The 56,621-nt window shown below is 67.7% G+C and carries 50 protein-coding genes and 6 pseudogenes (1 of these 56 cut by a window edge); 18 read left to right on the forward strand and 38 right to left on the reverse strand.

Translation table 11 applies throughout. The annotated features are described in order from the left end of the window. The 4 genes and pseudogenes from WS95_RS03795 to WS95_RS03810 all read right to left on the reverse strand — a co-directional run. Positions 1–122, reverse strand: partial view of a porin gene (locus WS95_RS03795; protein ID WP_059783477.1) — the beginning only. Its footprint begins 1,090 nt before the window's first position; the window shows 122 of its 1,212 coding nt (coding positions 1–122); it begins with the start codon at positions 120–122; its stop codon lies beyond the left edge, outside the window. 214 nt (positions 123–336) lie between these two features. Continuing rightward, complete coding sequence (locus WS95_RS03800; protein ID WP_059822383.1) at positions 337–915, reverse strand: hypothetical protein; 579 nt, start codon at positions 913–915, stop codon at positions 337–339. Between the two features lie 43 nt (positions 916–958). Continuing rightward, positions 959–1,405: pseudogene (locus tag WS95_RS03805) on the reverse strand (VOC family protein). A 356-nt stretch (positions 1,406–1,761) separates the two neighbouring features. Continuing rightward, positions 1,762–2,235 (reverse strand): annotated as a pseudogene (locus WS95_RS03810) (Acg family FMN-binding oxidoreductase); the annotation flags it as partial. A gap of 178 nt (positions 2,236–2,413) precedes the next feature. On the opposite strand from WS95_RS03810, the gene WS95_RS03815 reads away from it, so the two are divergent. Further along, a complete protein-coding gene (locus WS95_RS03815; protein WP_059783480.1) occupies positions 2,414–3,403 on the forward strand; it encodes a zinc-dependent alcohol dehydrogenase family protein in 990 nt (329 codons plus the stop codon). Between the two features lie 25 nt (positions 3,404–3,428). Here WS95_RS03815 and fnr read toward each other — a convergent pair whose 3' ends face one another. Then, positions 3,429–4,202: a fumarate/nitrate reduction transcriptional regulator Fnr gene (gene fnr, locus WS95_RS03820; protein WP_059783482.1), complete on the reverse strand. Its 774-nt coding sequence runs from the start codon at positions 4,200–4,202 to the stop codon at positions 3,429–3,431. A 319-nt stretch (positions 4,203–4,521) separates the two neighbouring features. Further along, entirely contained in the window at positions 4,522–5,169 is a 648-nt protein-coding gene (locus WS95_RS03825; RefSeq protein WP_059822385.1) for a response regulator, read from the reverse strand. A 247-nt stretch (positions 5,170–5,416) separates the two neighbouring features. Here WS95_RS03825 and WS95_RS35570 point away from each other — a divergent pair. Continuing rightward, positions 5,417–5,497 (forward strand): annotated as a pseudogene (locus tag WS95_RS35570) (universal stress protein); the annotation flags it as partial. A gap of 176 nt (positions 5,498–5,673) precedes the next feature. Here WS95_RS35570 and WS95_RS03830 read toward each other — a convergent pair. The 4 genes and pseudogenes from WS95_RS03830 to WS95_RS03845 all read right to left on the reverse strand — a co-directional run bounded on the left by WS95_RS03830 (position 5,674) and on the right by WS95_RS03845 (position 8,283). Then, positions 5,674–6,507 carry a universal stress protein gene (locus tag WS95_RS03830; protein WP_059822387.1) on the reverse strand — a complete coding sequence of 278 codons (834 nt, stop codon included), beginning with the start codon at positions 6,505–6,507 and terminating at the stop codon, positions 5,674–5,676. Then, a complete protein-coding gene (locus WS95_RS03835; protein ID WP_034204808.1) occupies positions 6,504–7,007 on the reverse strand; it encodes a universal stress protein in 504 nt (167 codons plus the stop codon). Before WS95_RS03835 ends, WS95_RS03830 begins: the two co-directional genes overlap by 4 nt. Before the next feature lie 69 nt (positions 7,008–7,076). Beyond that, a pseudogene (locus tag WS95_RS03840) lies at positions 7,077–7,489 on the reverse strand (acetate/propionate family kinase); the annotation flags it as partial. Continuing rightward, positions 7,444–8,283 (reverse strand): universal stress protein, encoded by an 840-nt coding sequence (locus tag WS95_RS03845; RefSeq protein ID WP_059822391.1) that lies wholly within the window; start codon positions 8,281–8,283, stop codon positions 7,444–7,446. The gene WS95_RS03845 and the pseudogene WS95_RS03840, both read right to left, overlap by 46 nt. A gap of 194 nt (positions 8,284–8,477) precedes the next feature. On the opposite strand from WS95_RS03845, the pseudogene WS95_RS03850 reads away from it, so the two are divergent. Then, positions 8,478–8,663: pseudogene (locus tag WS95_RS03850) on the forward strand (bifunctional enoyl-CoA hydratase/phosphate acetyltransferase); the annotation flags it as partial. Then, positions 8,660–9,700 carry a zinc-dependent alcohol dehydrogenase family protein gene (locus tag WS95_RS03855; RefSeq protein WP_059822392.1) on the forward strand — a complete coding sequence of 347 codons (1,041 nt, stop codon included), beginning with the start codon at positions 8,660–8,662 and terminating at the stop codon, positions 9,698–9,700. The pseudogene WS95_RS03850 and the gene WS95_RS03855, both read left to right, overlap by 4 nt. 79 nt (positions 9,701–9,779) lie before the next feature. Here the strand turns inward: WS95_RS03855 and WS95_RS03860 are convergent, their stop codons facing one another. Beyond that, entirely contained in the window at positions 9,780–11,183 is a 1,404-nt protein-coding gene (locus tag WS95_RS03860; RefSeq protein ID WP_059822394.1) for an MBL fold metallo-hydrolase RNA specificity domain-containing protein, read from the reverse strand. A gap of 502 nt (positions 11,184–11,685) precedes the next feature. Between WS95_RS03860 and WS95_RS03865 the strand changes: the two genes are divergently transcribed. Both WS95_RS03865 and WS95_RS03870 read left to right on the forward strand, forming a co-directional pair. Next, positions 11,686–13,041, forward strand: a complete 1,356-nt coding sequence (locus WS95_RS03865; protein WP_059822396.1) for a nitrate regulatory protein — start codon at positions 11,686–11,688, stop codon at positions 13,039–13,041. A 326-nt stretch (positions 13,042–13,367) separates the two neighbouring features. Next, positions 13,368–14,210 carry a formate/nitrite transporter family protein gene (locus WS95_RS03870; RefSeq protein WP_034204814.1) on the forward strand — a complete coding sequence of 281 codons (843 nt, stop codon included), beginning with the start codon at positions 13,368–13,370 and terminating at the stop codon, positions 14,208–14,210. A gap of 203 nt (positions 14,211–14,413) precedes the next feature. Here the strand turns inward: WS95_RS03870 and WS95_RS03875 are convergent. Continuing rightward, positions 14,414–15,004, reverse strand: a pseudogene (locus WS95_RS03875) (ISNCY family transposase); the annotation flags it as partial. 437 nt (positions 15,005–15,441) lie between these two features. Between WS95_RS03875 and WS95_RS03880 the strand changes: the two are divergent. Next, positions 15,442–16,494 (forward strand): hypothetical protein, encoded by a 1,053-nt coding sequence (locus WS95_RS03880; protein WP_059822397.1) that lies wholly within the window; start codon positions 15,442–15,444, stop codon positions 16,492–16,494. Positions 16,495–16,578: 84 nt separating this feature from the next. On the opposite strand, the gene WS95_RS03885 is transcribed toward WS95_RS03880, so the two are convergent. The 8 genes from WS95_RS03885 to WS95_RS03920 all read right to left on the reverse strand — a co-directional run bounded on the left by WS95_RS03885 (position 16,579) and on the right by WS95_RS03920 (position 25,825). Beyond that, entirely contained in the window at positions 16,579–18,024 is a 1,446-nt protein-coding gene (locus WS95_RS03885) for an NAD-dependent succinate-semialdehyde dehydrogenase (RefSeq protein ID WP_059783503.1), read from the reverse strand. Positions 18,025–18,177: 153 nt separating this feature from the next. Further along, positions 18,178–19,488, reverse strand: coding sequence for a cytochrome c (locus WS95_RS03890; RefSeq protein WP_059822398.1), 1,311 nt, complete (start codon positions 19,486–19,488; stop codon positions 18,178–18,180). A 15-nt stretch (positions 19,489–19,503) separates the two neighbouring features. Beyond that, the gene (locus WS95_RS03895) at positions 19,504–21,723 is read right to left on the reverse strand and encodes a xanthine dehydrogenase family protein molybdopterin-binding subunit (RefSeq protein WP_059822400.1); all 2,220 of its coding nucleotides are present in this window, start codon (positions 21,721–21,723) and stop codon (positions 19,504–19,506) included. Between the two features lies 1 nt (position 21,724). After that, positions 21,725–22,180, reverse strand: coding sequence for a (2Fe-2S)-binding protein (locus WS95_RS03900; RefSeq protein ID WP_059505285.1), 456 nt, complete (start codon positions 22,178–22,180; stop codon positions 21,725–21,727). A gap of 148 nt (positions 22,181–22,328) precedes the next feature. Then, a complete protein-coding gene (locus tag WS95_RS03905; protein WP_034204820.1) occupies positions 22,329–22,628 on the reverse strand; it encodes a putative quinol monooxygenase in 300 nt (99 codons plus the stop codon). Positions 22,629–22,720: 92 nt separating this feature from the next. Further along, a complete protein-coding gene (locus WS95_RS03910; protein WP_034204821.1) occupies positions 22,721–23,779 on the reverse strand; it encodes an NADP-dependent oxidoreductase in 1,059 nt (352 codons plus the stop codon). A gap of 233 nt (positions 23,780–24,012) precedes the next feature. Further along, positions 24,013–24,636 (reverse strand): TetR/AcrR family transcriptional regulator, encoded by a 624-nt coding sequence (locus tag WS95_RS03915; RefSeq protein ID WP_059822401.1) that lies wholly within the window; start codon positions 24,634–24,636, stop codon positions 24,013–24,015. Positions 24,637–24,805: 169 nt separating this feature from the next. Beyond that, on the reverse strand, positions 24,806–25,825 hold the full coding sequence (locus tag WS95_RS03920; protein WP_034204823.1) for a DNA-binding protein: 1,020 nt from the start codon (positions 25,823–25,825) through the stop codon (positions 24,806–24,808). Positions 25,826–26,315: 490 nt separating this feature from the next. On the opposite strand from WS95_RS03920, the gene WS95_RS03925 reads away from it, so the two are divergent. The 3 genes from WS95_RS03925 to WS95_RS03935 all read left to right on the forward strand — a co-directional run bounded on the left by WS95_RS03925 (position 26,316) and on the right by WS95_RS03935 (position 29,206). Continuing rightward, the gene (locus WS95_RS03925) at positions 26,316–26,981 is read left to right on the forward strand and encodes a cation diffusion facilitator family transporter (protein ID WP_034204826.1); all 666 of its coding nucleotides are present in this window, start codon (positions 26,316–26,318) and stop codon (positions 26,979–26,981) included. Positions 26,982–27,455: 474 nt separating this feature from the next. Next, positions 27,456–27,863 (forward strand): helix-turn-helix domain-containing protein, encoded by a 408-nt coding sequence (locus WS95_RS03930; protein ID WP_059783515.1) that lies wholly within the window; start codon positions 27,456–27,458, stop codon positions 27,861–27,863. A 2-nt stretch (positions 27,864–27,865) separates the two neighbouring features. Continuing rightward, positions 27,866–29,206: a type II toxin-antitoxin system HipA family toxin gene (locus WS95_RS03935; protein ID WP_059822403.1), complete on the forward strand. Its 1,341-nt coding sequence runs from the start codon at positions 27,866–27,868 to the stop codon at positions 29,204–29,206. 157 nt (positions 29,207–29,363) lie between these two features. On the opposite strand, the gene WS95_RS03940 is transcribed toward WS95_RS03935, so the two are convergent. Then, entirely contained in the window at positions 29,364–30,491 is a 1,128-nt protein-coding gene (locus WS95_RS03940; protein WP_059822405.1) for a 4-hydroxyphenylpyruvate dioxygenase family protein, read from the reverse strand. A 358-nt stretch (positions 30,492–30,849) separates the two neighbouring features. Here WS95_RS03940 and shiA point away from each other — a divergent pair, with 358 nt between their 5' ends. Both shiA and WS95_RS03950 read left to right on the forward strand, forming a co-directional pair. Further along, positions 30,850–32,157, forward strand: coding sequence for a shikimate transporter (gene shiA, locus WS95_RS03945; RefSeq protein ID WP_059822408.1), 1,308 nt, complete (start codon positions 30,850–30,852; stop codon positions 32,155–32,157). Between the two features lie 214 nt (positions 32,158–32,371). Then, positions 32,372–33,673: a UDP-N-acetylglucosamine 1-carboxyvinyltransferase gene (locus tag WS95_RS03950; RefSeq protein WP_059822410.1), complete on the forward strand. Its 1,302-nt coding sequence runs from the start codon at positions 32,372–32,374 to the stop codon at positions 33,671–33,673. A 71-nt stretch (positions 33,674–33,744) separates the two neighbouring features. Here WS95_RS03950 and WS95_RS03955 read toward each other — a convergent pair whose 3' ends face one another. Both WS95_RS03955 and WS95_RS03960 read right to left on the reverse strand, forming a co-directional pair. Continuing rightward, the gene (locus WS95_RS03955) at positions 33,745–34,158 is read right to left on the reverse strand and encodes a PIN domain-containing protein (protein WP_034204833.1); all 414 of its coding nucleotides are present in this window, start codon (positions 34,156–34,158) and stop codon (positions 33,745–33,747) included. Beyond that, entirely contained in the window at positions 34,145–34,378 is a 234-nt protein-coding gene (locus tag WS95_RS03960; protein WP_027808267.1) for an AbrB/MazE/SpoVT family DNA-binding domain-containing protein, read from the reverse strand. The genes WS95_RS03955 and WS95_RS03960 overlap by 14 nt, the downstream gene beginning before the upstream one ends. Positions 34,379–34,540: 162 nt before the next feature. Here WS95_RS03960 and WS95_RS03965 point away from each other — a divergent pair, with 162 nt between their 5' ends. Beyond that, the gene (locus WS95_RS03965) at positions 34,541–35,314 is read left to right on the forward strand and encodes an IclR family transcriptional regulator domain-containing protein (RefSeq protein WP_034204834.1); all 774 of its coding nucleotides are present in this window, start codon (positions 34,541–34,543) and stop codon (positions 35,312–35,314) included. A 107-nt stretch (positions 35,315–35,421) separates the two neighbouring features. Here the strand turns inward: WS95_RS03965 and WS95_RS03970 are convergent, their stop codons facing one another. The 5 genes from WS95_RS03970 to WS95_RS03990 all read right to left on the reverse strand — a co-directional run bounded on the left by WS95_RS03970 (position 35,422) and on the right by WS95_RS03990 (position 41,521). After that, positions 35,422–37,722: an ATP-dependent DNA helicase gene (locus tag WS95_RS03970; protein WP_059783523.1), complete on the reverse strand. Its 2,301-nt coding sequence runs from the start codon at positions 37,720–37,722 to the stop codon at positions 35,422–35,424. After that, positions 37,719–39,413, reverse strand: a complete 1,695-nt coding sequence (locus WS95_RS03975; protein WP_059783525.1) for a VRR-NUC domain-containing protein — start codon at positions 39,411–39,413, stop codon at positions 37,719–37,721. The genes WS95_RS03970 and WS95_RS03975 overlap by 4 nt, the downstream gene beginning before the upstream one ends. A 107-nt stretch (positions 39,414–39,520) precedes the next feature. After that, complete coding sequence (locus tag WS95_RS03980) at positions 39,521–40,399, reverse strand: MipA/OmpV family protein (RefSeq protein ID WP_034204837.1); 879 nt, start codon at positions 40,397–40,399, stop codon at positions 39,521–39,523. Positions 40,400–40,602: 203 nt separating this feature from the next. Next, on the reverse strand, positions 40,603–40,914 hold the full coding sequence (locus WS95_RS03985; protein WP_006479035.1) for a hypothetical protein: 312 nt from the start codon (positions 40,912–40,914) through the stop codon (positions 40,603–40,605). Between the two features lie 307 nt (positions 40,915–41,221). After that, positions 41,222–41,521: a hypothetical protein gene (locus tag WS95_RS03990; protein WP_034204838.1), complete on the reverse strand. Its 300-nt coding sequence runs from the start codon at positions 41,519–41,521 to the stop codon at positions 41,222–41,224. Positions 41,522–41,659: 138 nt separating this feature from the next. On the opposite strand from WS95_RS03990, the gene WS95_RS03995 reads away from it, so the two are divergent. The 3 genes from WS95_RS03995 (at position 41,660) to WS95_RS04005 (ending at position 43,318) form a co-directional block, all read left to right on the forward strand. Further along, complete coding sequence (locus WS95_RS03995; RefSeq protein ID WP_034204839.1) at positions 41,660–41,908, forward strand: hypothetical protein; 249 nt, start codon at positions 41,660–41,662, stop codon at positions 41,906–41,908. 369 nt (positions 41,909–42,277) lie between these two features. Then, the gene (locus tag WS95_RS04000; RefSeq protein ID WP_034204840.1) at positions 42,278–42,709 is read left to right on the forward strand and encodes a CBS domain-containing protein; all 432 of its coding nucleotides are present in this window, start codon (positions 42,278–42,280) and stop codon (positions 42,707–42,709) included. 105 nt (positions 42,710–42,814) lie between these two features. After that, positions 42,815–43,318, forward strand: a complete 504-nt coding sequence (locus tag WS95_RS04005; RefSeq protein ID WP_034204841.1) for a PRC-barrel domain-containing protein — start codon at positions 42,815–42,817, stop codon at positions 43,316–43,318. A 22-nt stretch (positions 43,319–43,340) separates the two neighbouring features. Here WS95_RS04005 and WS95_RS04010 read toward each other — a convergent pair whose 3' ends face one another. The 4 genes from WS95_RS04010 to WS95_RS04025 all read right to left on the reverse strand — a co-directional run bounded on the left by WS95_RS04010 (position 43,341) and on the right by WS95_RS04025 (position 47,088). Next, positions 43,341–43,967 (reverse strand): DUF4142 domain-containing protein, encoded by a 627-nt coding sequence (locus tag WS95_RS04010; protein WP_059822411.1) that lies wholly within the window; start codon positions 43,965–43,967, stop codon positions 43,341–43,343. Between the two features lie 32 nt (positions 43,968–43,999). Next, complete coding sequence (locus tag WS95_RS04015) at positions 44,000–44,545, reverse strand: hypothetical protein (protein ID WP_059822413.1); 546 nt, start codon at positions 44,543–44,545, stop codon at positions 44,000–44,002. Positions 44,546–44,624: 79 nt separating this feature from the next. Next, on the reverse strand, positions 44,625–45,035 hold the full coding sequence (locus WS95_RS04020; RefSeq protein WP_034204844.1) for a BON domain-containing protein: 411 nt from the start codon (positions 45,033–45,035) through the stop codon (positions 44,625–44,627). 70 nt (positions 45,036–45,105) lie between these two features. Next, positions 45,106–47,088 (reverse strand): hybrid sensor histidine kinase/response regulator, encoded by a 1,983-nt coding sequence (locus tag WS95_RS04025; protein WP_059822415.1) that lies wholly within the window; start codon positions 47,086–47,088, stop codon positions 45,106–45,108. 461 nt (positions 47,089–47,549) lie between these two features. Here WS95_RS04025 and WS95_RS04030 point away from each other — a divergent pair, with 461 nt between their 5' ends. Next, complete coding sequence (locus tag WS95_RS04030; RefSeq protein WP_257139574.1) at positions 47,550–48,527, forward strand: sigma-54 interaction domain-containing protein; 978 nt, start codon at positions 47,550–47,552, stop codon at positions 48,525–48,527. A gap of 36 nt (positions 48,528–48,563) precedes the next feature. Here WS95_RS04030 and WS95_RS04035 read toward each other — a convergent pair whose 3' ends face one another. Then, entirely contained in the window at positions 48,564–50,363 is a 1,800-nt protein-coding gene (locus WS95_RS04035) for a methyl-accepting chemotaxis protein (protein WP_059822419.1), read from the reverse strand. Between the two features lie 202 nt (positions 50,364–50,565). Next, the gene (locus WS95_RS04040; RefSeq protein WP_034204847.1) at positions 50,566–50,820 is read right to left on the reverse strand and encodes a DUF3562 domain-containing protein; all 255 of its coding nucleotides are present in this window, start codon (positions 50,818–50,820) and stop codon (positions 50,566–50,568) included. 529 nt (positions 50,821–51,349) lie between these two features. On the opposite strand from WS95_RS04040, the gene WS95_RS04045 reads away from it, so the two are divergent. After that, the gene (locus WS95_RS04045) at positions 51,350–51,790 is read left to right on the forward strand and encodes a hypothetical protein (RefSeq protein ID WP_059822421.1); all 441 of its coding nucleotides are present in this window, start codon (positions 51,350–51,352) and stop codon (positions 51,788–51,790) included. A 427-nt stretch (positions 51,791–52,217) separates the two neighbouring features. Here the strand turns inward: WS95_RS04045 and WS95_RS04050 are convergent, their stop codons facing one another. The 4 genes from WS95_RS04050 to WS95_RS04060 form a co-directional block, all read right to left on the reverse strand. Beyond that, complete coding sequence (locus WS95_RS04050) at positions 52,218–53,153, reverse strand: universal stress protein (RefSeq protein WP_034204849.1); 936 nt, start codon at positions 53,151–53,153, stop codon at positions 52,218–52,220. Between the two features lie 211 nt (positions 53,154–53,364). Then, complete coding sequence (locus tag WS95_RS04055) at positions 53,365–54,747, reverse strand: amino acid permease (RefSeq protein ID WP_059822423.1); 1,383 nt, start codon at positions 54,745–54,747, stop codon at positions 53,365–53,367. A 450-nt stretch (positions 54,748–55,197) separates the two neighbouring features. Beyond that, positions 55,198–55,365: a hypothetical protein gene (locus WS95_RS35575; protein ID WP_257139575.1), complete on the reverse strand. Its 168-nt coding sequence runs from the start codon at positions 55,363–55,365 to the stop codon at positions 55,198–55,200. An 81-nt stretch (positions 55,366–55,446) separates the two neighbouring features. After that, on the reverse strand, positions 55,447–56,472 hold the full coding sequence (locus WS95_RS04060; RefSeq protein ID WP_059822425.1) for a DedA family protein/thiosulfate sulfurtransferase GlpE: 1,026 nt from the start codon (positions 56,470–56,472) through the stop codon (positions 55,447–55,449). Positions 56,473–56,621: the final 149 nt, after the last annotated feature.

The raw sequence follows: 56,621 nt of genomic DNA on the forward strand, positions 1-56,621 counted from the left end.
CCGTACAGCGTCACGCTGCTCTGGGCAAGCGCGACATCCGGCACGAAGCCGCTCAGGCAGGCGGCGATGACGGTCCCCGCGACGCGTGCGCCGGCGTGCTGGTTCGTGTGGAAGGAATGCATGGGTGTTTGTTGTTGGACCGGCCTGGCGGCCGATTGAATCGGGCGGCCATTATTGGAGATCTTTCGGCGGCCGATTAAGGCGTTGCACAGGAAAGGTCCTCTGCGGAATCGCTCGGAATCGTAATGCGTGGACTGCGGGGAAGCGGTCGGGAAGGGGGCGTGCGTGGCGGTGCGGGTGGTTCGGCGCGCCATCGCGCGACGGCGTGCCGAGCGCCTAGCGGCGGGCGATCGGCAGCGCCGCGTCGACGCCGCCGCTTCGATAGGCAGCACGAACGGCGTTCGTCCTCGCTTCGAGCGCTTCCGGTGAAATCCCGGGTCTCAGCCGCACGACGACGCGCGGCAACTCGGCCAGTTGATTGCGCAATTGCACGATCGACCGGCAGCAACGGCAGGCCGCCGATTGCGCATTTGCGGCCGATGCCGCTTCGGCAAGCTCGGCGGTCCATTCGACGCCGCGGTGGCGCCTGACCTCGTCGAGATGCGGCAGATAACGCGCGTCGCCCGACAACGCGATCAGCAGCGCGGCCCAGTGCGCGCCGCGCCAGCCATGCCGCATGTCGCGTGTCAGGTCGGCCAGCAGCGCGTCGTCCAGCGCGGACAGGCTTTGCTGGCACAGATAGTGGAAGTCGAGCGGCCGATAGCGGACATGCGGGTAGTCGCGCAGCACCTGTCGGAGTTCGACGCCGGTATCGACGGTGGCGGCGAGAAACCGTTCGGCAGGCGCCGGCCGGTTCAACTGCAGCGTCGGCACGCCGAGGAAAAGCCGGCCGATGTCGTCGGGGTGGTAGTGCATCGCGGAAGTCGGGGTGATCGCTCGGGTATGCCGTCCGGATCGCTCACTGATCGCCGGACATCAGCGCCGTGTAACGCCGCTGCATTTCGTCGGGTTCGACCGCTTCGATCGTATGCCCGATCAGCTAATCGTAACCGAACGGATCGCGAATCCTGCCCGAACGCTCGCCGTAGAACTGGTCCTGGGGCGCTCGCGTCACGCGCGCGCCGGCCGCGACGGCGGCGGCGATCGTCGCATCGGCATCGTCGACATGAAGATGGAGCGCCATCGGCGCGTTGCCGTCCGGGTCGAGCGCGAAGAGATCGTATTCCGGGAACTCGTCGGAGATCATCAGCGTGCATGGCCCGAGCTGCAATTCCGCGTGACCGATGCGCCCCGACGGCTCGACGAGCCGGAATTTCTCCTGCGCGCCGAATGCCTTCGCATAGAACGCGATGGCGTCCTCCGCGCGTTTGGCGCGTAGATACGGAAAGACTTCGCGAATCGCCATGATGCCCTCCGGTGGTGGTGTGGGTGTGGCTCGATCCTATCGCGCATTCGGCGCCCGGTCTTGAACGAAATTGACCGCCGCCAGATGGCGGCGAACGCCACGATGCACGCGTCAAACCATCTTCCGGCCGAATCCGCTGGAGTCGCTCTGCCCCTGAGCAGAATTCGTTCCGGTCGGAGGGGGAATTTTCGGCTCGCGAATCCCTGTTCCAGCCGATCGGCGCGGATACCGGCTGGACGCCGTGACCCTGAACCGCGAACGGACGCTTGACACAGCTCAATCGCAATCGCCTACGTGGCAATACAGTCGATTCCGGCGGCTGCGCGAAGCGGCGCGCGACCGTGTGGGGTACTCACGGCTTGGTCGGCACCTTCCGCGATACCGGCCTCGATCAACGCGTGCGGGATCGCTTCCGAAACCGGGCCGGATTCGAACGGTGCACGTGTCGTGACGCGCGCCGGAATCGCATCGAACAGTGTGCCGAGGGCCGCGTCGGAATAGCCGTCGTCGCAGATCCGGACCTACGCCGCCAGATCGGGGGCGACTTCGGACGGAACCGTGCCGATCGTATGGGCGAGCCCGGCGTGATCGAGCGCGACGCGCAGATTGAGCAACGCCGCCCCGCAACTGATGATCAACTCGCGGTCGAACGGATCGACCACGGGCAACGCGCGCACGCGGTCCGCGCACAACAAGATCGTGTTGCCGTCGACCAGGAAGCGCCACGGCTGGGAATTGTGGCTGGACGGCGCCAGCACCGCGTAGCCCACCAGCGACCTCGGATCGCGGTCGGAACGCGTGCTGGCGGCAAGCGGGGGAACGGATATCATCGATCATCTCCAGGTCGCCGCGCCCGCGGCGTCACTCACGCCACTTCATCGTGTCAGCAACCGTCCGGCGGCCGTTGACCCACGTCAAGCGTCCGTCACCGGACGGTGCACGCGCGACGGGCGGCGACTAGCCTGTGAAAGCGAAGCGCGCGAAGACGATCGCGCGGGGAGGGGGAACATGCTTGCGATGACGTTTGACGGCACGACGCCGCATTTGCGCGAAACGCACGTGCCGGACCCGTCGCCCGCGGCGGGTCAGCTGCTGATCGACGTGCACGCGTGCGGCGTATGCCGCACCGATCTCCACGTGGTCGACGGCGAGCTCGCGCACCCGAAGCTGCCGCTGATTCCGGGGCACGAGATCGTCGGCACCGTGCGCGGGCTGGGCGAAGGCGTGACGGGCTTCGCCGTCGGTGACCGGGTGGGCGTCCCGTGGCTGGGCTCGACATGCGGGCATTGCACGTATTGCACATCCGGCCGCGAGAACCTGTGCGACAGCCCGGGTTTCACGGGCTATACGATCGACGGCGGCTATGCCGAGCGCGCGGTCGCCGACCACCGGTATTGCGTGCATCTGCCGCGGCGCTATTCCGATCTGGAAGCCGCGCCGCTGCTGTGCGCCGGCCTGATCGGTCACCGAACCTTGCGCATGGCGGGCGATGCGCGCCGGATCGGCCTCTACGGCTTCGGTGCGGCGGCGCATCTGGTCGTGCAGGTCGCGCGGGGGGAGGGACGCAAGGTGTTCGCACTGACGAAGCCCGGCGACGCCGTGGCGCAGCAACTGGCGCTGTCGCTGGGCGCGGCATGGGCCGGCGGCAGCGACGAAGCGCCGCCGGAGCGGCTCGATGCCGCGCTGATTTTCGCGCCGGCGGGGGCGCTGGTGCCGGCTGCGCTGCGGGCACTCGACAAAGGCGGGATCGTCGTATGCGGCGGCATTCACATGAGCGACATCCCGAGCTTTCCGTACGCGTGGCTATGGGGCGAGCGCCGCATCGCGTCGGTGGCCAACCTGACGCGTGCGGATGCGGCCGCATTCATGCGGATCGCCGCCGCGACACCGCTGCGGGTCGAGGCGGTACGCTACGCGCTGACGGACGCGAACCGCGCACTCGACGACCTGCGCGGCGGACGCGTGTCAGGCGCTGCCGTGCTCGGTATGCACGACTGATCCGCTCGACGCCGCCGCGGCGCGGTCAGATTTGCCGCAGGCCGTCCGAATCGACGATCCGGATCTGCTTGCCTTGGGCCGCGACGAGCCCTTTGTGCTGGAACTTCGACAGCATGCGGCTGACCGTTTCGAGCTTCATCCCGAGATATTCGCCGATCTCGTCGCGCGTCATCCGCAGCACGAATTCCGCGGCCGAGTAGCCGCGCGCCTTGAAGCGGGCGGAAAGGTTCAGCAGGAACGCGGCCACGCGCTGTTCGGCGCTCATCGTGCCGAGCAGCAGCATCTGCGAGGATTCGCGCACGATCTCGCCGCTCATCATCTGATAGACGTGATGCTGCATCGGCCGCACTTCGCGGCACATCTGTTCGAGCTGACCGAACGGAATGATGCAGACCGTGCTGTCTTCGAGCGCGATCGCGTCGCCGTTGTGGCACCCGGCGTGCACGCCATCGAGCCCGAGCGACTCGCCGACGATCTGGAAGCCGGTGATCTGCTCGTCGCCGTCGCGATGCATGACGATCGTCTTGAACGAGCCGGTTCTCACCGCGTAGATGCTGTTGAACGCATCGCCCGAACGAAACAGCGTTTCGCCGCGCTTGACGTGGCGCGTCGTGCAGATCATCGCGTCGACGCGGGCGAAATCGTCGGGCGAAAGATCGGGCGGCATGCACACGGTACGCAACGCACACGTCGAACAGCGGGACGCGGCGCGCTTGGGCTGGTCCCACGGTTCGACAGGGCGCATCGGGATGAACGGGCGTAACGGCATGGTCGTCGAGACTTCGGCACTGCTCTGCATGATCGGCTCCAGTTCGGGGCAGCGGCGGTTCGCCGTCGGGCGGGATCGCGCCGGCCGTTGTACCGGCGGCCTCGGTTTCCGCCGCCTTCGTGTCGGGAGTGCCTGCCGGACGCGCCGCGAGACCGTTACGCCGGCCTCGACGACGACGCTGCGTTGGCTCCGGCTGGCACGCAGGGTTGTTTTTCTTGACGTCCAGTATGGATGTTGCGCGCCGTCAAGAAAATCAGCCGCAATTGAAGTTGCGGTAGGTGAGAGGGAAGTCTTGTAGGACGTTTCCTACAGGGGTGCGGCGACTTGTCGCGAGCCGCAGATGCCGCCGTCAGAGTTCGTCGGGATCCTCGAACAGCTTGTGGCGCATCGCGTAGCGCACGAGGGCCGTGTCGTTCGGCATCTGCATCTTTTCGAGGATCCGCGTCTTGTACGTGCTGACGGTCTTGACGCTGACGCACAGCGCCTGCGCGATTTCGGAAATCGATTCGCCGGTGGTGACGCGCCGGAACACGTCGAACTCGCGGTCGGACAGGCGCTGGTGCGGCAGGAGATCGGTCGGTTCGTTCAGGCTCTGCGCGAATTGCTCGGCCATGGTCAGGCTCACGTAGACGCCGCCGGCCGCGATCTTGGTCAGCGCGGCGACCAGTTCCGCGCTCGCGCTTTCCTTGGTCATGTAGCCCGAGGCGCCCGCGCGGAATGCGCGCACCGCGTATTGCTGCTCGGCGTGCATCGTCAGCACGAGGATATGCAATCCCGGTTTCTCGTCCTTGATCTGCTTGATGAGTTCGATGCCGTTGCGGCCGGGCATCGACAGGTCGAGCACGAGCACGTTCGCGGCCGTGTCGCGTATGAGCGCGATCGTCGACGCACTGTCCTGCGCTTCGCCGACGACGTCGAAGCCGCTTGCGTTCTGCAGGATGTGCCGTAGACCGTCCCGGACGAGCGCGTGGTCGTCGGCGATGAGTACCCTGATCATGACAGCACGTCTCCTTGCTGGATGGCGTGAAGCGGCAGCGCCATGGGGAGCGTGAACCGCGTTCCCGGCCGGCAGGCGGGAATTGCGATATCGCCCTGAATTGTGCGCGTTTTCCCGACGTTCGCCAATCGGGACCGATGCGTAAGGGGCGGCGCCGCGTGCTTGGCCCGCGTCGACGGAAAGGCGTGCGGCAGGATCGGACTGGCTTCACGAGCCCGTCGAACCGGGACGACATGACGCGCGTGCCATGTACCGAAGAATCTTTGCCGCACTCGACGGCAGCCGCAGCACGCGGCTTGCGCTCGACGAGGCGATTTCGCTTGCCCGCGCCGTGCGTTGCTCGCAGCGTCGCCGAATCGCTGGCGCACATCTCGGAGCGGCCGGTGCTGGTCGTACGGAAGGGGGCCGGGCGCGTGCGCAGAGATGCCGTGACGACGCGATTGCAATGACGGCGGTCGTCGCCGGAAGCGGGCAGCCCGCACGCGGCTGCCCGTTGTCATGCGCTCAGTGAGACAGCAGCACCGGCACCGTCATCGCCTCGAGGATCGTGCGGGTCGCGCCGCCGAGCACGCGTTCGTGCATGCGGGCATGACTGTACAGGCCCATCACCAGCAGATCCGCGTGCAGGTCGGTCACGCGGTTCAGCAGCGTCGCCCCCACGCCGACCGACCGCGTGCGCGGCGTGGTCGAGAACGACGCGCGAATGCCGTGCCGTTCGAGATAGGCGGCGACATCGACGCCCGGTGGCGTCTTGTCCGGATCGGGATGCCCGCGCGAGACCGTCTCGACGTTGACGAAGCGCGCGCGGGCGAGCAACGGCAGCGCATCGGCCATCGCGCGCGCGGCCTCCCGTCCGCCGTCCCAGCCGATCAGCACGTTCTCGCCGATCGTTCGCACGTCACCCGCGTAAGGCACGACGATCGCCGGGCGTCCGCCGCCCATCACGACGTCCTCGACGAAATGGCGCGCCACGTAGGTCGTGCGGTCGTCGGGATCTTCCTGGCCGAGTATCAGCAGGTCGGCGTGGCGCGCATGCAGGATCGCGGCCTCGGTCGCATTGCCGGCCGGCGCTTGCCATTCGACGCTGCGGCCGGCACGTTCCGCAGCCGTCAGGAATCGCTCTTCGGCTTCCTTGCGGCGCTGGTCGCACAGACGTTCGTAGACGGCCAGCTTCAGCGGTTCGTCGGGCCGCCGCAGCGGCTCGAAGAGATCCTGGCACACGACGTAGAGTCCGACCAGATGGGCATTCCAGCGTCCCGCGAGTTCGAGCGCGAGATCGACGCGCGTGGCGCAGCGCGCGCTGTCGTCGAGATGGACGAGCAGGGTCTTGTAGCTCATGACGGCTCCTTTTCGGTGGATGCGGCCGTGGCTTCGGCGGACGCTTTCGCTGCGGCGCTCGCCGGAATCATCAAGACCGGGCACCTGGCCTGACGCAGCACGCGTTCGGCCACGCTGCCGAGGAACAGGCGCTGAAAACCGCGCCGGCCGTGCGTGCCCATCACGATCAGATCGGCGTCGATCTCGCCCGCGAGACCGACGATCCGGTGCGGGATGTCCTCGCCTGCCGGCGCGACGTTGGAAATCCGCGGCGTGCCGGCGATGTCGCGCGCCCTCATGCGCCGTGCGGCGTCTTCGGTCACGCGTAATCCTTCTTCACGGAACGAGTCGACCAGGATCGACGGGTCGTATCCGTACATGTCGTAGGCCGGCACCAGAAAATCGACGACGTAGACGGGGGTCAGCCGCGCGCCCGTTTCCGCCGCGATATCCAGCGCGACGTCGAGTGCACGGGACGACGTGTCGCTGCCGTCGAGCGCAACCAGAATGTTCGAGTACATGGCATTTCCCTTGAACGGATGTGGACGAAACCATCATCGGCGCGTGGGGGCCGCGCGCGCTGATCTGGATCAAGCGTCCCGGTTGCCGCGTAGCACGCGCATCGCGGCACGCGCTGCGATCCACGCGTCGTTGCTTGGCTCGACGACCACCGTGACCGCGCTCGACGCACGCGATACGCCGTGTGCATTGTCCGCATTCGCGCGCGCGTCGAGCTCGATGCCGAGCCAGCCGAGCGATGTGCAGATCCGCTCGCGCAACGGCGCCGATTGCTCGCCGATGTCGGCCATGAAGACACGCATGTCGAGGCCGCCGGGCAGGGCGGTCAACGCGCCGGTCTCGCACGATCCGGTGGACATACAGCGCCAGCGCATCACACGCGAGCGGGCTCGCCGGCCGCCTCGCACGCGAGCGGCGCACGCGTACGCATCGACCGCATCAGTGCGACATCAGCACCGGCAGCGTCATCGACGCCAGCACCGTGCGCGTGGCGCCGCCGATCATCAGTTCGCGCCAGCGCGGATGGCCGTAGGCGCCCATCACGAGCAGGTCGGAGCCCGTTTCATAAGCGCGCGACAGGAGCGTGTCGCCGACCGACGCGCCGCTGCCGGTCGCGATGTCGAGCACCTTCACGTCGCGCGCGTGGCGCGCCAGCATCAGCGCGGCATCGGCGGCCGGAATCCGTGTGGGTGCGGATTCCGAATCGCCGTCGACCACGGCGACCACCGTCGTGCGCTTCGCATGCTCGAGGAACGGAAGTGCGTCGTGCGCGGCGCGAGCGGCTTCTCGACTGCCGTCCCACGCGACGAAAACCCGCTCGCCGACTGACGGAAATTCTCCCGTGTACGGCCAGAACAGCACCGGGCGGCCGGCGGACAACACGAGGTTCTCGGGAAACTGATCGTCGATATAGGTTTCGGGATCGTTCGGGTCGCTTTGGCCCGCGATCACCAGATCGGCGAGTCGCGCGGCGCGCGGCACGGCCACATTCGCGCGCTCGTCGGCGCGAACCCAGGTTGCCGGCACTTTTGCACGAGCGGTTTCCGCATGAAACAGACGCTCCAGCGCCGCGCGCCGCTCGTCGCGCGCTTCGCGATGCGCGCGGAAATAGTCGGCGGAACCGGCCATCACGTAGAACGAATGCGGCTCGGGTGTGTAGACCGCGAACAGCCCGGTGAGATGCGCGCCGAAGCGCCGGGAGAGATGCAACGCGAACTCGAGACGCGAATGTGCGCGAGCGCTCGTATCGAGGTGCACGACCATGCTTTTGTAGCTCATCGGAATCGCTCCATCGACGGGTGATCCGCCAGTGCAATCCAGTCTACGAAGCAGGGTTTCCACGCGCTTGACTCAGATCAACGGCAACGATGCGCGATACCCGCACAGTGAGGCGGTCGCGACGCCGAGGCCGCGCAAAGTGACGAGGCGGATGTCGATCCATTGACCCGATCGAAAGGGGAAGGCCGATGAGCCTGGGTGGCGCCGCCAGCGCGGGCATCGTCGTCGGCGCGCGCGTGCCGATCGTGCTGACGCGCCGCGCCGACGGTGTCGCCGTCCGGGTCGCATCCTGCGCGCTGGCCGCGTTGCTGGCGCGGCAACGGCACGCACCCGCGTCGATCGACGAACCCGCAATTTTTTCGATGGAGGAACGGCGATGAAAGCACTCGTGTACCACGGGCCGGGGCGCAAGGCGCTCGAGGAACGCCCCGAGCCGGAACTGCAGTCGCCCACCGATGCGATCGTCCGCGTCACGCGCACGACGATCTGCGGCACCGATCTGCATATCCTCAAGGGCGACGTACCGACGTGCGAACCCGGCCGCATTCTCGGCCATGAGGGCGTCGGCATCGTCGAGCAAGTGGGCGCCGCGGTCGAATCGCTGAAACCGGGCGATCGCGTGCTCATTTCATGCATCTCGTCGTGCGGCCGCTGCGAATACTGCCGTCGCGGACTCTATTCGCACTGCACGACCGGCGGCTGGATCCTCGGCAACCGAATCGACGGCACACAGGCCGAGTATGTGCGCATCCCGCACGCGCAGACGAGCCTGTACCGGATTCCGGCGGGCGCGGACGAGGACGCGCTCGTGATGCTGTCCGATATCCTGCCGACCGGATTCGAATGCGGGGTGTTGAACGGCAAGGTGCAGCCGGGCTGCTCGGTCGCGATCGTCGGCGCGGGTCCGATCGGGCTGGCCGCATTGCTGACCGCGCAGTTCTACTCGCCTGCGCAGGTCATCATGATCGATCCGGACGACAACCGGCTCGAGATCGCGCGGCACTTCGGCGCGACCGACTGCTTCGACGGCCGTGCCGGCGACCCGGTGGCGCAAGTGATGAAGTTGACCGACGGCGTCGGCGTGGATTGTGCGATCGAGGCGGTCGGCATTCCGACAACGTTCGAAATGTGCACGTCGCTGGTCGCGCCCGGCGGGGTCGTCGCGAACGTGGGCGTACATGGCGTCAAGGCGGACCTGCACCTGGAGAAGCTGTGGGACCGCAACATCTCGATCACGACGCGGCTCGTCGACACGGTCAGCACGCCGATGCTGCTGAAGACCGTGCGCGCCGGGCGTATCGACCCGACGCGCCTGATCACGCACCGGTTCTTGCTCGACGACGTCGAGCGCGCGTACGACACGTTCGGGCGCGCCGCGCAGACCCACGCATTGAAGGTCATCATCGAAGTCCGTTGACGGGCCGGTGGCGCGACGGGGACCGGTGCGCAACCTCCGATTCCCGCCGCGCCCGATCGGTGTCTCGTCGGTACCGTGGTCAGGAGGAAAGGGCAGCCGGCTCGCACGCATCGCCCGATTCGACCGCATCGAGATCGACGCTCTGCGCGTAAGTCGGTACTTCGCACGGCCAGTGCAATCGCTCCGAAATGCGCCGCCGCAATGCGTCGGCCGCTGCCGGCTCGCCATGCGTGACGAAGGTTCGTACGGGCGCGGGCCGCATCGTGCCGAGCCACTGGAGAATCTCCTCGTAGTCGGCATGGGCGGACAACGCGGCGATCGACTCGACCTGGGCGCGCACGCGCACGTATTCGCCGAGAATCTTGACGGTCGGCTCGTGCGCGGCCAGTGCCGCACCGCGCGTGCCGGTGGCCTGATAGCCGACGAGGGCGATCGTGTTGCGCGCATCGGGCGCGTAGCGGCTCAGGTGATGGAGTACGCGCCCGCCCGTCGCCATGCCGCTTCCGGCGATGATGACCATCGGGCCGTGGTGTTCTGCAATCGCCTTCGATTGCTCGACCGACCGGATCATCGTCGCCGCGTGGCCGAGCGCGTTCGCTTCCGAAAGCGTCAGCCGGTGCTCGAGGATATGGTGGCGATAGATTTCGGTCACGTCGGTCGCCATCGGGCTGTCGACGAACACCGGCACGCGCGCCATGCGGCCGGACGCCTTCAGTCGTGCGATGTAATGCAGGATTTCCTGCGCGCGGCCGACGGTGAAGCAAGGCATCACGACGACCCCGCCTCGCGCGAACGTCTTGTCGAGCAGCGTGGCCAGCTCGTTCTCGGGGTCCGATGCGGGATGCAGCCGGTCGCCGTAGGTCGATTCGACGACGAGATAATCGGCATGCGCCGGGGGCAGCGGCGGCTGCATGATCGGGTCGTGATAGCGTCCGAGGTCGCCCGAGAATGCGAGCACCTTGTGATCCCAGTGCATCACGACGCTCGCGGCGCCGAGAATGTGGCCGGCCGGCAGCAGGCGGAACGCCAGCCCGCCGCCGAGCGCCGTGCACTCGTCGAACGCGACGGGCTTCAGCAGGTGCAGTGCGCGTTGCGCGTCGTCCAGCGTGTAGAGCGGTTGCGCGGGATGATGCCTCGAGTAGCCGTGGCGATTCGCGAAGTCGGCTTCCTCTTCCTGCAGCCGCGCGCTGTCGCGCAGCATGATGTCGCAGAGTTCGGCCGTGGCTGCCGTGCAGTACACCGGGCCGCGAAAGCCTTCGCGCGCCAGCACCGGAAGATAGCCGCTATGGTCGATATGCGCGTGCGTGAGCACGACCGCGTCGAGCGTGTCGGGCGCAACCGGCAACGGGCTCCAGTTGCGCAGCCGCAGGTTCTTCGTGCCCTGGAACAGGCCGCAATCGACCAGCACGCGGGTATTGCCGTGCTCGATCAGGTATTTCGAGCCGGTCACGGTTTCGGTCGCACCAAGAAAAGTCAGTTTCATGGATCGCCTCGCGGGAGTGGACGGAGCAGTGAATCGATTACAGCGCGGATGCGTACGAAGCGATTGATGGAAATCAGGGATTGCAGTATCCGTGTCCCGGGCGGGCGAGGTTCGTCCGTCAGCGGTTGCGGCTCCGGTTTGACGTCGATCAACGCCCCCGGCCGGACGGCGACCCGATGGTGATCGTATACGTTGCGGCGATGTGTGATTTCGGCTTGCCGCGACGCTCGATGTACGCTCGCGTTGCCTCGAAGTAGCTGAACGTCGACTCTGTCTGCGTGAAGTGCAGCATCCTCAAGCGGCTCGTGGCGTCATCCACGCCCACCAGCAGCGTGCATTGCCATCCGGGAGCGAGTAAAGCTCGTTTTTGAGCGGCGCCAGATAGACCGCCTTGTTGCGGACCGCGCCTTCGTCACGAATCTTGACGTGCAAGGCGTCACAAAACAACGATTATTGTCTGCACTACACTGCACCGAGTCCCTGTCGACGGTCAGTATCCACCATGCCCGCCACCGCCTTGCAATTCGCACTGCTCGCCAAGCATCAGGAAATCGCGTCCCTGCGCCACCTGGCCGAGCAAATCGAATTGGTCGACCTGCTTGGCCGCCTGATCCATGCGCTGCAGCGCGAGCGCGGCGCCACCAGCATCTATCTGGCGTCGAGCGGCAAGCGCTTTGTCGCCGAACGCGCGGCTTCGCGCGGCGAATCGGCGCCGCTCGTCGCGCAGTTGCGCGCGCGCCTGGATCTGGAGCTGACGCCCGCGCGCGGCTCGACGTCGCGCCTGCTGTCGCTGATCGCCTGGGTGCTGCTCGACCTGGAATCGCTGGATGTGCTGCGCGAACAGGTCGACCATCTTGCGCTGTCGGCGCCGGATTCCGTCCAGGCGTTCAGTACCGTGATCGGCGGCCTCGTGGAGCTGATTTTCCAGTTTGCCGACAGCGCGGCGGATCCGTCGGTGTCGCGCACGCTGATTGCTCTCGTCCATGTCGTCGAGGGCAAGGAGGAGGCGGGACAGGAACGCGCCGTCGGCGCGCACATGTTCGCGGCGGGCACGTTTTCGGCGGACCAGCAGCAGCGCCTGCTGTATCTGATCGCCGCTCAGGAGCGCAGTCTCGAAGTCTTCGCGAGCTTCGCAAGCACGGCGCAAAACGCATGGTGGGAAAACCGCATGACGGAGCCGCACATGGCGGCGCTCGAGAAGCTGCGCCGCGTACTGTGCACGGCGCACGCCGGCGATGCACTCGATACCGCCCTGAGTGAAGCATGGTTCGACGCCGCGAGCGCCCGCATCGACGATCTCTGGCACCTTCAGATTGCGCTGACGCTGCAGGTGCAGGAAACGTGCAACGCGCGAATCGACGACGCGCACCGAACGCTGCGCGACTCCGAGCGCCTGATGGCGCATTTGCGAAACAATCCGCCCCCGCATATCCAGGCGCTCGCCCAGTTCTTCGCCGGCGATCCGTTGTCGGCGCGCGCGGCGGTTCACGAACTGCCGGGACGCCTCTCCGGCTCCGACCAGTGGACGCTCGCCAGCCTGAAATCCCTGCTGGAGTCGCAATCGGCACGATTGGCCGGCGCGGAGGTCGAACTCGACGCGGCACGTCGTGCGCTCTACGAACGAAAGCTGGTGCAGCGTGCGAAAAATACGCTGATGACGCGCTTCAGCCTGCGGGAGGACGAAGCGTATCGGATGCTGCAGAAAGCGTCGATGGACGGCAATCGGCCGCTTGCCGATATCGCGGAAGACGCGCTGACGTCGCCCGAGCGATTCGTCGACGAGCACGCGCAGCCTTCCGCGCGACGCCGTACGCAGCGAAGCGCGTCGCGGACACCGCACGACGACGGCACGACCTGACAGGAATGCACCGCGCTTCACGCACCGCGGCGGCGCCCGAAGCGCATGCACGAAGTGCAGTTTGCACCGCGCGAGTGCGATTCACTGCGTTCGGCTGCGGCATGCTCCCGCGGGCATTTCGCGTTCGGCCAGCCTGCATCGAGATATCTCCGTCACTGGTATGGAAATTGCGAACATTTCGGTCGTCGGGCTAATGGCGGCCTGACGATCGCGCCATGTCCAACCGTGGCGGCCGATTACGTGGATAACAGCGTCCGCGCCAGGCACTCGCATGTCGAGCGAGTGCCTGGCGCGTTTTTTTTCGTCCAACTTTACGAGCGCACACCATGGCCTACCTCACGCCCAACGAATTCGTCACCAGGATGGTCGACGCCGGTGAATCGAAACTGTCGATGTCGACCCGCGATACGCTGATTCGCGCGTACATGGCCGGCGCGATCCTCGCGCTCGCAGCCGCTTTCGCGGTCAGCATCACGATCAACACCGGCAACGCACTGGCCGGTTCGCTGCTGTTTCCGGTCGGATTCTGCATGCTGTACCTGCTCGGCTTCGATCTGCTCACGGGCGTCTTCACGCTCGCGCCGCTCGCGGTGATCGATCGCCGGCCCGGCGCGACCTGGGGAGGCGTGTTCCGCAACTGGACGCTGGTGTTCTTCGGCAATTTCGCGGGCGCGCTGACGGTCGCGCTGTTCATGGCGATCATCTTCACATTCGGCTTTTCGGAAGCGCCGAACGCAATCGGACAGAAGATCGGCGGTATCGGCGAAGCACGCACGCTCGGTTATGCGGCGCACGGCGCCGCCGGCATGCTCACGCTGTTCGTGCGCGGCGTGATGTGCAACTGGATGGTGTCGACCGGCGTGGTCGCGGCGATGATGTCGACGTCCGTACCCGGCAAGGTGATCGCGATGTGGATGCCGATCCTCGTGTTCTTCTACATGGGCTTCGAGCACTCGGTCGTGAACATGTTCCTGTTCCCGTCCGGCCTGATGCTCGGCGCCCACTTCACGATCGTCGACTATCTGCTGTGGAACGAGATCCCGACGGTACTCGGCAACTTGGTCGGCGGGCTGGTGTTCGTCGGCGCGGCGCTGTACAGCACGCACTACAAGACCGCACCGAAACGCGCGCCCGCTTCGCCGGTGGGTGTTGTTGCGCGCAAGGCCTGATCGCGCTGCGCAAGCCGCAACCGAATGCCGGCGAGGCACGGCGCCTGAACGGGCAGGGCGCCCACGTTTGGTTCATCAGCTTTTGCAGACCGACGGCCAGGTTTGTTTGGCGGCGCTGCGGTTTGCCGACGTTGCGCCAGATCCACGATCACATGCTCGACGTCGGCCTGCGTGATCTCGCGTTGCTTCTTCTTGAACGCCCCAGGTTTGCCGTGCCGTTCGATGTATGCCCGTGTTGCCTCGAAGTAGCTGAACGTCGACTCCGTCTGCGTGAAATGCAGCATCATCAACCGGCTCGTCGCGTCGTCCACATACACCAGCAGCGTGCAGGCCGGCGCCCGTTCCTCGAACCACCGATGATCGCTGCCGTCGATCTGGATCAGTTCGCCCAGGCACGCGCGTCGGGCTCGTGGCTGATACACCTTCGGCGGCCGCTGTCGACGCGGAATCCAAAGCCCAGCGTCCGTCATCAGCTTCCTGACCGTCTCCTTGGCCAGCCGAATGCCGTGGCACTCCCAGAGCTTCTCGCACGCCAGCGTCGGCCCGAAATCAGCGTAGCGCTCGCGAATAACGGTCAGGGCACGTAACGCCAGCCCGGCGTCGAGCTTGCGGTTGCCCGGCCGGCCGCGACGGCCCGAAGCTACGCCGCTGGCTCCTTGCTCTCGATATCGGATGATCAGCCGTTCCACCTGGCGCACGCTCAGGCCCAGCCGTTCAGCCGCACGCCCAGGCTTCAAGCCCGTGTCCACCACGGCCTGGATTACCTTGAGTCGATCAAGCTCTCGCATCGTCAGTGTCACCAATCCGGCTGGCTGCATGGTCGGCTCCCGGGCTTACTCAACGAGCCGTCCAGCATGCCAGCAGTCAAAAACACGACATCTGTAAATAGCCAGAACACGACATTAGGATATGGCTGCTACAACACAAACTATCGATAATTCACGTTATGTAAAATTAAAATGCCGTGGCTAATCGGTATGTCACTGCTTGTCCAATTCCCAAGAACGGCCTGATCCATCCGGCCAGTCCGATGCGCGACTAACGCACCGCATCCCTCGATTCCCGGGCAGCTCACAACGGTTCGTCCCGAGCGTCCCTTCCTCCTGTGTCCTTCATCCCGCGATGTCGGGCAGCGCTGTCGGCCCGTAGACCATCTGCGCGCGCCGGCTTGCTGTCAACGCATGCCCGCTCGCGGGCCCTTTCCCATCCACGAAATCACCGGAGCCCGTTCATGGATATCGATCGTCACCGTATCGGCGGCACCTTGGGGATCGCCGCATGTTCGTTTGCCGCCGCACTTTCTTTCGCCGTGCAGGCGCAAGGAGCGACCGCCTGCTATGCCGTCGACATGCGCGGTGGGCCGCTCTACGTCACGTCGGATGTGTTGCGCGAAGCCGCGCTCAGGGTCGCGGACGCGAAAGTCGACACTGTCGTCGAGCGTATGCCGCTGAGGCCGGAAGCGCCCCCGCCCGACCCGAAACGTTGCGACGGGGCGAACGATCACCTTCCTGCGGCCGGTCCCGACAACCGCAACTACTTCGGCAACGTCGTGAGCCCGTTGAAGTTCCTGCGTCTCGCGGCCTATCAATGCGCTGGCGCAGGAGGCCGGAGCCAGTTCTTCTCGATGAACGAGGCCATTTATTATCGCCAGTGCGGAGGCGGACAATACTCGAACTACATTCACTTCTGGGGACGAGCGAACGGGAACTCGAGCACGTGTTTCGCCAGCGACTACCCGACGATGTTTGCCAGGGCCGCCAAAGACAGGACGCCGGCGGATCTGCTCAAAGCGATGAAGACGGTTTACGCGGGCGGCCTGAGCGGAGCCGCCGCGAACGATCAGGCGCTCGGCAACGCGATGGCGGCGATCTTGATCGCCGAAAGCAATCGCGACTATCTCGTCAATCTCGAGAACTACATGCTGCTGGATCTGGCCGACCTGAAGAAGGCCACGCCGGAGCAAATCATCGGGGGCCACTGCGTGCCGAATGCCGACTCCTGCCAGAACCGCCGCGAGTCGCAGGACGGCAAGCACCCGCTCGCGTGGGGCGGCGCGCAGGAGACCATGATGGTGAACGGCTGGGGTCAGGCGGCCGGCGCCAATAGCCCCTTCGGCATGAGATTCGAAGGCCATCTGTCCGGCGAGTGGGCAGTCGCGAAAGAAAAGGTCAAAAGCGCGAAGGTCGCCGAATGCGGCAAGGTTCCGCCCGCCTACGGAGATCTGAACCCCGACCAGCAGAGCGCAGTGAGACGCGTCTTCGAGGATATTCTGCCGATCCGCTGAGGTTCGCCGTGGTCGACGCGCCCCCAAAAAAAACGCCGCCGCCCCGTGCCCGGAAGCGGCGGCGTCACGACGCTCAAGTCGTCGTCAGACGGCCATCACCGTCACCGACTTCGTGACGAGATACGGCTCCAGCGCTTCCGGCCCGCCTTCCGACCCGTAGCCCGAATCCTTCACGCCGCCGAACGGCATTTCCGGCCACGGCGTCGCCGGCTGGTTGATCCACAGCATCCCGACTTCGAGGCGCTGCGTCAGCAGATGCACGTTCGCGAACGCGCGCGTGAACGCGTAGCCGGCCAGCCCGAACGGCAGACGGTTCGCCTCGGCGATCGCATCCTCGAGCTTGTCGAAGCCGCGAATCGCCGCGACCGGGCCGAACGGCTCGTTGTTGAACACGTCCGCTTCGAGCGGCACGTTCGCGATCACGGTCGGTGCGAAGAAGTTGCCTTCCGCGCCGATGCGCTCGCCGCCGGTCTCGATGCTCGCGCCGACCTTGCGCGCGTTGTCGACAACCGACGCCATCGCGGTCAGCCGCCGCGGATTCGCGAGCGCGCCGAGCGTCGTGCCTTCGTCGAGGCCGTTGCCGACCTTCAGCCCTTCCGCATGCTTGACCAGCGCGCGCGTGAATTCGTCGCGGATGCTGTTGTGCACGAGGAAGCGCGTCGGCGAAATGCAGACCTGCCCCGCGTTGCGGAACTTCGCACCGCCGGCGGCCTTCACCGCGAGCGCGACGTCCGCGTCCTCGGCGACGATCACCGGCGCGTGGCCGCCCAGTTCCATCGTCGCGCGCTTCATGTGCTGGCCCGCGAGCGCGGCCAACTGCTTGCCGACCGGCGTCGAACCCGTGAACGTGACCTTGCGGATCACCGGGTGCGGGATCAGGTACGACGAGATTTCGGCCGGATCGCCGTATACGAGGCCGATCACGCCGGCCGGCACACCGGCGTCGACGAACGCGCGCAGCAGCGCGGCCGGCGATGCCGGGGTTTCTTCCGGCGCCTTCACGAGGAACGAACAGCCGGTCGCGAGCGCGGCGCTCAGCTTGCGCACCACCTGGTTGACCGGGAAATTCCACGGCGTGAACGCCGCGACCGGGCCGACCGGCTCCTTCACGACCGTCTGCTGCGCACCGAGGTTGCGCGGCGGCACGATCCGGCCGTACACGCGGCGGCCCTCGTCCGCGAACCATTCGATGATGTCGGCCGCCGACAGCACTTCGATGCGCGCTTCGGCGAGCGGCTTGCCCTGCTCCTGCGTCATCAACTGCGCGATCGTGTCCGCACGTTCGCGCACCAGTGCGGCCGCCTTGCGCATCGTCGCCGCGCGCTCGTGGGCGGGCACCTTGCGCCATGCTTCGAAGCCGCGCTGCGCGGCGGCGAGCGCACGGTCGAGATCGGCGATGCCCGCGTGGGCCACCTTGCCGATCGGCTTGCCGGTCGCCGGGTTCACGACGTCGATCGTCTTGCCGCTCGCGGCGTCGACCCACTCGCCGTCGATCAGCAGTTGCGTATCCGTATAAGTCACGTTAGCCATCCAGACACCCCTACATTGCGTCGATAAAACGCGCGCTGCCGCGAACGGCCGCGCGCCGGTTGACAGAAAAAGCCACGCTGCCGGGGCAGGCACGCACCGGGCGACATGGGCGGCAGGCACGGCGGCCCGCCATCGTTGCGCAGCATACCGCGCTCAGTGCGCGGCCGCCGTCGCCTTGCGGAGTTTCGCGACGTCCGCCGCCTGCACCGCCGGCGCGCCGTTGTTCCAGCCGGCGCGCATGAACGTCAGCACGTCGGCGATCTGCCGGTCGTTCAACTGGTTCGAGAATGCCGGCATCGGATAGGCGGACGGCACACCGCCGATCACGAGCGTGTCGCTGCCGTTCAGCGTCACGTTGATCAGCGACGACGCATCGGCCTCCAGCACGTTCGGATTGCCCGCGAGCGGCGCAAGCAGCGGCGCATAGCCGCGCCCGTCCACGCCGTGGCAATGCAGGCAGTAAGCGTTATACACCTTCGCGCCCGGATCGGTTGCCGGTCGGCCCAGCACGGCCTGCGTCGCCTTCGGAACGTAGCGGTACGGCGGCGCGCCCGTGCCGCCTGCCGCCGGCAGCGATTTCAGGTAGCGCGAGATCGCGGCCAGATCGTCGTCGGTCAGTTCCTGCGTGCTGTGGTTGATCACGCTCACCATCGAGCCGAACGCGGTCGCGTGCTGGTTAGCGCCGGTCTTCAGGAACTGCGCGACGTCGGCCTCGTTCCAGCGGCCGAGCCCGGTGTTGTGCTCGCCGGTCAGGTTCGACGCGAACCAGTTGTCGATCGAGGCGCCCGACAGGAACGCCGCGCCGCTTTCGTCGAGCGCCTTCTCCTGGAAGCCGACGCCGCGCGGCGTGTGGCACGACCCGCAGTGTCCGAGCCCCTGCACCAGATACGCGCCGCGGTTCCACATCGCATCCTTCGCGGGCTTGTCCGCGTAGGGCGTCGTGTCGAGGAACACCATGTTCCACAACGCGAGCGGCCAGCGCATGTTGAGCGGCCACGGGATGTCGGACGCCCGGTTCGCCTGCTTCACCGGTTCGACGCCGTGCATGAAGTACGCATACAGCGCCTTCACGTCGTCGTCCTTCAGCTTCGCGTACGACGGATACGGCATCGCCGGATACAGGTGGTGACCGTCCTTCGCGACGCCCTTGCGCAATGCGGCGGCGAAATCGGCTTCGGTATAGCCGCCGATGCCTGTCTCCGGATCGGGCGTGATGTTGGTCGTGTAGATCGCGCCCATCGGCGTGACCATCTTCAGGCCGCCCGCGAACGGCGTGCCACGTGGCGCGGTGTGGCACGCGACGCAGTCGCCGGCTTTCGCGAGATACGCACCGCGCGCGACGAGCGCGCTGTCGGCGGGCGCCGTCTGCGCGGCCTGCGCGACCGTGCCGGCCACCAGTGCGGACAGCGCGAGCAACGAGGCACGGAGCGCATTCAGGCTCGGGTTCAGGGTGAGATGTCGCATGGTCGTCCCCTCCCCTCAGGCCGTTTTCAGCTGGTTGCCGACCGGCAGCTTGCGCAGCCGCGTGCCGGTGGCCGCGAAGATCGCGTTCGACAGCGCCGCCGCGGTCGCGGCCGTGCCCGGCTCGCCGATCCCGCCCGGCGCCTCGCCGCTCTTCACCAGATGGACTTCGATCGGCGGCGTCTCGTTGATTCGCATCACCCGGTAGTCGGTAAAGTTGGTCTGCACGACGCGGCCGTCCTCGATCGTGATCTCGCCGTACAGCGCGCCCGTGATCCCGAAGATGATGCCGCCCTGCACTTGCGCCTCGATCGTGTTCGGATTCACGTACATGCCGCAGTCGACTGCGCACACGACGCGCTTGACCTGCACCTCGCCGCCGTCCACCGCCACGTCGATGACGATCGAGAAAAAGCTGCCGAACGCGTGCATGACCGACACGCCGCGCCCTTGCCCCTTCGGCAGCGACGCGCCCCAGCCGGCCGCCTTCGTCGCGACGTCGAGCACGTTGCGCGCGCGCGGCGTCTTGTCGAGCAGTGCGCGGCGGTACTGCACCGGATCGGTCTTGGTCTGGGCGGCCAATTCGTCGATGAAGCTCTCGACGACGAACGTGCTGCGCGTGGGCCCGACGCCGCGCCAGAACGCGGTCGGCACGTGGCGCGGCTCCTGGCGCACGTAGTCGACGAGCTGGTTCGGCAGGTCGTACGGCAGCTCGGCCGCGACCTCGACCGCGTCGGGATCGACGCCGTCCTTGACCGCGGGCGGCGCGAAGCGCGCGAGAATCGACGAGCCGACGATCCGGTGCTGCCACGCGACCGGCTTGCCGTTCGCGTCGAGGCCGGCCGAGATCGTGTCGTAGTAGCACGGCCGGTACATGTCGTGCTGGACGTCTTCCTCGCGCGTCCAGATCACCTTCACCGGTGCCGCGACCTGTTTGCCGACCTTCACGGCCTGGCCGACCATGTCGGTTTCGAGCCGCCGACCGAATCCGCCGCCGAGCAGATGGTTGTGCACGACGATCTTGTCCGGCGCCAGCCCGGTCAGTTGCTGCGCCGTGTCGCGTACGCGGGTCGGCACCTGCGTGCCGACCCAGATGTCGCAGCCGTCGCCGCGCACGTGCACCGTGCAGTTCACGGGCTCCATCGTCGCGTGGGCGAGCAACGGCTGTTCGTAGACGGCGTCGACGCGCGTCTTCGCGTTCGCGAACGCCTTGCCGACGTCGCCTTCCTTGCGCGCGACCGCGCCCTTGCCGTTCGCCGCCGCATGCGCGAGATCCGCGAAAAGATCCTTCGTCGACACCTTCGCGTCCGCGCCTTCGTTCCACTTCACGACGAGCGCCGACGCGCCGCGCTTCGCGGCCCACGTGTGATCGCCGACCACCGCGACCGCGTTGTCGACGCGCACGACCTGACGCACGCCGGGGATTTTTCTCGCGGCGGTGTCGTCGACGCTCGCGACCGTGCCGCCGAACACCGGGCTGTTCACGATCACCGCATACAGCATGCCGGGCACGCGCACGTCGAGCCCGAACTGCGCGGTGCCGTCGACCTTCTCCGGCGAATCGAGGCGCTTCGCGGGCGTGCCGATCAGCTTGAAATCCGCCGGCTGTTTCAGCACGACGTCCTTCGGCACCGGCAGCTTCGCCGCGGCGTCGGCCAACTGGCCGTACGATGCGCGCCGGCCGCTCGGCGGATGCTGCACTTCGCCGTTCGCCGCGCGGCAACTGGCCGGATCGACGTTCCATTGCTTCGCGGCGGCCGCGACCAGCAGCGTGCGCGCCGTCGCGCCCGCGCGGCGCAGCGGATCCCACGCGTAGCGCACCGACGTCGAGCCGCCGGTGAGCTGGCCGCCGAGCAGCGGGTCGAGGAACAGCTTTTCGTTCGGCGGCGCATGATCGAGCGTCACGCTCGACAGCGGCACTTCGAGCTCTTCCGCGATCAGCATCGGCAGCGCCGTATAGACACCCTGCCCCATCTCGACCTTCGGCATCACGAGCGTGACCTTGCCGGCGCGGTCGATCTGCACGAACGCGTTCGGGGCGAACACGCCGGGGGGCGCGGGTTCGGCTGCGTCGCCGCCGATCACCGAGCGGCGCGCATCGTCGCCCGCCGCCGGCAGGCTGAAGCCGAGCAGCAAGCCGCCGCCGGCCGCCGCGCCGAGCGACATGCCGAGTTTGAGAAACCCGCGGCGCGACACGCCCGCGCCGGCCCGACCTGCTTCGATCAGTCCACGTGACATGTCAGGCCTCCTTCGCGGCTTGTTTGACGGCCGCGCGAATCCGGTGATACGTGCCGCAGCGGCAGATGTTGCCGGCCATGGCCGCGTCGATGTCGGCATCGCTCGGATTCGGATTCGCTGCGATCAGCGCGGTGGCGGCCATCACCTGCCCCGACTGGCAGTAGCCGCACTGGACGACGTCGAGCTCGCGCCACGCCTGCTGGACCTTGTGGCCGGCCGGCGTCGCGCCGACGGCTTCGATCGTCGTGATCTTGCGGCCCGCGACGGCCGCGACCGGCAGCACGCACGAGCGCGCGGCAACGCCGTCGAGATGCACGGTGCACGCGCCGCATTGCGCGATCCCGCAGCCGAACTTGGTGCCGGTCAGACCGACGACGTCGCGCAGCACCCAGAGCAAGGGCATGTCGTCGGGGGCGTCGACCGAACGGGTTTCGCCGTTGATGTTGAGGGTGATCATTCAGCCTCCGGGGCCGTTGTATTGGGGAAGCGGCGCGAACGGGGCGTGCTGCGCCGTGAGGTCGTCGTCGCCGTTGCGTCGTGCGCAACGGCTGCCGCGCGGCCCGGGTGCGGGCGAGCCGCGACGGTGGTGCTGCATGCTTGCGTCGTTACTCGGCCACGTCGATGCCCGACAGCACCTTGATGACCGGCGGTGCGGTGAACCAGTCGGCCGACTTCGCACGGAATTCGCCGAAATACGGGCTCGCGAGGTGTGCGTCGAACGCCGCCTGGTCGTCGTAGATTTCGTACAGATGCAGGTTGGGCGAACCGTCCTGCTCGCGGAACAGGTCATAGCGCCGGTTGCCCGGTTCGGTGCGCGTCTTGGCGACCATGCTGCGCAGTTCGGCCTCGGCGGCCTGCGCGTGTTCGGGTTTCAGGAACAGCGAAGCAATCACGTGAAGCGCCATTTTTTCCACTCCTTTGAAAACGGAAACGAGCATGCCACAAGCCGGCGTCTCGCGACGCCAGCGTGCAGTGGCGGTCTGTCGCCGAGCGGGGATCAGGCCAGTTCGTCCGGGCCGACCCGCACGACGACCTTGCCGAAATTCTTGCCGGCGAGCAAACCGATCAGCGCTTGCGGCGCGTCGGCGAGGTCGGGAACGACGTCCTCGAGCGTCTTCACCTTGCCTTGCGCGACCCACTCGCTCATGTCCTTCAGGAAAGTCGCATAGCCGGTCGCATAGTGATCGAGAATGATGAAACCCTGCACGCGGATGCGTTTGCGCAGAATCGCGCCCATCAGCGCCGGCACGCGGTCGCGGCCGGTCGACACGGCCTTGTCGTCGTATGCCGCGTCGTTGTAATGCGCGATGATTCCGCAGACGGGCACGCGCGCATGGTCGTTCAGCAGCGGCCACACCGCGTCGAACACGGCGCCGCCGACGTTCTCGAAATAAACGTCGATGCCGTTCGGGCACGCGTCCTTCAGCTTGGCCGCAAACGCCGGATCGCGATGGTCGACGCACGCGTCGAAGCCGAGCGTGCCGGTCACGTACGCGCACTTGTCGGCGCCGCCCGCGACGCCGACCACGCGGCAACCCTTCAGCTTCGCGATCTGGCCGACCACCGCGCCGACCGCGCCGCTCGCGGCGGCGACGACCACGGTTTCGCCGGCCTTCGGTTCGCCGATCGTCAGCAGCCCGGTGTACGCGGTGAAGCCAGGCATGCCCAGCACGCCGAGCGCGTACGACGGATGCGCGAAGTCGCGGCCGAGCGGGATCAGGTCGCGCCCGTCGGACAGCGCATAGTCCTGCCAGCCGGCGCCGGCCACGACGAGATCGCCTTCGCGAAACGCCGGCAGGTTCGACGCCACCACACGGCTGACCGTGCCGCCGACCATCGGCTGGCCCAGTTCGGCCGGCGGCGCATAGGACGGCGCGTCGCTCATCCGGCCGCGCATGTACGGGTCGAGCGACAACCAGACGGTGCGCAGCAGCACCTGGCCGGCGCCGGGCACCGGCACGTCGCCGGTTTCGGCGCGGAAGTTGTCCGGCGTCGGTGCGCCGACCGGGCGCGAATTCAGGACGATCTGGCGGTTTGCGGTTTTGCTTTGCGGCATGTGAGCCTCCGTCAACGGGAATGAACGTGCTTCATGGGCACGCTCGGATCAGGGATGGACCAGCGGGAAGTGCGCGCCTGCGGCGGCGTCGGCGGTCGCGCCGGTGCGATTGCAGGCAGGCGGTTGGAACGATCGAGACAGCGTAACGCGGCGTGAGGCATTCGTCATAAACGATTGAGTAGACCAGTCGTCTAGAATCAAGGCAAAAAAAGGCGCGCCCATGCGCGCCCGGATTACGACTGCGCGCCGTCGCGCGGCGCGGCCGGCGGCAGGTTCAGCATGCGCCGCGTTTCGGCCATCGCCCGTTCGAGCGGTTTGCGGTCGCGGTGAATCTTTTCCAGCAGCGTCGCGCCCAGCCACAACTCGTACAGAATCGCGGCCGTGTATGACGGATCGTCCACGCCGCTCAGCGAACCGTCGGCGAGCCCGGCCTCGATGCCGCCCGCGAGCCGCTCGATGATCTGGCTGGTGCCGCGCCGCAGTACCGTGCGCATCGCTTCCGACAGATCCGACACTTCCGCGCCGAGCTTCACCGCGAGGCACTTGCCTTCCGGATCGTCCGCGCATTGCGTGTGCAGCCAGTTGCCCCAGTACGTCATCAGGCGCTCGGCGCCGGTGCCGGCCTGCTGCTCGAGCAGGTTGTCGAGATGCGCGAGATAGCCTTCGAAATACGATTCGAGCAGCGCTTCGCCGAATGCCTCTTTCGAGCCGAAGTAATGGTAGAACGAGCCCTTCGGGATGCCCGCCGCGGCGAGAATCTCGTTCAGACCGACCGCCGAAAACCCCTTGTGGAGCATGATCGGCTTCGCGATATTCAGGATGTGCTGGCGGACTTCGGCGCCTGAAGATGCATTCATGATGGCGTATGGTAGCAACGATTAGACCGGTCGTCTAGTAACGTCGAGCCGGCATGTTGAGCGGCACTTTACCCGATCCCCGTCGCGCGCCCAATGCCTTGCCAGCGCGCTTCTCGTCTGCCCGGGGCGTGCGCGGGCGGCGTGTCATCACGGCGAGTCGATCGCGCCGTCAGCGCGGCGCTTCGTCGGCACGCTTTCTCATGCGCGCCCGACGCTCGCTGCGTTCGGCGGCCGGAGCGCTCTTGACTCCGCGCAACGGCGGCCGGCGCACCAGCGCCGCCATCTCGCGCCTCACCGCATCGAGCTCGTTGCCGCGCGCCGCCTCGGCCGCCAGTGCGCCGTCGAGCTGCCCCTGAAGCACGCCGCAGCGATGCAGCGCGTCGCCGAGTTGCGCCTGTAGCGCGGCCATGTCTTTCCGCTGCTGCGCATCGCGTTGTTCCGCGCGCGACGCGGCCGCGTCGAGCTCCTTTTGCAATCGCGCGGCGGCGAGCCGCTCGCGATCGATCTCCTGAAGCGCCCGTTTCTCCGACGCGCGCAGGCGCTCCTCGGCGCGACCGGCGTCGTCGCGCAACCGGTCGAGCTGGGTGGTGAAATCCGCACGGGCCTCGGCGAGTGCACGATCGCCCTCCGCGTTGTCGGCCTTCAGGCGCTCGATATCCGCTTGCAGCGCTTGCCGCGATGCATCGTCCGCCGCCCTCGCCTGCTCCAGTTCCTGAATGCGGACCTGCGCGGCCAGCAGCGCCGCCGTGCGTTGCTCCAGCGCGGTTTCGGTACGGGCCAGATCGGCCTGCAACGTCGCGACTTCCGCGTGCGCCGCGGCCCGCTCGGCTTCGACTTCCGCGCGCAGCGCGTCGAGGGCCGCGGCCGCCGCGGTGCTCGAGCGGTTCCACAGTGCCGCGACGAGTTCGCCCGCTGCTGCCTGCAAATCGGCCGGCAGGTCCGGATGCTCGATGCGCACACGGCTTTTTTCCCGCAGCTCGGCCCAGAACTCGCCGAGGACAGCCGTCGGCGTGCTCATGCTGCCCTTGCGAACGAGCTGGTACAGGCGGTTCGCCGTCGGCGTGACGCCGAAGCGGAAGAACAGCAGCGCGCAGACTTCACGGTACAGCTCGCGCGTTTTCGGGAAGTCGGCCTTCAGGCGCTCGATTTCGGCGGTCAGGCGAGGTTCATCGGCGACGAGATCGGACATGGCGGGTTCTATCGAGAATTTTGATGAATAATATAACGTAAACCGTCAAATATCCAATCATCGACTGGTTTGCTTTTGACATTATTTCTATAATGTCGAGAATTTCTCGGTGGAAGACGAGCGAGTCCAGCCCTGCTTGTTACGGCGCGGTGCGATGCGGAATCAAAACGCTGGAATCCCCCTATTGGGTCATGGCCGCAGATTCACTCGCCGAGTGTCTCGGGGCATCCACTGGATCGGGACAACCGCCCTTCGCACGGCAGCCGGACAAGATCGCGCCACACGCGCGGCAACAAAACCCCGGCGTACGCGCAAGGGCGATACGAGGCGCGCCGCCCTCCAGCAGTCGGATGCCGCCTCCCAGAAGAAGTCGATCAATTGCCGCGTCAGGAGCTGTGGATCGACACGCGCCTTCGTTTGACCTGTCATTCGCGTGCCACCTTCGGCCGGTAACGTTCGAAGCCGCCCCGATTCCGACAAGCGAACCGACATGCAGCGCCCGTCGCGCGCCACGCCCCACGTTTACGCAGCCACGTCCCGCGTCCTCGCCGTCAGCCTCGCGATCAACCTGCTGCTGCTCGCCGTCGAGACGGCGGCGGCATGGTCCGCGCATTCGTCGGGGCTGCTCGCGGACGTCGCGCACGCCGCGATCGATCTTGCGGCCGATGCGCTGATCCTCGTCGCGTGCCGGTTCGACGCGCGCCTGCCGCCGGAGCGACGCCCGACCTACGAGCCGCTCGCACTCGCGGGCCTCGGCGCGTTGCTGGCCGCGACCGGCGCACAGATGATCTGGCATGCGCTGACCCGGTTCGATACGCCGCCCGTCGTGCAGCCGGGCGCGACCGCGCTCGCGCTGGCTGCCGTCACGCTCGCCGGCAAGGCCGTGCTGTCGTACTGGATGCTGCGCAAGGCGCGCGAGACCGGCTCCGCGCTGCTCGAGGCGAGCGGCTGGCACGTGCGGACCGATGCGCTGTCGTCGTTGCTCGCGGCGCTCGCGATGAGTGCGGCGCTGCTCGGTTTCGGCCGTCTCGACGATCTGGCGGCGCTCACGATCGGTGCGCTCGTGATCCGCACGGGCGCCGGGTTCATCCGGCGCGGCTATGCGCAGTGGCCGGCACTGGCCGATTGGACGAATCGCTCGACGCGTGGGTCGTGAACGCGGGTCGTCGCGCCGCTCGTCGATGCCTTCGATACGCGCGATCGAGTGCTCGGGATGAAGAAGAGGCTCGCCCCCGCGAGCCTCTTTTGCGTGATGTCGCCATCGGCATGGCGTGCTTGGCGTACCGATGCTACCGCCCACCCGAGCGGCACGACGCTCCCGGGCAAAATCCGCACGAGCGCCGCCGAGCGACGGCCGCGGCATACGGCATGGGACGGTTTCGCGCAATGGAGTATCGGGATGCCTTGCACGGCATCCCGCGATGCACACGTATGCTCCGCGGGCGGCGTGATGGGGCGATACGCGGGTGTCGTGCGCGACGACCGCAGGCAGGTTGACCGATCGGGCTCCGCGTAACAGGCTATTGCTTGTTTTTTGTCAATACAGTCTATGGTTTGTATTTTGACGATACATGCCATAGACTGTATTTTCAGATTACAAACGATCGCCTGTCATCTCGCGGAGCGCCCGATGGCCTTTCCTGTCCAGACCTTGACCCAATTGCGCCCGATCCTCGTCGGCTTCCGCAAATCCGCGGGACTCACGCAGGCGCAACTGGCCGCCCGCCTCGGCATCACCCAGCAATCTTATGCTCAGCTCGAAGCCAATCCGTCGGCGGTCAGCATCGAACGGCTTTTCAAGGTGATGAACGCGCTTGGCGTTCGCATGATGCTCAGCCTCGACGAGCGGGATGCACCGGCGGACGCGGCCGATTCGGCTTCCGCTGCCGAACCGGTGGCGCGCCGCAAGCCGGTCGCGAGCAAGCGCGGCACAACGGCCGCCACAACCCCGACCGGGGCCGCCGTCGGAACTGCGCGGAAGCGCCCGACAGCGACGGCTCGGGCCAGGCCACGCGCGTCGGAGCGGGAGGACTGGTGACGATGGTCGCACGCACCCGCAGCAACCGGCTCGACCTGTGGATGAACGGCATTCCCGTCGGCTACTGGGAAATCCGGCGCGGGGTCGAGCGTCTCGTCTACCTGCCGGACTGGCTCGACGATCCCCAGGGCCGGCCGCTGTCGTTGTCGCTGCCCTTCACGCCCGGCAACCAGCCGCACCAGGGCGCGATCGTGGCCGACTACTTCGACAATCTGCTGCCGGACAGCGAGCCGATCCGCCGCCGCATCGCGCAGCGTTACCGGCTCCGGTCGACAGCGCCGTTCGACTTGCTCGCGTCGATCGGCCGCGATTGCGTCGGCGCGATCCAGATGCTGCCGCCCGACGAGACACCGGTCAATCTCAACGGAATCGAAGGCACGCCGCTCGACGACGCAGCCGTTGCCGATGTGCTGCGCCACGCGACCGCCGCGCCGCTGCCCGGTCGCGGGGAACCGCACGACGACCTGCGCCTGTCGATTGCCGGCGCGCAGGAAAAGACCGCGCTGCTACGTCGGCGCAACCGCTGGCTGCGGCCGTCGGGCAGCACGCCGACGACCCACATCTTCAAGCTGCCGCTCGGGCGCGTCGGCAACATGCAGGCCGACATGCGCACGTCCGTCGAAAACGAATGGCTGTGCTCGAAGATCGTCGCCGCGTACGGCTTGCCGGTCGCACCGTGCGAGATCGGCCGGTTCGACGATCAGAAGGCGCTGATCGTCGAGCGCTTCGACCGGCGCCCGTCGCGCGACGGCTCGTGGATCCTGCGGCTGCCGCAGGAGGACATGTGTCAGGCGACCGGCACGCCGTCGGGAGCGAAATACGAAACGGACGGCGGCCCCGGCATCGAGACGATCATGGGCATCCTCGCGAATTCGGCCGACGCTTCCCGCGACCGGATGAATTTCTTCGTCGCAGAGCTCGTGTTCTGGGTGCTGGCGGCGATCGACGGCCACGCGAAGAACTTCAGCATCGCGCACCTGCCCGGCAATGCGTATCGCAGCACGCCGCTGTACGACGTGCTGTCCGCGCATCCGATCATCGGTACGCGCCGCAATCAGATCCCGCCGAGCCGCGCGCGCCTGGCGATGGCCGTCTGCGGGAAGAACCGGCACTACGTGATCGGGGAAATCCGGCCGCGCCACTGGATCGCACAGGGCCGGCGCGTCGGCCTGACCGAAGACGACGTGCGGACCGCGATGACGGCCGTCGCAGCACGGACGGAGCCCGCGATTGCCGAAGCCGCCGCGCAGATCCCGGCGGATTTTCCGGCGGACGTGGCAGACGCGATATTCGCGGGCATGCGTCGGCAAAGCCGTAAACTCGCGGCGGCCGACGCGGCGTGACAAATCGACCGGCCGCGACGGGCTGCCGGTCTTCGCCGCAATACTTCGACCCTCCGTCGACGGGCGGCCCTGGCAGGACCGAAGCGGCTACGCCGCCGCGGATACGGACATCGAACGCCCGCGCCGAACCGCTTGCCGGCCGCCGGCGGCTGATCGTTCAGCCGGCGTCGCGCGCGCGGGCGAGTGCCGCGAGGTTGCCCTCGCCGAACCCGTGGTGCCCCTTGCGCTGCACGATCTCGAAAAAGATCTCGCCCGGGCGGCGTTTGACGAACGTCTGGAAGAACAGCCTCGGCACGCCGTCGTCGCCGATCTCGCCGTCGACCAGCACCGCGCGACGGCGCAGCGCGTCGAGATCGACACCGTGCCCAGGCAGCCGCGCGTCGACGTCGTCGTAATAGCGTACGGGCGGCTCGATGAATTCGACGCCGTTCGCACGCAACGCATCGACGCACGCCAGGATGTCGTCGGTAGCCAGCGCGACGTGCTGCACGCCCTCGCCCGGATGGTCGGGCAGGTACGCATGCATCAGCTCGGTGCGCCGCGTACCTTCCTCGTAGACCGGAATCCGCACCGCGCCGCACGGCGACACCATCACGCGCGACTCCTCCGACACATGCCAGTGCGCGTCGATCTGGTGGATCTCGCGAAAATGCAGCAGGTCGTGGTAGAAATCCAGCCACTCCTGCATGCGGCCCGCGCCGACGGTTTGCGTGAAGTGGTCGACCTGCTGCAGGCCGACGCCCGCGCAATCGAGATCGGTATGCGCGGTCGCGATGTCGATCGGCCGGAAATCGATGTCGAAGATGGAGATGTCGCCGACGCCGCCGCGCTGGCCGTCCCGACCGCGCCAGCGGTCGACGAAATACAGGTGCGAATCGCCGATGCCCTGGATCGCCGGGATCCTCAGCTCGCCGACGCCCACCTTTTCGCCTTCGAACGCCCACGCCCCGAGCTGGATCGCGCGCTCGAATGCGCGCCGCGCGTTCGCCACGCGCAACCCGATCGCGCAGACGCCCATCCCGTATTCCTCCGCATAGCGCGCGGCGAACGAATCGGGCTCGGCGTTGATCAGGAAATGCATCTGCCCCTGCCGGTACAGCGTGACGTTCTTGCTGACGTGCCGCGCGATCGCCTTGAACCCGAACTGCTCGAAGCGCTGCGCGAGCGCTTCCGGCACGGGCGCCGCGAATTCGACGAATTCGAGGCCGGCCATCCCGAGCGGATTGGCGGCCGGATCGGCGACGGGCGGCGTATCGCTGGACAAGGGGTGGGAATTGCCGGGCATTCCAGTCTCCGGGGGCATGCTGTCGATGAGGGATTGTGCCCGTGGCGTGCGGCATGCGCGGCCGATGCGGCGGCCTCGCCTCCGCCCCGAACGGGCGAGTTGTCGATGCTGCAGATTTTAACCAGATCGTTCATTGCGGCACACCCCGGCCAAACGGCATATCGTCGCGCGGCCTAGTGCAAACCCGAAAAGCGTTCGATAATCGCACGGAATTGAACGATAATCGCGCACATTATCCGATTGGCCAATTGCCGCCGTGCGGCCCGCGCCCTATTCTCCGTTCACTCATCGACTTCAATGCAGCATCGGACGCGGCGCCGCCACGATTCCACGATGCGCCGTGCCAGGAGACATCGCCATGACCCCCACCTTCGACACCCTCGACGCCGCCGCCGGCGCCCGTGCGCGCAGCCAGGCCCGCAAGGCCGCGATCGGCAGCTTCGTCGGCGCCGTCGTCGACTGGTACGACTTCCTGCTGTACGGGATCGTCGCCGCGCTGGTGTTCAATTCCGAGTTTTTCCCGAAAGTCAGCCCGACGATGGGCACGCTCGCGGCGTTCGCCACCTTCGGCGTCGGCTTCCTGTTCCGGCCGCTGGGCGGCATCGTGTTCGGCCACTACGGCGACCGGCTCGGCCGCAAGCGGATGCTCGTGCTGACCGTGATGCTGATGGGGCTGTCGACGGTCGCGATCGGCCTGCTGCCGACGTTCTCGACGATCGGCTGGTGGGCGCCCGTGCTGCTGGTGCTGATGCGCGCGATCCAGGGTTTCGCGGTCGGCGGCGAATGGGGCGGCGCGGCGCTGATGGCCGTCGAGAGCGCGCCGAAGCAGAAGAAGGCGTTCTACAGCAGCGGCGTGCAGGTCGGCTACGGCGTCGGGCTCGTGCTGGCCACCGGCATCGTGTCGATCCTGAGCCATACGCTCGGCGAGGCGGCGTTCAAGTCGTGGGGCTGGCGCCTGCCGTTCGTGTTCAGCATCGTGCTGGTGCTGATCGGGCTCTGGGTGCGCAAGAACATGGACGAATCGCAGGAGTTCGTCGAGAAGGTCGAGCACGGCAACCGCAAACTGCGCCTGCCGGTGCTGGAGGCGCTGACGCGCCACCCCAAGGCGTTCCTGCTGATCGTCGCGCTGCGGCTCGCCGAACTGTTCACGATGTATATCGTCACCGCGTTCGCGCTCAGTTATTCGACGACGAACCTCGGCATGTCGCGCGATCTGTTCCTGAACATCGGCCTGCTGGTGGGCGCGGTGAGCTGCGTGACGATCCCCTGCTTCGCATGGCTGGCCGACCGCTACGGCCTGCGCCGCATCTACCTGATCGGCGCGCTGATCGGCCTCGCTTCCGCGGTGCCGTTCTTCGTCGCGCTGGAAGCTCGATCGATCGCATGGATCGTGATCTTCTCGATCCTGCTGGCGAACGCCGCGCACGACATGGTCGTGAGCGTCCAGCAGCCGCTGTTCACCGAGCTGTTCGGCGCCGAATATCGCTACAGCGGCGCGGGCGTCGGCTACCAGTTCGCGAGCGTCGTAGGCGGCGGGTTCACGCCGTTCATCGCGGTCGGTCTCGTCAGCCTCGCAGGCGGTTCGTGGCACCTCGTCGCCGGCTATCTGGCGTTCGGCTGCCTGATCTCGCTGGCGGTCGCCGCGCGGATGCGGGCGGCGCAATGACGTGATGAGCGCGTGGCCGACCCGATTCGCGGCCGGCCACGCGGCGGTCATTCGGCCGTGCCGGCCGGCATTCGACCCGCCGCATCGCGGGCGCGACGTCAAAGACTGTCAGTTACGCGCGCCGATTCCCCTTTTCCCCTCCGAACACTCCACGCCGCGTGCCGACCAATGGCATCATATGGGCCTACGTCAGTCACCGATACGCCCCCATATCATGTCGAATCTCATCGTCCACGGCGGCACTCCGCTGCGCGGGGACATCAAGCCGTCCGCGAACAAGAACGCCGTCCTGCCGATTCTGTGCGCCACCCTGTTGACCGATCAGCCGCTGCGCCTCGTCGGCGTGCCGGACATCACCGACGTGCGCAAGATCCTCGACATCTTCCGCACGCTCGGCAGCGACGTGTCGGTCGATTTCACGACGGGCCTGCTCGAGCTTCATCATCGCAACACGCAATTCGATCCGGCCATCCACCGGCTGCCCGAGGCGATGCGTTCGTCGATCATGCTGATTCCGCCGCTGCTCGCGCGCTTCGGCGTCGCACGCCTCGAGAACGACGTGAAAGGCTGCACGCTCGGCGTGCGCGAGATCGATCCGCACGTCGAGGTGTTCGAACGTTTCGGCGCACACATCGAGCACACGCCCGATTCGCTGATCGTCCGTACCGACGGGCCGCTGACGGCCAACGATCACTGGCTCGACTACGCGTCGGTGACGACCACCGAGAACTTCGCGCTGTGCGCGACGGCCGCGAACGGCACGTCGACGCTGATGAACGCGGCCTCCGAGCCGCACGTGCAGGAGTTCTGCCAGTTCCTCGCGATGATCGGCGTCGCGATCGAGGGCATCGGCACGTCGCGGCTCTGCGTGACGGGCGGCGGCAAGCTCGGCGGCGGCGAGTTCCGCTTCGCCGAGGATTTCCATGAAATCGCGACGTTCCTTGCGCTCGGCGCGATCACGGGCGGCGACATCACGGTGCGCAATTCGTCGCCCGAGCATTTCCCGCTGATCGACCGCACCTTCGCGAAATTCGGCGTCACCGTCACGCACCGGGACGGCTGGTCGCGCGCGGAGCGCGACGGCCCGCTGCGCGTGCGCCGGCCATTCACGCAGAACATCCTGACCAAGGTCGAGGCCGCGCCGTGGCCGTACCTGCCGGTCGACCTGCTGCCGATCTTCATCGCGCTCGGCGTACGCGCGGAAGGCAGCGCGATGTTCTGGAACAAGGTCTACGACGGCGCGCTCGGCTGGTCCGGCGAACTGTCGAAGTTCGGCGCGCACGTGTTGTTGTCCGACCCGCACCGGCTGATCACGTTCGGCGGACTGCAACTGACGCCGGCGCGCGTCGAGAGCCCGTACATCATCCGCGTCGCGATCGCGCTGCTGATGGTGGCGGCGAGCATCGAAGGCCGCTCGGAAATCATGAACGCGCTGCCGATCCGCCGCGCGCATCCGCATTTCGTCGAGAACCTGCGTTCGGTCGGCGCGAACGTCGAGTGGACGAGCAGCGAGTAAGGCCACGACGGATGCGGCGCGCGTAACGGTCGCGTCGCATCCGCTTCCCCATTTTTCCGGTTCGTCCGTCCTCAAGCAAACGGATTGCGCAATACCGGACCGCCGTCCACTTGCAAGCCGTCGTGCATGTCTTCGGTGTACAGATACTCGCACCCCTCGATCGAAGCAGTGGCCACGATGCATGCGTCGTAGAAGGACAGCCGATGCCACTCCGCCAGCCGCCGCGCGAGGTCGTGCGCATCGACGGTGAGCGGCACGACATGGCACAAACGCCTGATCGGCTCCAGAAACTCCCCGACCTCGCGCCACGGCATCCGCAGTTTGCGGTTGCAGACACTGGCGACCTCGTTCAATACCTGGACGCTGAGGGTTGGCCGCCGCAGGAACAGCGCTTCCGCACGATTTGCCTTGGTTTCGTCGTCGGACAGCAGATAAAGCACGACATTGCTGTCGACGAACGACTTCTCCGTCTCAATCCTGCTCATTCGCATCGTCCCGGCTGAACTTGAAATCGGCGGGCAACTTGCCCCTGAAGCGCCGCAGCCGCTCCAGAAGCTCGTCGGGCCTCGGCTTGCGGCTCACCGCGAAAACCCGGGGACTGTCGACCACAATCTCGATATCGTCGCCTTCGCGGAGTTCCAGTGCGTCAACCACACTGGCCGGAAGGCGAACTGCCAGGCTATTGCCCCATTTTGCGACTTGCATATGAGCCCCCATAGATATACGCGATAGATTGTATATCCATGGTGCAAGTCCGCAAGCTGGCCGAATGATGTAGTCCGCATACCAAGCATGTCGCAGTGCCTCGCCACTCGCGCGATAATCGCCCACTCCTGCGCGAACATCGCGCGCCACTGCCCGCCCGTGATGACAAAAAAACCCGATCTCGACCGACGCGACTGGATTGCCGGCCTCGAAAAAGGCCTGATGATCCTGGAGGCGTTCGACAGTCAGCACGCGCGCATGACGCCCACGCAGGCCGCCGCGCGCACCGGCCTCACGCGCACGGCCGCGCGGCGCTACCTGCTGACGCTCGAGTCGCTCGGCTACGTGTACACCGACGGCAAGCTGTACGGCCTTACGCCGCGCGTGCTGCGGGTCGGCTGGTCGTACTTCGATTCAGCGCGGCTGCCGCGCACGGTCCAGCCTTATCTGCAGCAACTGAGCGCGTCGCTGAACGAATCGGCGTACGTCAGCGTGCTCGACGGCTGGGAACTCGTGTTCATCGCCCGCAACGGCGTGTCGCGCGTGATGACGACGGGCTTCGTGCTCGGCGCACGCGTGCCGGCGCCGCTGACGTCGCCCGGTGTCGTGCTGCTCGCCCATCATCCGGATCGCGAGGCCGTGCGCGCGTGGCTCGACGAGACCGAGTTGCCGCCGTTCACGCCGCACACGATCACCAACAAGGCGCGGCTGCTCGAACAGGTCGACCAGGCGCGCGACGCCGGCTACGCGGCGATCGAGCAGCAGTTGCAGGTCGGCGTGCGCGGGATCGCGGTGCCGCTGAAGAACCGTCACGGCGAAGTCGTCGCCGCGCTGAGCACGAACATGCCGATCGGCGCGGAGACGAGCGACGCGGCCGTGAGGCGCGTGCTGCCGCATCTGCAGGAGGCGGCGCTCGCGATGCTCAACGTGCTGTAGCGCACCCTGCTCGCCGCGAACGGCCCCAGTGCAACGCCTGCAACCCCGCTACGTAACGAATAGCGCCCTGAGCCGCAACCGGCAGTCCGTCGGCCGGTTTTTGCCCTTCACCCGATCCGCCACCACCGCGGCAACAGATTGCGCACTTCGCGCCGCCGGTAACGGTCGTCGATCAGATGCACGACGCCCTCGTCGTGCTCGGTTCGGATCACGCGCCCGGCCGCCTGTACGACCTTCTGCAACCCCGGGTACAGGTACATGTAGTCGTAACCGTTGCCGAAGCGCGCATCCATCGCGCGCCGCATCTGCTCGTTGACGTCGTTGACCTGCGGCAATCCGAGCGTCGCGATGAACGCGCCGATCAGCCGCTCGCCGACCAGGTCGACGCCTTCCGAGAAAGCCCCGCCCAGCACCGCGAAACCGACGCCGCGGCCGGCCGCGTCGAAGCGCGCGAGAAACGCGTCGCGCTCGCTTTCGGCCATGCCGGGCGCTTGCGCCCACACGGGGACGTCCGGATGGCGCGTCTGCATCAGCGCGACCACGCGCCCGAGGTAGTCGAAGCTGCTCAGGAAGCCGAGATAGTTGCCGGGCCGGGCCGCGTATTGCGCGGCGATCAGGTCGGCGATCGGCTCGAGCGAGCGATCGCGGTCGCGCCAGCGCGTCGACACGTGACTCGCGACGCGCACCGTCAGTTGCTCGGCGCGGAACGGCCCATCGACGTCGAGCCAGCCCGTATCGCCGGGTAGCCCGAGCGTGTCGCGGTAGAAATGGAACGGGCTCAGCGTGCCCGAGAACAGCACGGTTGCGCGCGCGGCTTCGTAGCGCGGCGCCAGGAAACCGGCCGGGATCACGTTGCGCACGCACAGCGTCGACTGGACGCGGCGCCGGCGACCGGCCGTCGCGACGCCGTCGAGCGCGGGCTGCCGCGGGATCGGTTCGCCATGCAGCGTCGCGTCGAAGATCGATGCGCTGTCGAACGCTTCGGCCAGCACGCCGAACTGGATCGCCTCGAAATGAAAGCGCAGCAGCGCGTCGCCGTTCGCGCGCGGCGCGTCGGTCAGGTGTTCGCCGATCGCCGCGACGAGGTTTTGCACGGCCGACACGATCGGGCCCGGCACGTCGGGATAGGCCGCATAGCGCTCGGCCTGCGCGCGATTGAGCGTGCCCCACGCACGGGCCAGCCGGTCGAATGCCTTGCGCAGCGCCGCGGGCGCGGCTTCGCGCGCGGCCGTGAACGCGAACGGATCGAGCGACGCGCTGTACATCTTGCGGGCGCGGTCGAGCAGGTTGTGCGCTTCGTCGACGAGCACGCCGACGCGCCACTGGTTCTGCTGCGCGAGCGTGTGCAGCATCGCGCTGCCGTCGTAGTAGTAGTTGTAGTCGCCGATCACCATGTCCGACCAGCGCGCGAGTTCCTGCGCCAGGTAGTACGGACAGACGTCGTGCGCGAGCGCCGCGGTGCGCACGGTATCGCGATCGAGCAGCCCGGCCTCGATCGCCGCATCGCGCGCGGCCGGCAGCCGGTCGTAGAAGCCTTTCGCGAGCGGGCACGATTCGCCGTGACACGCGTTGTCCGGATGCTCGCAGGCCTTGTCGCGCGCGACGAGCTCCAGCACGCGCAGCGGCAGCGCGGGCGTGCCGGCGCCGAGCGTCGTCGCCGCTTCGAGCGCGAGCGCGCGGCCGGGCGTTTTCGCGGTCAGGAAAAACACGTGGTCGAGCTCGCCCTCGCCGCAGGCCTTCAGCAGCGGGAACACGGTGCCGAGCGTCTTGCCGATGCCGGTCGGCGCCTGCGCCATCAGGCAGCGTTCGTCGCGCGCCGCGCGATAGACGGCCACCGCCAGCTCGCGCTGGCCGCTGCGGAACTGCGCGTGCGGAAACGCGAGCGCGCGCAGCGCCGCGTCGCGTGCGGCGCGATGGGCCGCCTCGCGTTCGGCCCAGCCGACGAAGCACGCGCACTGCTCGGCGAAGAACGTCGCGAGCGTGCCGGCATCCAGCGTTTCCGTCAGCACGGTCTCGCGCTCGGACACGATGTCGAAATACACGAGCGCGACGTCGATTTCCTTCAGATCGCGCGCATCGCACATCAGGTGCGCATAGACCTTGGCCTGCGCCCAGTGCAGCGCACGATGATTGGCCGGCATCGCGTCGAGGCTGCCGCGATAGGTCTTGATTTCCTCGAGCCGGTTCGCCACGGGATCGTAGCCGTCTGCGCGGCCGCGCACGGTGAGCGTGCCCCACGTGCCCGTCAGCGCGATCTCGGTTTCGTAGCGCGCGCCGCGCTTCGACGTGACCGCGCCGTGGCCGGCGATGCCTTCGAGCGCGGTCGGCACGGGCGTGAAGCGCAGGTCGAGATCGCCGCGCCGCGCGGTGAATTCGCACATCGCCCGCACCGCGACGACGTAGCTCATGCGGACAACCCCGCCGCTTCGGCGTGCGCGGCGGCCCCGACGGCCCACTCGACGTCGACGACGCGCACCGGCATGCGGTGCGCGATGCAGTAGGCGAGCCAGCGTGTCTGGTTGTCCTGCAGCCGATCGCCGGGGCCCTTCACCTCGATCAGCTCGTAGCGGCGTTCGTCGGGCCAGAAGCGGACGAGATCGGGCAGGCCGGACCGGTTGCTGCGGATATCCGCGAGCAGGCGCGTGAACCATAGCCGCAGATGCTCGGGCGGCAGGCAGGCGAGCGCTTCGTCGAGCAGCGTGTCGGTCAGCACGCCCCAGAACACGAACGGCGATTGCAGCCCGGCCTTCGTCGCGAAATGCCGGCGGATCGTGTCGCGGTACGCGCCCGAATCGAGCTGCGCGAAGCATGCATCGAAGGCCGCCGCGCGGCGCACGGCGAAATCGGGCGCGTGCAGATCGGCCGGGCCGCGCTGGAACGGGTGAAAGAACGCACCGGGCACGGCCGCGAACACGGGCTCCCAGCACAGCAGCCCGAACAGCGAATTGATCAGCGTGTTTTCGACGTAGTGGACCGGCGAAGCCGGCTGCGCGAGATGATCGCGCACGGCGAATTCGACGCTGACGGATGCGTCGGGACGCGCCAGCACGAGCGTCTCGCGCGGCACGTCGGCGGCGGCGGCCGCGCGTTCGACCCGCTGGCCGGCCCGGCGCTGCAGGCGCGGCAGCATGCGCTCGACGCGCTGACGTTCCTCGTCGCTCTCGAAACCGCCGCGCGCGTCGAGCGCCAGCGCGAGCGCGTCGTCGTCGCGTCCGCAGCGTTCGAGCACGCGGATGCGCCGGTGGCGGCTGCCGGGCCACGCGCTGCGGGTATACGCGTCGAGGGCGGTGCCCCAGTCGGCACGGCGCTCGCACGCCTGGCCGAGCGCGAACAGCAGCTTCGCGCGGCGCGTCGCGAGCCACGGCTGCGCACAGCCGACGGCGTCCAGCGCGCGGATCAGGTCGTCGAACGGCAGATCGTCGGGCCATGCATCGAGCGCGTCGCGGCACATCTGCAGCGCGAGATACGCGTCGACGTCGCCACGCTGCTGGAACGCGCGCGACGACGGCGCGATCGGCACGCTTTCGTACTGAAACACGCCGAGATCGGCGAGCACGAATTCGCTCCAGTCCTGATGCAGATTGCCGAAGAACATCAGCCGCAGCCGGTCGCACAGGGCGCCGACCGTCACGCGCAGTACGCGGTCGTCGGCCTGTGCGCACCACGCGTCGAGCGGTTGCGCGACGTCGTGCGCGGGGCGCAGCCGGTCGAGCCAGTCGGCCTTGCGTTCGCCCGCATGCGCGGCGAGCGACGGAAAGATGCGCATCAGCTCGGCCTTGGTCGACAGCGCGAACAGCTCGTCGAGCGTGAGCGGCGGCGCCGGATCGACCCAGCCGAGGGCGACGAGCGGCGCGGCGGCGTCGAGCGTGCAGCCGATCTCGTCGTACACGAGCTTGCTCGCGCGGAAATCGGACCCGTTGCGCATCAGCATCCGCACGAGCAGCGCCCGCGACGCCTGCGGCAGCGTCGCGAACTGCCGGACGAACGCGTGCTCGTGCGCGTCGAACAGGTCGTCGTAACGCTCGCCGAGCCAGGCCAGCGCGCGTTCGAAATTGGTCAGGTAGTAAAACGCCGGAGGCGTCGGCGAGGCAGGCGTCACGGGGATCGATCACTGTACATTTGTACAGGTCGCAATCATATCAAATATGACGGGCGATGCCGCACCCGGCACCGCCCTCCCGCTATCCGGCTTCGATCCGGCCTCGGTCAGAACTGGTAATTCACCGACATGTCGAACACGCCGTTGGTCGACTGCTGCGTGATCGGGCTGCGCGCCGCGCGGCCGACGAGCTGCTCGATCGCGCCGTCCATCGTGACGAACCAGTGCTTGTTCACGAACCACACCATCGTCACGCCGAGGCCGGCCGACTTGATCCCGGCCCCCGACGAGTAGGCCGGCAGCCCCGAGCGCGCGGCCGCGCCCTGGTTCACGCCGAACCAGCTGTTCATGTAGCGAGAGTCGGCGAACGACACGGTCGGCCCCGCGAACCAGAAGAAGTGTTCGTTGCTGCCGGGCATCGGCATGTAAGCGGAGAAATCGCCGGTCCAGCCGTTCGACCCGCCAATGCTGCGCCGGACGTCCGCACGCAGCACGAGCGGGAAATCCTTCGAGACCACGTAATCGGCGGCGAGCTTCATCACGGGTGCCGCGTTGATGTTGTCGAGGCCGTTCAGGTGGCCGAGATCGTCGGCCGAACGGCGCCCGAGGTCGTAGCCGACCGCCAGGCTCACGCGCCAGTTCGGCCCGCGCAGCACGTTCGCGCCGAGGCCCTCGCCGGTCGACAGGAAGAACAGGTCGCGATAGCGGATGTCGAAATTCGGGCCGCCCATCACGCGATAGCGGTCGGAGCCCGCGTAGCGCGGCTGCAGCGTCATCGCGGCGCCGACGCTCACCTGCCACGTGGGAATATTCGGATCGAAGAGTTTCTGGAGCGGTACACCCGCCGTGTACTGCCATTCGCCGAGCGGCGAAGGCGTCTGGGCCGACGCGTCGCGCGCGCCGGCGGCAAGCGCTGCGCATGCCGACAGGCCGGATACGAACCGGCGTGCGCCGGGCGACAGCAACAGGCGAGCAACAGTGGTCAAGGCGGTCTCCGTCGGCTGCACGAAACGAACCTGAAGGAAAGCGCGTCGCGCTTCAGCGGCTGCAACAGTCGGCAGCCCGCTGCGCGAACGTAGTGTGCGCTGAATTAACGGACATCCTACGCGACACGCGTGCGGACGCAAAGCGCCCGTTGTGGACGGGCACTTTGCCGGGATCCGGCATGCGCCGGCGGATGATTGCGGAATCAGAAACGCTCGACGTGATAGTCGCCGGCGAGCGCGGCCGGGCTGCGCGTCGACATCATTCGCGAGAATCCGTCCGCGAGCCGGCCGAGCGCCAGCTGTTTCTGGCTCGCGTCCCAGTGCGTATAGGTGTCGTACGCGGCATCGTCGAACGAAACGGTGACGGCGACCGGGCGGCCGCTGGCGCGAAAGCCGATCTGCAGCACGCCGCCCGGCAATTCCTCGATGTGATAGTGCAGCGAACGCGATTCGAAATAGCGGCCCAGTACCTGAGCGATCGCGCGCTTGTCCGGCGATTGCACGTGAATGTCCATGACGGTCCTCCTTTCAATGTTCGCGCGGCCGGTGGTGGCGCACTGCCCCCGTCCGGCGTCCGCATCGGCGGCGGGTTCGACGGCGGATCGCCTTGCGGCAGCCCGTCGGGCACGGGCGGGTCGACCGGGTCGTCGTGCCCGGGCGGCGGCGGATCCGGATCGACGTCGGGTGTCGTCGGTTCGGGGCGGTGCAGCATGGATGGCGTATTCATGTCACTCCTGCGCGACGGCGCGCGCATGTCGATGGCGAAGCGAGCCCCCGCAAGCGTCGTGCCCGCTGTCGCGCCGTGCCCCGTGGCCGTGGGATTCAGTCGTCGTAGGCGGCCATGACGAGCCACATCGTGCGCCCCTCGGCACGCAGTTGCACGGCAAGCGCGAACGGATCGGACGGTTCGCATTGCGCGACGAGCGCCTGCTGCGCGCGCTCCGGGCCGTCGTAGACGGTGTCGTTCAGCTCGCGTACTTCGTCCTTGCCGTCGAACATGCGCCGCTCCGGCCGATAGACCCGCGATTCGCGCTTCCACGTGTCGAAACGCTCGCGCACGTGGCCGAAATCGCCGCCGCATACGTTCGCGTCGTAACGTATCCTTTCTTTGGCTGCATTCATCACGATGTCCTCTCGTCCATACCGGCCCCGTGCACGTCGTACCCGCATGCCCGGCCGGTTCTCGCGGTTTGCAAGCGCCGTGCCGCGGCCGTCGCGGGTACGGCGCTTGCGCCTTCTCATCGACAAGGAGGTTCGACCATGACCGTTCACGACCCCGGCCGCCGCGACGCCGTGTCACCGGCTGCCGGACTGCTCCGGCTCGCCACGTCGCGTCCGCCGTCCGAAGACAGGACGGAGGAGCGTATCGACGAAGGGCTCGAGGAGACGTTCCCGGCCAGCGATCCGCCCGCCGTCGGCGGTGCGACGCGTATCGACCCCGCCAAGCCGTCCGGCGAGCGCGAACGGCGCGCGCCGCACGTCCCTTCCCCGCCCCGCGATCACGGCTGACGGCGGCACCCGGCACGCGCTGCGTGACAGCGCACCCGCGCGCCGGCCCACTCAGGAGCGATCGATGAAAGTCCTTGAACGCAGATGGCATGAAGTAAGCGGCGCGGCCGGCGTCGCGGCGCTGGCCGCGATCGAAAGCGCGGTGGTCCTCGCAATCGTCACGATGACGGGCATCGGCCACTGACGTCCCGCGCCGACGGCCGCGGCTGTCGCCGTGGAAGATGTACAAGCAGGCTGGCAAATTTCTCCGTCGCCGGCTATCCGGCGCAAGCCCGTCATCAGCGTGCAGAGGCCTTGGGGCCCGACGTGTGCGCGTCGCGCGGCACGCGTGGTGCTCCCGCGTCGTCCCCGCTCACGAAGGAGACGTCCATGTATCGCGTCAACGAGATCATGTCGCGCGACGTAGTGTGCGTCGCGCCGACCGACACGATTCGCCATGCCGCCGAATTGATGCAGCGCTTCGACATCGGCGTGCTGCCCGTTTGCGACGGCGCCGAACTCGTCGCGATCGTGACCGATCGCGACCTGGCGGTGCGGGCGCTGTCGCGCGGTCATTCGCCCGACACGCCCGTGCAGGCGGTCGCGTCCAGACCCGTGCAATGGTGCGTCGAGGACGACGGCGTCGGCGATGTCCAGCAGCGGATGGCCGACGTGCAGTTGCACCGCTTGCCGGTGCTCGACCGCCATCTGAAACTGGTCGGCATGGTGTCGCTCGGCGACATCGCGACGCGCGCGGGCGGCCCGGCGCGCGACGAGCTGGCCAACACGCTCGAGGACGTATCGCTGCCGCGCCGCCGCTGACCGGCGTTCCCATCCATCATCCCGCGCGGCCTGCCGCCCGGGCGCAATGCCCGCGCAACGAACTTGCGCGCGGGCCGGGTTGCCGCTTCGATCAGGAGGTTTTCGATGACAACGGACAAACCGTCGCGCGACGCCGCGCGCATCGTCGGCACGAAGCCGCATACGGCCGTGGGCGGCCCGGGTCCCGACGTGATGGCCGCCCGCACGCTCGAAGGCGATCGCGTGCTGACGCTGGACGGCGCCGACATCGGCAAGGTCGCTCACATCATGCTCGACGTGCGCGCCGGACGGATCGCCTATGCGGTCGTGTCGTCGGGCGGCCTGCTCGGGATCGGCGACAAGCTGCTCGCGGTGCCGTGGAACGCGCTGGTCCTCGATGCCGAGCGCGAATGCTTCGTGCTGCCGGTCGACACGGCGCGTGTGCGCGAGGCGCCCGGCTTCGACAAGAGCCGGTGGCCCGCGATGGCCGACCCCGAATGGGCCGAAGCCCTGCATGCGTACTACGGCCGTTCGCCGTACTGGCTGATCGAGGAAGGCGAAACGGCGCTCGATTCGCCGCCGTACGAGGCGTCGCCGGGCGGCCCCGAAGACGGCACGCGGCAGCACTGAAGCCTGCCGGCCGGCAAGCGGTTCACTGCGCGGCGGCCACCGCCTTCGCGAGTTGCCGCGCGGCGCTCAGGTGCGCGTTCAGCGTCGGCAGCGTGCGGGCCGCGAATGCGCGAAGCTGCGGGTCGCGACCGTCTTTCGCTTCGGTTTCGTAAAGCCGGACCGCCGCTTCGTGCGCGCGAGGCCCCGCCAACGCCACGTACGCCGTATCGAACGCGGGCCCGTTCTTCGCGCGCAATGCCGTCACCGCCGGATCGACGAGCATCCGCGTCTGGACCGGTACGCCCTTTTGCGCGCCGATGTGCCGCAATTCGTCCGCGATACGCGCATGGTCGTCGACCATCCGGCGGGCGAAGGCCTTCACCTGCGCGTTCGACGAGCGATCGAGCGCGAGCTGGCCGGCCTGCCGTTCCACCTTGCCGATCATGCCTGCCTTGTCGACGAACTCTGCGTCGATGCCGATCGGCCGCTGGGTCATGCCGGCCTCGTCGGCGGTCGGACCGGGGCGCACGACGCCCGGCGCGACCTGCGCGGACGAAGCAGGCGGCGCCTGCGCACGCGCGAGCGCGAACGTCAGCGCGCCCACGGCGGCAGTCAGGACGATTGCCGCCGAGCGGCGCCCGCGTTGCTTCATCCGGTTCGGTTTCGTCATCTGGCCTCCGTATCGGACAACGGAGCGGGCCGTCACGCGGGACGATGGGCCGACGTGAAGAAATCGGTCCATTCGCCGTTGCGCCATGCGCCCTCGGTGCGCTCCACCGATAGCGCACCGGCGGCGAGCATCGTCCGCTCCGCGAACGCGATCGTGCGCCGCGTCACGTGCGCGGCCAGCACGACGCCGTTTTCGCATTGCTTCAGCGCGCCATGCCCCTCCGGCGCATCGCCGCGCATCCGGCCGAGCGCGCCGCACAGCGCGCCGACGTACCCGCCGACGAGCGGCACGCCGATCCACGCGAGCGGGGAATGAAGACCGCCCAGATAGAGCAGCGCGGCCCCGGCGAGCCCGACGATCGCGCCGATGGCCACGCCTTCCAGCGCGCCGATGCCGCCCGGCCGCGCGGCGGAGTCCGCATAGACGTCGCCGCCGAGCCAGAACAGCGCGTGCTGTCCGGGCGGATTGAGAAAGAAGACCTTCACGTCGTCCCGATGCATGGCGTGGCCGCGCAACTGCTCCGCGCAGCGTTCCGCCTGCTCGAGCCGCGAGAAACGGCCCGCGATGATGGTGTCCATGTCGAACCTCCTGCCCGGTGACGCGCAGGACCGCGGGCGCGCGACGCCCGATCGGCCCGGCGCTGGCCCGCGCATCACGTTACTTCCGGCGGATCTGCAGCTTGTCGCGCACGCCGCTCACGCCGCTGACGTCGTGCGCGACGCGGATCGCGGTCGCGCGTTGTCGCTCGTCGGGCACGTTGCCCGTCAACTCGACCACGCGGTCGCGAACCTGCACGTCGATGTCGCCGGAGGCCAGGCCGCGTTCGGCGACGAGCGCGGCCCTGACGCGAGACGCGAGCGTCGCATCGCGGATCTGCCCGCCGACGGCCGACGCCTGGCTCGCAAGCTTCGCACGGGTGCCCTCCTCGGCCGATGCGTAGCGGGGTGTCGCGATCCATGCACACGACAGCATCAGTATGCTCGCGATCGGCACGACCGGCGTCCTGCGTCCGGTGCGTGCCGGCGCGTTGCCCGTGCCGTCGCGCCGCGTGCTTTTCGTTGGGTCCATCGCGTCTCCTTTCTCGTATGCGGCCGGACGGCCACGCGACCGCGCCGCGTATGCGTCGGGGTATGCGCCGCTACCGCTCGCGCGGCTTGCCGTCGCCCACGTCGTCCGGCACGACGTCGACGATCACGCTCGCGAGCGTCGGCATGTCGACCGGCTTGCACAGATACGCATCGAACCCGGCGGCCATCACCCGGCGCCGGTCGGCCTTGCCTGCATGCGCGGTCACCGCGACGACCGGCAGATGTTCGCCGCCGTTCGGCAAATGCCGGATCCGGTCCAGCAGCCAGTAACCGTCGCCGTCCGGCATCGCGAGATCCGACAGCACGACGCTCGGCTGCTGCCGCTCCACCGCGTCGAGCGCGTCGTGCCCCGACCGGGCGGTCGATACCTGCGCGCCCATGGTTTCGAGCGCTGCCGCGAGACTGGTCCGCGACGTCGCGTCGTCGTCGACCACCAGTACGCGCTGGCCGTCGAGCGCGACCGTATCGGCCTTGTCCTTCGCCCGCGACGGCTGCTCGACCGGATCGTCGGTGTCCCAGCCCGCGGGCAGCGTCACCGTGACGGTCGTTCCGCGCCCGGCGCCCGCGCTCGTCGCGACGACCTCGCCGCCGTGCAGCTGCGCGATGTTGCGCACGATCGACAGGCCGAGCCCGAGGCCGCGCCTGGGAGACGTGAACGCACCCTCCGGCCGGCTGAACGTATCGAACAGGTGCGGCAGGTATTCCGGCGCAATCCCTTGCCCGGTGTCGGAGACCGACAGCCGCACGCGCTCGCCCGCGCGGGTCAGCGACACGTCGATCCGCCCGCCCGGCGGCGTGAACTTGATCGCATTCGACAGCAGATTCGACAGGACCTGGCGCAGGCGCTCGCCGTCCGCCGGGATCACGCAGGCCGGCATCGCATACGACGTCGACAGCACGAGCCCGTTCGCCTGCGCCGTCGCGTCGAGCTCGCGCGCGGCGTCGCGCACGATCCGCACGAGATCGACCGGCACGCGTTCGAGGCGCAGCCGGCCGGTCGCGAGGGACGATGCGTCGAGCAGATCGGCGACCATGTGCGACAGCGACCGCGCGCTGCGATCGATCGCGTCGACCGCCTGCTGCGCGAAGCCCTGGCCGTCGGCGTTGCGCAGGACCTCGACCCAGCCGTAGATCACGTTCAGCGGCGTGCGCAGTTCGTGCGACACCGTCGCCAGCAGCTCGTCCTTCAGCCGGTTCGACGTGTCGGCCTGCATGCGCGCGTCGCGTGCGCCGCGCAGCGAGCGAAGGTTGTGGCGTTCGTTGCGGCGGCGTTCGCCCGCTTCGCGCAGCGTCAGCGACAGGCCCGCGCTGCGGCCCTGCGCGTCGACGATCGGCGAGGCGACGAAGGTGGCGCGAAAACGGCCGCCGTCGCGACGCACGCACAGTACGTCGAGCGGCCCGACCGGCTCGCGCAGGTCCGCGAACGACGCGGGCACCGCATGCCGGCGCAGCCAGCGCGGCGCGATCATCGTGACGAGGTCGCGTCCGTTCGCCTGGGCCGTATCGATGCCGAAGATTCTTGCCGCGGCCGGGTTCCAGCTGGTGATCCTGCGCTCCACGTCGGTCCCGACGATCGCATCGGGCGACGCATCGACCACGCGGCGCAGGAGCTCGGTGTCGAACCCGTCGGCGACGGACGACGGCTCGCGGTGCGGCGGGTACGGACCGCCGTCGTCGTCATCGATCTCGCGCAAACGATCGTTCGCCAGCAGCGGCTTCACCGTCGTCACCAGCACGCATTCGACGAAACCGATCGCGACGAACGCGCCGGCTTGCGCGAGCAGCGTCGCCAGCGGCGCGTCGCGCCACCACAATGCGGCGATCACGCCGACGCTCGCGGCGGTCGCGACAAGGCCGCCGGCGAGCGACGTCAGCCATGCGGCGGCGGCCACGCCGGCGTAAAAAGGCAGCGGCGCAAACGGCGCGTGCTTGCCGACAGCCTGAATCGCCCACGCCTGCAGCGCGGACGCCACCCCGACGGCCAGCACGATCCATGCACCCTGCCGGAGCAGCTCACGGGTCATAGTCCTCATTGCATCCTTGCATCGCGCCGGCTCCCGTCGGGTGCGGGGGGATGCCGCGTTTCGACCATCCGGCATCCCGTCGAGCGCGCCGGGCGAGCAGGAACGCGCCAGCAAACGACGTACCCGACGCTGGCCGGGGGGCGCGTGCGCGGCAACGCATGGCCGCGCCCTATGCCTGCATCGGCGGCGGGCCGGACAGATGCGGGGGGCGGCATCGCCGCGCGCACCGCCGCACCGTATCGACGACCGCTTTTTTTCATCGGATGTCTGTAAAAAAGTGCGGGTCGCAACGCGGACGCGGCGTCGCGTCGACGGCGCGCGAACGGCCCGATGGCCTGTTTCTGTCGGTCATGTCGCGCACATTGGAATTTTCTATTCCGCGGCACCTTCGCCGTCGTTTCGCTGTCGATGATAAATATTGCAATCAACGGAACCTGCGATGCCGTTTTTCAAAACGGCCGCCAATGCCTATGGGTGAATCCGCAAACCGGACGAAGCAGCGCGCGGACAGTCGCCGGCTGTCCGGCCGGTCCGCCGCGATGCGCACGCTGCTCGGCCGTATCGAGAAAATCGCGCCGACCCGCGCGAGCGTGATGATTGCCGGCGAAAGCGGGGTCGGCAAGGATATCGTCGCGCGGCGGCTGCACGATCTCAGCGCGCGGCGTGACGGCCCGTTCGTGCCCGTGAACTGCGGCGCGATTCCGCCCGAGCTTGCCGAGGCGCAATTGTTCGGGCACGAGAAAGGCAGCTTTACCGGCGCGACCACGCAGCGCGAAGGGTTCTTCGAAGCCGCGCGCGGCGGCACGCTGCTGCTCGATGAAATCGCGGAAATGCCCGCGGCGCTGCAGGTGAAGCTGCTGCGGGCGATCGAGTCGAATACGATCGTGCGCGTGGGCGGCACCGAACCGATTCCGCTCGACGTGCGGTTCGTGTCGGCCACCCGCCACAATCCGGCCGACGCCGTGCGCGACGGCCGGCTGCGCGAGGACCTGTTCTACCGGCTCGCCGCATTCGCGATCTACGTGCCGCCGCTGCGTCAGCGCGACGGCGACGTCGAGACGATCGCGCAGGAATTCATCGACACGCTGAACGAGCGGCATCGCTCGCACAAGCGGCTGACTGATGCCGCGATCGCCGCGTTGCGCGCGTATTCGTGGCCAGGCAACGTGCGCGAACTGCGCAACACGATCGAGCGCGCGTACCTCTTGTCCGACGAAGGCATCGAGATCGCGTTGCCGAAGCAACCGATGCCGGCCGTCGACAGCACGTCGGAAGGCGCGATGGCGCTGCCGCTCGGCGCGACGCTGCACCATGCGCAGCAGCGCTTCATCGTGGCGACGCTGCGTCACTTCGACGGTAACAAGCCGCGTGCGGCCAAGGCCCTCGGCATCAGCCTGAAGACGCTCTACAACCGGCTCGCGCTGATGCGCGACCAGGGCGGCTCGTGAGCATCGCGGCCCGCAGGCTCCGGGCCGCCGGCCGCGTCAAGCGACCTTGAACTGCCCGACCGTCGTGGCCAGCGCGTTGGCCTGCGACTGCAGCGCGGTGGCCGCCGCGGTCGACTGTTCGACGAGCGCCGCGTTCTGCTGCACCATTTCGTCGAGCTGGCTGACGGCGCGGTTCACTTCCTGGATGCCGCGCGTCTGCTCGTTCGCCGCGTGCGTGATCTCGGAGATGATGGTCGTCACGCTCGACACGTTCGACACGATCTCGCGCATCGTGTCGCCGGCCTGGCGCACCTGCCCCGATCCGGCCGACACGCTCGCGACCGTCGATTCGACCAGCACCTTCACTTCGCGCGCGGCCTGCGCGCTGCGTTGCGCGAGGCTGCGCACTTCCTGTGCGACGACCGCGAAGCCGCGGCCCTGTTCGCCCGCGCGGGCCGCTTCGACGGCCGCGTTCAGCGCGAGGATGTTGGTCTGGAACGCGATCCCGTCGATCACGCCGATGATGTCGCCGATCCGGCCCGACGCTTCCTCGATCTTCCCCATCGTCGCGACGACGTCCGACACGACCACGCCGCCGTGCGACGCGATCCGCGACGCGGCCGCCGCACGTTCGTCGGCCTGGCTCGCGGCTGCCGCCGACTGGCCGACGGTCGCGGTGATCTCTTCCATCGACGCCGCGGTTTCCTCGAGGCTCGCCGCCGCCGATTCGGTACGCGACGACAGGTCCTGGTTGCCCGCCGCGATCTCGTTCGCGGCCGTGCGCACCGATTCGCTCGCATCGCGGATCTGGCGCATCACGTCGTTCAGCTTGTCGACGAAACTGTTGAACGAGCGCGCGATGTCGGCAACTTCGTCGCGGCCGTCGGCCGGCAGGCGCTGCGTGAGGTCGCCGGCGCCCGAGCCGATCGCGGCCATCGCCTGACGCACCTGCGACAGGCGGCGGAACGCGGTCGCGGTGAGCGCGCCGATGATCAGCGACGCCACGCCGACGATCACGATCAGCGTCATCAGCGACGCGGTCAGCAGCGAACGCATCCCGGCCGTCGCTTCGGCCTTGTCGAGCAGCACCAGCGCGTACCAGTCGGTGCCCGGCACCGGTTTCGCGCGCACCAGCTTCGCGTCGCCGCCGACGCCGACCTCGACCGGCGAGCTCGCCGCCGCGATCGATGCAACCCCCAGCGCGCCGAGTTCGGGCGATACGTCGGCGACCGGCTTCAGCGTGAGCTTCGCGTCCGGGTGCGCGACGACGTGGCCGCTGCTGTCGATCAGCATCCCGAAGCTGGCCGGCGTCGGACGGATCGACTTGACGTTGGCGATCACGCTGTCCATCGACACGTCCGCGGCGACGACGCCCTTCAGCGCGCCGTCGCGCAGGATCGGCACCGCGAACGTGACGACGAGGTTGCCCGTGCCGGCATCGACGTACGGCGGCGTGACGACCGGCTTGCCGGCCTGCGCGGCCTGCTTGTACCACGGCCGGCCGGTCGGATCGTAGTCGGGCGGGATGCCGGTCGGGTCGGAGAAGTGGAACGTCTTGTCGGCGTAGCCGGCATAGACGTTCGTGAAGCCGCCGGCCGCGGCCATCTGCTTGAACACCGGCAGCGGATCGGGCGTTAGCGCGGCATCCTGCAGCGACGCGATCATCCGGCTGCGGGTGGCGACCCAGTCGGCGATTCCGACCACGTGGCCGCTGGCGACCGAGGTCAGGTTGCGGTCGATCGCGTCGTCGTTGTACGAGCGCGCGATGAAATAGTTGATCAGCGTCGTGGCGACGAGCGCGAATACGACGATGGCGACGCACGCGGCGAGGATGCGGGCGCGAATGGACGAGAACATGGCAACGACTCGGTAAGGGAGCGGGAACGCCCGGTGGACGAATTCACCGGGTAAACGGCAAATCGCGCCGCTTACTTGAGGTCGTTGTGACAATTCGTTGAAACGTATGACGAAACCCGTCGGCGACCGTCGGCGGATCGTCAGGATGGCCGGGTTCGACCGGCGTGCGTCGCGCCGGTCCCGGCGCCCCGGCCGCTACCTGCTACAGCCGATGCCTCGGACGCGGATCGGCGTCCGCGGGCGTGTCATCGGCCCGGGTGTCGCGATCGAAATCGTCCTTCTGGCGCATCCGTTCGCGCAGGTGCCGGATCGCGAATACGTGGATGTAGTCGTGCACGCGCGCATCGGACGACAGCGCGCGCACTTCGTCGTCGAGCATCGCACGCAGCTGATCCGCGCCGATCGCGCGCCGTTCGGCGGCTTCCTTGAGTGAATCGAGCAAATTGTCCTTGGACATCGACAGACTCCTGACGGTCGAGGAACGAAAAAGATGACGGTACCGGAAGCTTAAAGACTGGATAGACGCGCGGCGTACGATGCGCCGACGCGTGTTTGCGCACGATCAACGGCACGTTGCGTGCCGCCGTGTGGATCCGTTTCCGAATCGTCCGCGCAGTGTTCGCGGTGCACGTGGCCCGCGAACGTCACTGAAACCCTGCCACGCCCCCCGAGGCGCGGCACTGGCGACGGGCAGCGGTGGAACGCCGCACGACGCCGATGCAGTGGGGAAACTTAGACCGTCCGAAATCATGCGTCAAGCGCGCTGCCATTCGTCGGACGAACGCGTCGGATCGGCCGATCCGACGCCGCGCGTGTCAGCGGATTCCGATACGCGTCGCGCAATTTCCTGACAGCGACTTCAGCGCGCGCCGCTTGGCAGTGCGCCCTCGCCACACGATACTGATCACATGAACCAGGCGTTCATACCGGACATCGCTCAGCCGGCCGTCGAGCCGGCGCGCGGGGTTCGGCGCAGGAGACCAACCATGGCACATCGCAACTCACCGGGCCGGGACGGCCAGCGGCGCGCGTCGGGCAACGCGCGCGCCCTGCTTTCGGCCCGCACCGCGTCGGCCGGCATCCGTCCGGCCGACGACCTCGACATCTTGCTCGCGCTCGCACGCGAGGCCGGATTACTCGTCACGCTCGACGGGCAGATCGGCCGCGAAAAGTATCAGAGCGTCGTGGGGTCGGTCCTCGCTTTGCAGCGGTTCGCCGCGGCACTCCACGCGCGCCACGCGGCCAACGCACCGGCCGGCTCGGAGCCGCGTCGCAAGGCCCGCCCCGGCTGGCCGCATGCGAATCGTTTGCGCAACCGCACGTGCAGCGCAGCATGCGCACCGCTCCATGTCGTGCGTCCGCATGCACGGGTACGACGCGGCACAGGCCGCCGGCACGACCTGCGATCGATTCTTCGTACGCTCTGACCGGCGCACGGAAACGACGCGCGGCACCGGGCCGCGCAATGGTTGCGCGCACGATGGCGCGCCGCTCGACGCGGCCGCCTTCGACATCATTCCTGCGAGGAGGTGAATTCGACGGGGCCACGCGGAAAGCGGACGGGGTGACTTGCACCCCGCCCGTCCTCCAAGGCAACCGTCGGTTGCCTACCCTCGTGCCAGAGAGTTCCGGGTCGGATGACGCGCCGGACAAACACGCGGCGCCGCTCCTGAAAACGATGTGACGGCGGCGAGTGCGGCAGCGTTCGCTTCCTGCATGCAGGCGCGGTCGGGAATCGCACGTGCACGACGGGCCAGCCGCATCGCCGGACGTTTCGTCACTGTCTCACGCGATGTGCGCTGCGTTTCTGATGCAGGTCAATCCAAACCCGCTTCGAGCGCGACGGCGCCGAATTCATTCCGCGCTACGCACCAGCAGCACGGGCACCTGTGCGAGATGCGCGACGCGCCGCGCGACGCTGCCGATCAGCCAGGCGGCGATGCCGCGACGGCCATGCGTGCCGACCACCAGCAGCTCCGCCCGCCAGTGCACGGCATCGCGCATCAGCGCATGGGCCACGTCGTCGCTGGTCGGACGCGTTTCGACGATGCCGCGCTTGGTCGGATTGCCCGTCGCATGGAGCAGCGGGCCGACCTTCGCGAGCGCATCCTCGCCTTCCGCGCGGTACGCATCCTCGAGCGCGCGCACCGGCACGACGTCGGTCAGACGAACCGCGCGATCGATCACGTATGCCGCATACAGCAACGTTGTCGGCGCCGCGAGGCCGAGCCCGACGCTTACCGCGTGCAGCGACGGCTCGCTGCCGTCGACCGCGAACATCAGCCGCTGCAGCGCGCCGTCCGACGGCCGTGCATACGTGCCGGGCACGATCAGCAGCGCACAGCGCGCGCGTTTCGTCAGCGTGTCCGACATCGCGCCTTCGATGAGCCGCAACAGCCCGTGGTGCGGATTCGCGCCGATCGCCAGCACGTCCGCGCGCCACGTCGACGTATCGTTCACCAGTGCGTCCGCCACCGAGCCGCCCGTGACCGACGTATCGACGACCGTTCGCTCGACGTCGACGCCGCTGTCGGCGAACAGCGCCGCGATCCGCTCGCAGGTGGCGTGCGCTTCGCGCATCATGTCCTCGCGCGCCGACGTCAGCAGCGCGTCGATGCGCGGAATGTCGGGCAACACGAGGCGCGGATTGTCGATCGCGCACATGATGCGCAATCGCATGCCGGGACGCAGCAGCGTGCGCACGTAACGTGCGGCGGTCAGCGATTCGGGCGTCGGATCGACGGCCAGCGCGATCCGCGCGAGCGTCGGGATGGACTGGGCAGGCTGCATGGCGAAGGTCTCCGTGCGTGCACGTCGTCGCCGAACGACGACGGGGGCTTCGCGCGGCAGCGGCGTTGCCGCGTCGAACCGCTGCCGTGGCTGCAGGATCGGCGGGCCGTCACGCGAAGCGCGGACAAGCAATGCGTTCGTTCAGCATAGGCCGTCCGGCCCGCGCGTGCATGATCGCGATCAACGATCGCGCGGCCCCTGACTGCGCCGCTTACGACTTCGTCGGCATCGACGCGGCCGGACGGTTCGCGTAGAACAGCGCGTACGCGATGCCGAGCAGCACGATCCACACCGGTCCGATCACGAGCGCGACGCGCGTATCGGGCGTGAACGCCATCAACACGACGACCAGCACGAGAAAGCCGAGCGCGACGAACGAACCGAGCGGATAGAACGGCACGCGGATCGGCAGGCGCGCGATCTTGTCGGCCGACAGCGTGCGGCGAAAGCGCATCTGCGCGATCAGGATCACGCACCACGTCCAGATCGCGCCGAACGTCGATACCGACGTGAGCCACGTGAACACGTGCTGCGGTGCGAGATAGTTGAGCAACACGCCGATCAGCAGCAGCGCGACCGACACGGCCACGCCGTACACGGGCACCCCGCTGCGGTTCACGCGACCGAGCGCGGCCGGCGCCTGACCCTGCTGCGCGAGGTTGTAGAGCATCCGCGCGGTGCTGAACAGGCCGCTGTTGCACGACGACAGCGCCGCGGTCAGCACGACGAAGTTGATGATGCCCGCGGCGGCCGGAATGCCGAGCCGCGAGAACGTCATCACGAACGGGCTGCCCTGCGTGCCGATCCGGTCCCACGGATAGAGCGACATGATCACGAACAGTGCGCCGATGTAGAAAATCAGCACGCGCCAGAACACCGAATTCACGGCCTTCGTCAGCGACTTCTCCGGGTTGCGCGCCTCGCCGGCCGTGAGGCCGAGCATCTCGACGCCGAGATACGCGAACATCACGATCGGCAGCGCGGCGATCACGCCGTCGATCCCGTTCGGCATGAAGCCGCCGTGCGACCACAGGTTCGAGATGCCAGTCGCGATACCGCCGTTGCCGATGCCGAACGCGATCATCAGGCCGCCGCCGACGATCATCAGCACGATCGTGACGATCTTGATCAGCGCGAACCAGAATTCGAATTCGCCATACAGCTTGACCGCGATGAAGTTCACCGAGCCCATTGCCAGGAGCGCCGCGAGCGCCCAGATCCAGTTCGGCACGCCGGGGAACCACATGTGCATGTAGACGCCGACCGCCGTGATTTCCGCCATGCAGGTGACGATCCAGACGAACCAGTAGGTCCAGCCGGTCAGGTAACCCGCGAGCGGGCCGAGGTAGTCGCGCGCATAGCGGCTGAAGGCGCCGGCGACCGGGTTGGTGATCGCCATCTCGCCGAGCGCGCGCATGATCAGGAAGATCGCGAGGCCGCCCAGCAGGTAGGTCAGCAGGATGGCCGGGCCGGCCGTGCGGATCGCGGTGGCCGAGCCGAGGAACAGGCCGACGCCGATCGTCGCGCCGAGCGCCATCAGGTTGATGTGCCGTTCTTCCAGCCCGCGGTGCAGTTGGTCTTCTGGTTGTTTCAAATTCGTCTCCTGGCGGCCGCGAGCGAACCGCCGTCATTGTGTCGATGACAATGCGCGACCGCTCATGCCGATTTCGGCAGCCGAAAACGAAATAATCCCCGTTGTCGATTTCCGAATGAGAAACGACACGGATGCCGCGTCAATTCGGTTGGAATTGCCGCGGATTATCCGTATTTCCCGGAACAATCCGGATATACGGATAGGGCCTTTCACGGAATACACCCGGCCGACCCGCGCGACGCGGCTGTGCGCGTGACGAGCGGCAACGGGATTTCATCGCTTTCGGCGCGAACGAACGCGCGTCGAAGGTGCGCAATCGAGCGCACGCAATATGCAGGCGGGATTATAGGGAGGATCGGCGGTTTCATGCCAGGCGATTTTTGGGAAAATCGCCGTGGGTGAAAGCAGTGATTGAATTCGAATGCGCGAGGCGGACGCACATTCTTGAGTTCAGACCTCGATATACGAGACCGACGGCGACGCCAACAGCTTCGGCGGCGTCGGAGATGCGCATCGACTGAGGTCGTCGCTGAGGGCTTTGCTATCACCGGCATACACGAAATCGTCGCCGATCTGTTCGCGAATGCAGGCCAGTTTCGCCGCCCCCTTGAGATTCATGTCGCCACTGGTAGCGATGACGCGATCGAAAAGGCCGAGATGCCGCTCACACGCTCAGCGATACCGGCAACGCTGGCTGCATCACTTCGACAACGTCGCCCGCACCGTATACTCGCCGTTGAGCCCACCCTGCTCCGGCCGCACGAAATACCGCGACGAATCCAGATCAGCCGGCAGCGGCTCGACCGGATAACCGTGCTTTTCCCACGCATCGAGGCCGCCCTTCAGCGCCCGGATGTTGTGGATCATCTTCTTGCGCTGCATCTTCGCGATCAACCGCTTCGCGGTCGCCTCGTTCGGGCACACGCAATAGACGACGATCGGCCGTTTCAGCACTTCCGGATCGAGCAGGTCCGGCGAATCGAGATCGACCGGCACCGCGCCGGCAATCCGGTACGGCTCGCGTTCGCGAATCGCCTTCGGACGTGCATCGAAGATCAGCGGCGGTTCGTCGGACGTCATCATCTCCACGAGCTGCGGCGGCGAGATGCGCACCTGCGCGAGATAGCGGCGGAACTGCACGCGACGCACCCAGCGGTACAGCAGGAACGTGATGAAGATCGCGAGAAGCGCGTCGAGAATCGTGCCGCCGCTCGCACGCACCCACAGCACGAACTGGACGATCTGGTCGTGAATGGCCGCGCCGCCGATCAGCCAGAACGCCGCCCACAGCGACGCGCCCGCCAGATCCCAGAACAGGAATACGCCGATGCCGATCGCGGTCGTGCCGAGCAACGGCGCCGACACGAGCCCGAGGCCCGGCAGGAATTTCGACAGCACGAGCAACGGCGCGCCGTACCTTTCGAATACGTTACGCGCGAAACGCAGCGTCGTGTCGAGCGACAGCGAGAAGCGTACGAGGCCGTTCAGCAGGCGCCGGCCGCGCGTGCGGCCCATGAAGAACCAAAGGGAATCGGCCAGCATCGTCGCGCCGATCGCCGCCGCGAACATGCTGACCCAGGACGCCTGCCCCATCGCCGCCATCGTGCCGCCGAGAATCAGCATCGGCACGGCCGGCACCGGCACGCCGAGCTGCGTGATCAACACGCTCGCGAACACGGCCCACGGGCCGAGCGACGGTGGAATAGCGATGGGAAAGTGCCACACGGCGGCGCTCCTGGAAGACATGCGGGCCGCGCGACAGGGCCGTCGGTACGGCGGCGCAACGGCCGCCGCGGCACGTCCGCGATCGACCGATGCATCATGCGCATTCTAAACGGGTTTGTCCGCGCTCGCGCGGAACACCGGCCGGCGGC

The organism is Burkholderia sp. MSMB1826 (assembly GCF_001526325.1).
Classification (GTDB): domain Bacteria; phylum Pseudomonadota; class Gammaproteobacteria; order Burkholderiales; family Burkholderiaceae; genus Burkholderia.

Coding starts and splice junctions, on each gene's coding strand:
- WS95_RS03800 (WP_059822383.1), bottom strand. CDS start 915: ATGCACTACCACCCCGACGACATCGGCCGGCTTTTCCTCGGCGTGCCG.
- WS95_RS03815 (WP_059783480.1), top strand. CDS start 2,414: ATGCTTGCGATGACGTTTGACGGCACGACGCCGCATTTGCGCGAAACG.
- fnr (WP_059783482.1), bottom strand. CDS start 4,202: ATGCAGAGCAGTGCCGAAGTCTCGACGACCATGCCGTTACGCCCGTTC.
- WS95_RS03825 (WP_059822385.1), bottom strand. CDS start 5,169: ATGATCAGGGTACTCATCGCCGACGACCACGCGCTCGTCCGGGACGGT.
- WS95_RS03830 (WP_059822387.1), bottom strand. CDS start 6,507: ATGAGCTACAAGACCCTGCTCGTCCATCTCGACGACAGCGCGCGCTGC.
- WS95_RS03835 (WP_034204808.1), bottom strand. CDS start 7,007: ATGTACTCGAACATTCTGGTTGCGCTCGACGGCAGCGACACGTCGTCC.
- WS95_RS03845 (WP_059822391.1), bottom strand. CDS start 8,283: ATGAGCTACAAAAGCATGGTCGTGCACCTCGATACGAGCGCTCGCGCA.
- WS95_RS03855 (WP_059822392.1), top strand. CDS start 8,660: ATGAAAGCACTCGTGTACCACGGGCCGGGGCGCAAGGCGCTCGAGGAA.
- WS95_RS03860 (WP_059822394.1), bottom strand. CDS start 11,183: ATGAAACTGACTTTTCTTGGTGCGACCGAAACCGTGACCGGCTCGAAA.
- WS95_RS03865 (WP_059822396.1), top strand. CDS start 11,686: ATGCCCGCCACCGCCTTGCAATTCGCACTGCTCGCCAAGCATCAGGAA.
- WS95_RS03870 (WP_034204814.1), top strand. CDS start 13,368: ATGGCCTACCTCACGCCCAACGAATTCGTCACCAGGATGGTCGACGCC.
- WS95_RS03880 (WP_059822397.1), top strand. CDS start 15,442: ATGGATATCGATCGTCACCGTATCGGCGGCACCTTGGGGATCGCCGCA.
- WS95_RS03885 (WP_059783503.1), bottom strand. CDS start 18,024: ATGGCTAACGTGACTTATACGGATACGCAACTGCTGATCGACGGCGAG.
- WS95_RS03890 (WP_059822398.1), bottom strand. CDS start 19,488: ATGCGACATCTCACCCTGAACCCGAGCCTGAATGCGCTCCGTGCCTCG.
- WS95_RS03895 (WP_059822400.1), bottom strand. CDS start 21,723: ATGTCACGTGGACTGATCGAAGCAGGTCGGGCCGGCGCGGGCGTGTCG.
- WS95_RS03900 (WP_059505285.1), bottom strand. CDS start 22,180: ATGATCACCCTCAACATCAACGGCGAAACCCGTTCGGTCGACGCCCCC.
- WS95_RS03905 (WP_034204820.1), bottom strand. CDS start 22,628: ATGGCGCTTCACGTGATTGCTTCGCTGTTCCTGAAACCCGAACACGCG.
- WS95_RS03910 (WP_034204821.1), bottom strand. CDS start 23,779: ATGCCGCAAAGCAAAACCGCAAACCGCCAGATCGTCCTGAATTCGCGC.
- WS95_RS03915 (WP_059822401.1), bottom strand. CDS start 24,636: ATGAATGCATCTTCAGGCGCCGAAGTCCGCCAGCACATCCTGAATATC.
- WS95_RS03920 (WP_034204823.1), bottom strand. CDS start 25,825: ATGTCCGATCTCGTCGCCGATGAACCTCGCCTGACCGCCGAAATCGAG.
- WS95_RS03925 (WP_034204826.1), top strand. CDS start 26,316: ATGCAGCGCCCGTCGCGCGCCACGCCCCACGTTTACGCAGCCACGTCC.
- WS95_RS03930 (WP_059783515.1), top strand. CDS start 27,456: ATGGCCTTTCCTGTCCAGACCTTGACCCAATTGCGCCCGATCCTCGTC.
- WS95_RS03935 (WP_059822403.1), top strand. CDS start 27,866: ATGGTCGCACGCACCCGCAGCAACCGGCTCGACCTGTGGATGAACGGC.
- WS95_RS03940 (WP_059822405.1), bottom strand. CDS start 30,491: ATGCCCGGCAATTCCCACCCCTTGTCCAGCGATACGCCGCCCGTCGCC.
- shiA (WP_059822408.1), top strand. CDS start 30,850: ATGACCCCCACCTTCGACACCCTCGACGCCGCCGCCGGCGCCCGTGCG.
- WS95_RS03950 (WP_059822410.1), top strand. CDS start 32,372: ATGTCGAATCTCATCGTCCACGGCGGCACTCCGCTGCGCGGGGACATC.
- WS95_RS03955 (WP_034204833.1), bottom strand. CDS start 34,158: ATGAGCAGGATTGAGACGGAGAAGTCGTTCGTCGACAGCAATGTCGTG.
- WS95_RS03960 (WP_027808267.1), bottom strand. CDS start 34,378: ATGCAAGTCGCAAAATGGGGCAATAGCCTGGCAGTTCGCCTTCCGGCC.
- WS95_RS03965 (WP_034204834.1), top strand. CDS start 34,541: ATGACAAAAAAACCCGATCTCGACCGACGCGACTGGATTGCCGGCCTC.
- WS95_RS03970 (WP_059783523.1), bottom strand. CDS start 37,722: ATGAGCTACGTCGTCGCGGTGCGGGCGATGTGCGAATTCACCGCGCGG.
- WS95_RS03985 (WP_006479035.1), bottom strand. CDS start 40,914: ATGGACATTCACGTGCAATCGCCGGACAAGCGCGCGATCGCTCAGGTA.
- WS95_RS03990 (WP_034204838.1), bottom strand. CDS start 41,521: ATGAATGCAGCCAAAGAAAGGATACGTTACGACGCGAACGTATGCGGC.
- WS95_RS03995 (WP_034204839.1), top strand. CDS start 41,660: ATGACCGTTCACGACCCCGGCCGCCGCGACGCCGTGTCACCGGCTGCC.
- WS95_RS04000 (WP_034204840.1), top strand. CDS start 42,278: ATGTATCGCGTCAACGAGATCATGTCGCGCGACGTAGTGTGCGTCGCG.
- WS95_RS04005 (WP_034204841.1), top strand. CDS start 42,815: ATGACAACGGACAAACCGTCGCGCGACGCCGCGCGCATCGTCGGCACG.
- WS95_RS04010 (WP_059822411.1), bottom strand. CDS start 43,967: ATGACGAAACCGAACCGGATGAAGCAACGCGGGCGCCGCTCGGCGGCA.
- WS95_RS04015 (WP_059822413.1), bottom strand. CDS start 44,545: ATGGACACCATCATCGCGGGCCGTTTCTCGCGGCTCGAGCAGGCGGAA.
- WS95_RS04020 (WP_034204844.1), bottom strand. CDS start 45,035: ATGGACCCAACGAAAAGCACGCGGCGCGACGGCACGGGCAACGCGCCG.
- WS95_RS04025 (WP_059822415.1), bottom strand. CDS start 47,088: ATGAGGACTATGACCCGTGAGCTGCTCCGGCAGGGTGCATGGATCGTG.
- WS95_RS04030 (WP_257139574.1), top strand. CDS start 47,550: ATGGGTGAATCCGCAAACCGGACGAAGCAGCGCGCGGACAGTCGCCGG.
- WS95_RS04035 (WP_059822419.1), bottom strand. CDS start 50,363: ATGTTCTCGTCCATTCGCGCCCGCATCCTCGCCGCGTGCGTCGCCATC.
- WS95_RS04040 (WP_034204847.1), bottom strand. CDS start 50,820: ATGTCCAAGGACAATTTGCTCGATTCACTCAAGGAAGCCGCCGAACGG.
- WS95_RS04045 (WP_059822421.1), top strand. CDS start 51,350: ATGGCACATCGCAACTCACCGGGCCGGGACGGCCAGCGGCGCGCGTCG.
- WS95_RS04050 (WP_034204849.1), bottom strand. CDS start 53,153: ATGCAGCCTGCCCAGTCCATCCCGACGCTCGCGCGGATCGCGCTGGCC.
- WS95_RS35575 (WP_257139575.1), bottom strand. CDS start 55,365: ATGAATCTCAAGGGGGCGGCGAAACTGGCCTGCATTCGCGAACAGATC.